The sequence below is a fragment of the Bacillus sp. EKM501B genome, assembly GCF_011800505.1.
GTDB classification, from domain to species: Bacteria; Bacillota; Bacilli; order Bacillales; family Bacillaceae_G; genus Bacillus_A; species Bacillus_A cereus.
Window position 1 is genome coordinate 574,794 of record NZ_JAALFZ010000001.1, and the last position, 57,671, is coordinate 632,464.

The following is a 57,671-nucleotide window of genomic DNA, read 5'->3' on the forward strand; positions in this document are numbered from 1 at the left end:
GACGTGGAAAGAAGTTTGGCGATATGTATACAAACATAGCTTGCCGTATAACCCGTTGCATGATATTGGTTATCCAAGTATTGGGTGTGAGAAATGTACGTTACCTGTTGGGGATGGTGGCGATTCAAGAGATGGTAGATGGGCTGGAAAAGTGAAAACTGAATGTGGTCTTCATTACCAATAAGATGAATCTTGAAATAAAGCTAAGAGAGGATATAGAAAAATGAGCATAGTAAACGAATTAGTAAACCGTATAGATGAGGCATATGACGTATCACAAATTGAAAAAGAAATTAAGTTAGACAATATTGCGTTAAGTGATTTAGAACTATTGGCGACAGGTGGATATAGCCCCCTTACTGGTTTTTTAGGGAAGGAAGATTATGATTCAGTCGTAGAAACGCTTCGTTTAGCAAATGGTAGTGTGTGGAGTATACCAATTACATTACCTGTAACAGAAAAAGTCGCAGAAAGCCTGAAAGTTGGAGAGGAAGTAAAGCTTGTCAACAATGGAAATATATACGGTGTCATTCAAATAGAAGATATTTTTGTACCAGATAAAGAAAAAGAAGCGTTACTTGTATATAAAACAACGGATGGGGCTCATCCAGGAGTGGAAAAATTATATGAACGATCAAACGTTTACGTTGGAGGAACTATTATTCTAACAAAACGCTTTGAAAATAATCAATTTCCTTCTTATCATTTAGACCCAATTGAAACGAGGGAAGCATTTAAAAAACGTGGGTGGAAAACAGTGGTCGGATTTCAAACGAGAAACCCGGTACATCGTGCCCATGAGTATATCCAAAAGTCTGCTCTTGAAATTGTAGATGGTCTCTTTTTAAATCCGCTCGTTGGAGAAACGAAATCGGATGATATTCCTGCTGATGTAAGAATGGAAAGCTATGAAGTACTCCTTCAAAACTATTATCCGAAAAATCGTGTCTTTTTAAGTGTATTTCCTGCTGCAATGCGTTACGCAGGACCAAGGGAAGCGATATTTCATGCGTTAGTAAGAAAGAATTTTGGATGTACCCACTTTATTGTAGGGCGTGATCATGCTGGAGTAGGAGATTATTACGGAACATACGAAGCGCAAGAAATTTTCACGAATTTTACGATAGAAGAGTTAGGAATTACACCACTATTCTTTGAACATAGTTTTTACTGCACGAAATGTGAAGCGATGGCTTCAACGAAAACATGTCCGCACGGAAAAGAAGATCATGTTATTTTATCGGGTACAAAAGTAAGAGAATTATTAAGAAACGGTGAGATTCCGCCAAGTACATTTAGTCGTAAAGAAGTAGTGGAAGTGCTAATTAAAGGCTTGAAAAAAGAAGTAGTAACAGAATAGGGAGAGAACGAGATGGATACGAATATTACTTGGCATACAGCTTCGGTTTCAAAAGATGAGAGAAGAGTGAAGAATGGACATCATAGTTTTGTAATTTGGTTTACTGGTTTATCAGCTTCGGGTAAATCTACAGTAGCGAATGCGGTCGCTCGTAAACTGTTTGAAAAGAATATTGGAAATTATGTGCTGGATGGGGATAACATTCGCCACGGTTTAAATAAAGACTTAGGATTTTCTGAAAGTGATCGCATGGAAAATATAAGACGTATTGGCGAAGTGGCAAAGTTATTTGTAGATCAAGGAGCAGTTGTCCTTACAGCATTTATTTCACCATTTCGAGTAGACCGCAAACAAGTAAGAGATTTATTAGCGGCAGATGAATTTATTGAAATTTTTGTAAAGTGTCCGATTGAAGAGTGTGAGAAACGTGATCCGAAAGGACTTTATAAAAAGGCAAGAAAAGGTGATATTAAGGATTTCACAGGTATTGATTCGCCTTATGAAGAGCCAGAGCAAGCGGAATTAATTGTAGAAACGCACAAATATTCTATTGAAGAATGTGCAGAACAAATCGTGAAGTACTTACAAGAGCGTAGTTTTATATAGGGGGATAAACAATGAGTTATGAAAAAGTATGGGCTAACAATGAAAAATTAAATCAGACCGAGAAAAATAAATTAGAAAAAGATGGCTTAGAAATTTTTAATGATATTCCTTACTATGCGGAAAATGGTTTCGAATCTATTCCGAAAGAAGAGTGGGATGCCTTTAAATGGGCAGGCTTGTATTTACAAAGACCGAAAGAAGCTGGTTATTTTATGATGCGGGTAAATATTCCGTCAGGGATTATTACAAATGCACAGGCAGAAGTACTTGCTTCTATCGCTGAAGATTATGGACGTGATGTAATAGATATTACGACGAGACAGGCGATTCAGTTTCACTGGTTAGAAATTCAGCAAATTCCAGATATTTTTAAAAGGTTAGCAAGAGTTGGGTTATCTTCAGCGGGGGCTTGTGGTGATATAACGCGGAATATTACAGGTAATCCGCTTGCTGGCATTGATGCAAATGAACTATTTGATACAACGCATATTGTAAAAGAAGTATATGATTACTTCCAACATAATGAAGAGTTTTCTAACTTGCCACGTAAATTTAAAATGTCTATTAGTTCTAATATTTATAATTCAGCAAACGCAGAAATTAACTGTGTTGCATTTACGCCTGCAACGAAAGAAATAGATGGTGAGAAAAAAGTTGGTTTTCATATAAAAGTAGGTGGAGGATTATCAGCTCGACCGTATTTAGCTGATGAATTAGATGTATTCGTTTTACCAGAAGAAGTGAAGGCGGTGGCGATTGCGATTGCTACTATATTCCGTGATTTTGGATATCGTGAAAAACGTCATTTAGCTCGGTTGAAATTTCTTGTTGCGGACTGGGGAGCAGAGAAATTTAAAGAGAAACTAATAGAGTATACAGGGCCTTTACAAAGTAAAGGGGAAAGTGCATTCAAAGGATGGAATGCAGGCTATTTTTATGGTGTTCAAGACCAAAAACAAGAGGGATTAAAATATGTAGGTTTTAATGTACCGGTAGGTCGTTTACATGCAGAAGAAATGTTTGAGATTGCAAGAATCGCAAAGCAATATGGAAATGGACATATTCGTACATGTAACTCGCAAAACTTCATTATTCCGAACGTTCCTCCGGAAAATGTAAAAGGATTACTTAGTGAACCGCTGTTTGAAGCGATATCTGCTAGCCCGAAATCATTTATTGGTCATGCGGTTTCATGTACCGGTATTGAATATTGTAATCTTGCACTAGTAGAAACGAAAGAAAGATTACGAAAAATTGCAGAATACTTAGATACACAAATTGCACTCGATGTTCCAGTTCGAATTCATATGGTAGGCTGCCCGAATTCATGTGGTCAACGTCAAATTGCTGACATTGGGTTACAAGGGGTGAAAATGAAGACGAAGGAAAAAGGCATTGTTGAAGCGTTTGAAATATACGTAGGTGGAACATTGTTAGATGGCGGTGCCTACAATCAAAAGTTAAAAGGAAAAATAGATGGCGAGGATCTACCTGATGTACTCGCATCATTTATAAGTTATTTCAAAGAGAATAAATTACCAGCCGAAACATTTTATGATTTTGTAGGTCGTATTGGTGTAGATACATTACAAATAGCGTTAAATAACGTGTTAGAAGAAGTAATAGCGTCTTAGGAGGGACGATATGGATTTATATCGATTTGAAGCTGTGTTAGTAAATAGTATTGTTCCGATTGTTGTTGTTGCTCAAAGTGAAGAACAGGCATTTAAGCTTGCGGAGATTGAGCTTGAAAAGCATTTTTTACCGTTGCCAGAGGTAAAAGAGATTTCTTTGTTTGAAAAAAAGAAGATTCGAAAAGGTGGGGCATTTGTTATCCATGAGTAGAGATCAGTAATACGAAAAAATAAAAACTTCCATTCTTATATACGAATGGAAGTTTCATTTTAATAGAAGAAATGAGGAGAGATGATGGGAAAGGTTTATATTGTTGGAGCGGGTCCTGGCGATCCAGATTTAATTACTGTTAAAGGGTTGAAATGTATTGAGAAGGCAGATGTTATTTTATACGACCGACTTGTGAATAAAGAGCTGCTTTCACACGCAAAGCCTGACGCGGATTTAATTTATTGCGGAAAACTCCCGAATTATCACACGATGAAGCAAGAGACAATTAACACGTTTCTTATTAAGTATGCGAAAAAAGGAAAAGTTGTAACGAGGCTTAAGGGCGGCGATCCATTTGTGTTTGGTAGAGGGGGAGAAGAAGCTGAAGCATTAGCAAAGCAAGGTGTACCATTTGAAATCATTCCTGGTATTTCAGCTGGAATAGCTGCTCCTGCTTATGCGGGCATTCCAGTGACGCACCGTGATGCAAGTGCAAGTTTTGCTATTGTGACTGGGCATAGGAAAGAAGGTGCTGAAGAAGAAGTGAAATGGGAAAGTTTAGCGAAAGGTGTAGAGACTTTAGCGGTATATATGGGGGTTAGTAATTTGCCCTACATATGTGAGCAACTTATGAAGCATGGAAAAGATAAAAGTACGCCAGCCGCTATTATTGAGCAAGGGACGACGTCTATGCAACGCACAGTTGTTGGAACGTTAGGGACAATTGTAGATGTTGCGAAAAAAGAGCAAATTCAAAATCCGAGTATGATTGTAATTGGAGAGGTTGTCCGTTTTAGAGAAAAAATTCATTGGTTTGAGAAGCAGACAGAAAATGCTTATCAAGTAAGTGGAGTGTTGTAAAATGAAAGCCGTCTTATATATATGTCATGGAAGTCGTTTGAAGACAGCGAAAGAAGAGGCGATTCAATTTATTACATCGTGTATGAGCCGTATAGAAGCGACTATTCAAGAAGTTTGTTTTTTAGAGTTAGCGAATCCTTCTATTGAAGATGGTTTTCGTACATGTGTGAAGCGTGGGGCCACTGAGATTATTGCTATCCCTGTTTTTTTATTAGCGGCAGGGCATGTAAAAAAAGATATCCCTTTTGAATTGGAAAAGTTAACTAATCAATTTTCGGATGTTAAAGTGACCTATGGTAATCCGTTTGGTGTATCAGAAACACTTGTTAAATCGGTGTATAGCGGAAGTGGCATCGAACAGGAAGATAAAAATGAAGTGACGTTACTTCTCGTTGCAAGAGGGAGTAGTGATCCTGAAGTATTAAGAGATATAAACTGGATTGCTTCTTTATTTCAAACAAAAGAGAAGGTTAAAAAAGTAGAAGTTTGTTATTTAGCGGCTGCAGAGCCAAAATTTGAGGAGAAGTTAAAGGAAGTTGTAGAACAAAAAGAAAAGAACATCGTTGTACTGCCTTACTTGTTATTTACAGGTTTACTTATGAAACATATTGAGAAAGAAGTGCGCCAATATGAATTGGGAGAGATAAAAATCAGTCCATATTTAGGGAAGAATGAAGCGTTTCAAGATATGTTAATTCAGAAAACGACGGAGTTATTGAAAGGAGATCAGTATGTATCCACTTACAGTGCGAGTTAATGAGAAACGCGTTGTTGTTATTGGCGGGGGAAAAGTTGCAGGATTTAAAATTATTCCTTTACTCAAACAGGGTGCGGATATAGTTGTGATAAGTCCAGAATTAGATGCGAATTTAGTAAAACTTGTGGAAGAAAAGAAAATTCGTTGGTATCAAAGAGAATATGAAAAAAGTGATATTAAAAGTGCTTTTTTAGTTGTTGCAGCGAGTAGTGATTCAATATTAAATGAACAAGTTGCTGAAGATGCCGCCGAGAATCAATTAGTAAATGTTATTACAAATCCGGAAAGTGGTAATGTTCATTTTCCGGCAGCGATTCATCGTGGTTTACTTAATATAGCAGTTTCTACTGGGGGAGCGAGCCCGAAGCTCGCAAAAAAAATTCGAGATGATATTGCAAATAAATATGATGAGACATATGAATCGTATTTAGATTTTTTATATGAAGTAAGGTTGAAGTTAAAAGATTTACAGTTAGAAAAGAGGGCACGAAATATATTGCTCCAAGAAGTGTTAAAATCAGTATATGTGCAAAACGAGGGGAAAAGAGAAAGTTTTTTACGAGAATTAGAGGAAAAGATTTTAAAATAATAAAAGATAAAGTGAGCTTTACAAATATAAAAATATAATTTATAATCACAAGTAACTTCAATAGATGAAATCGATGAGCAAGAAGAGTACGTATATTTGATGCGTTCAGAGAGCTGGGGTTAGGTGGGAGCCTGGTACGATAAAATATACAGAATGGGCTTGCGAGAGGTATGTTGAACATTGTAGTAGGCAACCCGGGTTCCGCCGTTAAAAGGATAGAGTATCGGATTTATTCCTGTACTTGAACAAGTGGGATTTATCAATCCAATTGAGGTGGTACCACGGTATTTACATTACATATATCGTCCTCTACATGCATATTTGCGTGTAGGGGACTTTTTTATTTTCTAAAGGAGGTGTGCGAGTATGAAATGAAAGTGTATAATTAACAAAAAATTAAATATTCAGAAAAGGAGAATTTATGATGAAAGAAACACAGCAATGGACGTCGAAAATAGGCTTTGTACTCGCAGCAGCCGGAGCCGCAGTAGGTCTTGGTGCGATATGGAAATTTCCATATGTTGCAGGTAATGGCGGGGGAGGCGCATTCTTCCTTGTATTTTTACTATTAACTTTATTTATAGGTATGCCTCTTCTAATAGCGGAGTTTGTTATTGGACGTAGCACGCAAAAAGAGGCGGTTACAGCTTATAAAGTACTAGTGCCAAATAGCAAATTATATCCTTGGATTGGTCGTATGGGAGTTGTTACTTGTTTTAGTGTACTATCTTTTTATAGTGTTGTAGGTGGATGGATTTTACTTTATTTATATTATAGTGTGACAGGAAGTTTCTGGAATGGAGCAGCTGATTATGGACAATTGTTCGGTGAAACGATTTCAAATCCATTAAGCGCGATTGGAGCACAATTTATCTTTATGCTTTGTACGATTTTTGTTGTAAGTAAAGGTGTAGAGAAAGGTATAGAAAAGGCAAGTAAGTACATGATGCCGCTATTATTTATTTTATTTATTGCGATTATTGTTCGTGCGCTAACACTCGATGGTGCTTTTGCTGGAGTAGAGTTCTTCTTAAAGCCGGATTTTTCAAAGCTTACAGCAGATACGATTTTATATGCGATGGGACAATCTTTCTTCTCGCTAACTGTAGGTGCCTCGGTAATGGTAACGTATAGTTCGTATTTAAAGAAAGAAGAACATTTAGCGAAATCAGCAACATCTATTGTAAGTTTAACGGTTTTTGTTACAGTACTTGCAGGATTAGCAATTTTCCCAGCGATTTTTGCGTTGGGAGTTAAACCGACTGAAGGACCAGGACTACTGTTTATCGTCCTTCCAGCAGTATTTGCAAAAATACCATTTGGTCAATTTTTCTTTATTATGTTTTTAATTTTATTCTTCTTTGCGACTTTAACATCAGCAATTTCAATGCTTGAAATTGTAGTAGCATCTGTTGCGAAAGGTAATGAGAAGAAGCGTCCGTCAGCATCATTATTAATTGGTATTCTTATTTTTGCAGTCGGTATTCCATCAGCTTTATCATTTGGGATTATGAGTGACGTGAAAATATTCGGGAAAACATTCTTTGATTTAGTTGACTTTTCGGTAAGTAACGTATTGCTGCCGTTAGGAGTACTAGCTATTTCATTATTTGTACCAAATAAAATGAGTAAAGAGTTATTGATGAAAGAATTAGAAGTGACGGAAACGAAGGGGAAAACGTTATTTAACATTTGGTTCTTCTTACTTCGTTATGTTATTCCGGTAACTGTAATAATTGTATTTTTAAATGCGATAGGTGTATTTAAAATGTTTGCATAAAAAAAGGCGGGGATCTCCCGTCTTTTTTTATGTGGATGTTGATGAGTGTAATAAACGATTATATGCTTTATAGGCTGTAGTGACTGCAAGGAATGAACCGATTAAAAATAATACTGAGCCGCCAAATGTAAATATCCGGCCAATATACGTCTCTCTAGCTTCTTCTATTTTTTGTTGTAATTGCGTATTCATATTGATCACCTCGTAAACTATAGGCATTTAGTTATAGTCTATGTAGAATGCCTATATTGTGTGAAGTGTAAATAAAAAACCTCGGTAGGCACCGAGGTTTTTTATAATCCGATATAAGGAGATGGGTCAACTGCGTTTGTCTTGCCGACATTCCATTCTCCAAGATGAAGTTCGAAGTGTAAATGTTGTCCGTATGATTGGCCCGTGTTCCCCATAAATCCAAGCTGATCGCCTTGTTTTACAGTTTGTCCATTCGATACAGAACGGCTATTCATATGAGCATATACTGTCGTATATGTTTTTCCGTTTATACGGTGAGATAAATACACTACGTTTCCGTAACTAGATGATAATTCTGAACGAATAACAACGCCATCTGCAGCCGCGATAATTGGAACCGTTCCCGAAGCAGCGATGTCAATTCCTTTATGATTATCTAAAGAACGTACACCAAATCCGGAAGTTTTTGATCCAGCTGCTGGTTTGATAAAGCCACCGATATTTGTATCATGTGGTGTTGGGGCCGCTTGAGTTGCTTGAGCAGATTTAGTAGCTTGTTGTTTGCGAGCCTCTTCTGCCTGGCGAGCTTCTTCCGCTTTACGAGCTTCTTCGGCACGTTTTTCTTCTTCAATTGCTTTTTGAACAGCTTGACGTTGATTTTCTAAAATGCCTTTGGATTCTTCTAATCCTTCAATCTCTGAATCTACTTTTGCTACTTTCGTATGTAGATCGTTAATAAGAGTTTGTTGCTGTTGTTGGTTATTTTGTAATTCTTGCTGTTTTTGTTCTAGTTTTTGCTCAGATTCTTTCAGTTGTTGTTCTTTTTTCTCAACAGCCTCTTTTTCTGACGTTACAGCATTTTGATCAGATGTTTGTTTTTTTACAATATCTGTATCGTTGTTTAATATTAAACTTACGGAGTACATATTATCAACAAGATCAGCAATGTTTGTAGAGTTTGTTAATACTTCTGTAATGATATTGGTACGCGGTTTTTCTTGCATAGATTGTAACCGTTGTTTAATAACTTCCTGACGTGTATCTATGTTTGTTTGTAATTGTTCTATATGTTTCTTTTTGTCAGTAATTACTTGTTGTGTTTTGCTAATTTCTTTTTTTGTATCATTTAATTCAGTCTCGTTTTTATTAATAGAAGTAGTTAATTCATCAATTTTCTTCTGTAATTCTTGAATTTCTTTTTCTATTTGTTCTTTCTCGACTGATTTATTTTGTAAGTCACTTTGTTTGCCTTCTAATTCAGATTGAATGTTAGATAATTTATCTTGATTCGTTTCAGCGTATGCAGGTGAAAGTAACGGGGAAGCAAAAATCGTTCCTGCTGCTAAAACACTAAACGCTGCAAATTTCTTTTTCATTGTTGTCTGACTCCTTTCCCTATGAATGTTATATATCATAAGAAGAAGGGTGTCTATCGTTGTAATCATAATGTAAAGAAAATTTTATAAAATTGCTAAGTTTTGTCGGAATTTATCATTTTTCAACTGTAATTGTCATAATGCTTACATTTTATTCATATGCACATAAAGGTAAATTTTGGGATTCATCTGTAAAATGAAGGAGGAAAGTAATCGTTTTTATGAGGTGAAATATTACTTGGAAAGCTAATAAAACACTAGTAAGGAATCGTTCTCATGTTAGGTTTTCTGACATGGGTCTGCTTTTTGTCAAGAAAATTATTTGTGTTCGGGCAAAGTTATTTTGTTGTCAGATTTAAATTTTTGATTTATGATTTTTAACAGGGACAAAATGTAGTGAATTGTCGAATAATATGTAATACTCTTAATTTCTTAGTTTTATAGAGATAGAATGAGAGATAGAGTGACACATCGAAGAGGGGGTTACAACAAATATGAAAAGAATAGGACTTGCATGGCAAATATTAATAGGGCTTGCGCTTGGTATTGCGGTTGGGGCGATTTTCTTTGATAATCCAGCTGTTGTGAAGTACTTACAACCAATTGGTGATATTTTCATCCGATTAATTAAAATGATCGTTGTACCGATTGTTGTAGCAAGTATTGTTGTTGGGGTTGCTGGTGTTGGCGATGTTAAAAAACTAGGTCGACTAGGCGGAAAAACAATTCTTTACTTTGAAATTATTACAACAATTGCAATTATTGTTGGTCTATTAATAGCGAATATTTTCCAACCAGGAAAAGGCGTAAATATGGAGCAGTTAACAAAGACAGATATTTCGAAATATACACATACGACAGAACAAGTACAAAGTCATTCATTTGCAGATACATTTGTAAATATTGTTCCAACGAACATTATGAAGTCGTTAGCTGACGGAGATATGCTTGCTATTATCTTCTTCTCTGTATTATTTGGTTTAGGTGTAGCAGCAATTGGTGAAAGAGGAAGACCAGTTCTTCAATTTTTCCAAGGTGTAGCTGACGCAATGTTTTACGTAACAAACCAAGTTATGAAATTTGCACCATTTGGTGTGTTTGCACTAATTGGTGTTACAGTTTCTACATTTGGTCTTGCTTCATTAATTCCATTAGGGAAATTACTAATTGTCGTATATGGAGCAATGATCTTCTTCGTCGTAGTTGTCTTAGGACTTACAGCGAAAATATTTGGAATCAACATTTTCCAATTCTTTAAGATTTTAAAAGACGAGCTGATCTTAGCGTATTCTACAGCAAGCTCAGAAACAGTTTTACCAAAAATCATGGAGAAAATGGAGAAATTCGGTTGTCCGAAAGCAATTACATCTTTCGTTATTCCGACAGGTTATTCATTTAACTTAGATGGATCAACTTTATATCAAGCAATTGCGGCTCTTTTCTTAGCACAAATGTACGGTATTGATTTATCTATTACACAACAAATTACATTATTGCTTGTATTAATGGTTACATCAAAAGGTATCGCAGGTGTACCGGGCGTATCATTCGTTGTATTATTAGCGACACTTGGTACAGTAGGTATTCCACCTGAAGGCTTAGCGTTCATTGCTGGTATTGACCGTATTTTAGATATGGCTCGTACAGCAGTTAACGTTGTAGGAAACTCTTTAGCAGCTGTAGTTATGTCTAAGTGGGAAGGTCAATATGACGCTGAAAAAGGACAAGCTTATTTAAAAGAGATTTCTGAAAAGGGTCAAGCGGCTTAATTATAGTATGAACAAGCTCTCACATAATATGTGGGAGCTTTTCTGTATATAGAAGAGGAGCAGACATAATGAAACGTAAATATGGTGACGGTTCTTCGTGGAAGAGGCTAATAGAAAAGAGTTATACGGTTAAGCAAGTGGAAGAGGGAATGCTCGGAATACTGGATATAAAAAAGGTGAGAGAGCCTAGTTGTAAAGAATATGATGGTGAAGAACTTTGTATTGCAGCGGATCAGTATACGTGGATTCAATATTTCATAGACGGGAAAAACTTTGCGATTACCGCTATGTTAGATGATCAGAAAAAATTAGTGCAATATTATATCGATGTGGCGAAAGAATATAAAATAGACGATCGTGGTTTACCGTATTTTGATGATTTATATTTAGATGTAGTATTATTACCTAGCGGTAAGGTGTATGTATTAGATGAAGAGGAGCTAGAGGATGCTTATAAAAGTGGTGATGTCACGAAGGAAGAGTATGAGTTAGCTTGGTACACTACGAAATGGATATTAGCAACAATAAAAAATAATGAATTTTATTGGATTTCAATGTTGAAAGAAGAAATAGAAAAGTTAAAATGATTGTTGTATTCGAATTTTTGTATAATTACCAAAAAAATCTATACAAAAAATAATTGACTTTTGTTTTGTAAGCGAGTAAAGTTAGGAAAGAAATTATTATTAAAAAATAAATATGAAACCTTCTTATAAAGAGAGGCGGAGGGACTGGCCCTACGATGCCTCGGCAGCGGACTCGATTTCAGAGTGCTGTGCCAAATCCAGCAAGCGTGTGCTTGAAAGATGAGAAGAGTGTTTCTTATAGATGTATAAGACCTCTTCTCATCGGAAGAGGTCTTTTGTTATTCATTAGAAAAAGGTTGAAACTAGGGAGAGATGATACTTTGAAAGAAACGAGAGGAAATGGTTTAGCTTTATTACCACTTGGGATATTTTTGGCGCTATTTATTGGTTCTGGAATTATTACAGGTGATTTCTATAAATTGCCGATACTTGTAGCGATCTCAATTGCTGTAGGAGTCGCTTTAATGATGAATCGTAAAGAAAGTTTTAATGTGAAAGTAGAGCGGTTCGCTAAAGGTGCAGGAAATCCGGATATTATGATTATGGTATTAATTTTTGTGCTTGCAGGTGCATTTTCTGAAACTGCTAAAGGAATGGGCGGAGTAGACTCAACTGTTAATTTAGCATTAACTATTTTACCGCCAGGATTTATCGTAGCTGGAATCTTTGTTATTGGTGCATTTATTTCATTAGCGATGGGAACTTCAATGGGAACAATTGCAGCATTAGCGCCGATTGCTGTAGGTATTAGTGGTCAAACTGATATCTCAATTGCGCTTGCAATGGCTACTGTTGTTGGCGGAGCGATGTTTGGTGATAATTTATCATTTATTTCAGATACAACAATCGCAGCTGTTCGTTCACAAGGAACAGAAATGAAAGATAAGTTTAAAACGAACTTTTTAATTGTGTTACCAGCAGCTATTATTACAATTGTGCTATTAGTAATAGTTACTTCAGGGAGTGACACGCAGATTAAAGCACATAGCTTTGATTGGATAAAGATTTTACCGTACGCAGGAGTACTGATTACAGCGCTACTTGGCTGGAATGTACTTATTGTATTAACTGGTGGAACTGTACTATCTGGTGTTATCGGTCTTATAGATGGAAGTTACACGTTAGAAAGTTTCTTTAAAAGTGTAACGACTGGAATGGGCGGTATGATGGAGTTAGTATTACTTGCTATATTAATTGGCGGTATGGTTGAATTAATCCAATATAATGGTGGTATTCAATATTTAATGAATGTATTAACACGTAATATTCGTTCGAAAAAAGGAGCGGAATTTGGTATTGCTGGTTTAGTGAGTATGACGAATATGTGTACAGCGAATAATACGATTTCAATTATTTTTACAGGCCCGCTTGCAAAAAATATTGCAGATCAATATGAAATAGACCCTCGTAAATCAGCGAGTGTATTAGATCTTTTCTCATGTTGTGTGCAAGGATTAATTCCGTACGGTGCCCAAATGTTAACGGCAGCAGGATTTGCAGCGTTATCTCCAGTTGAATTGTTACCGTATGCATTTTATCCAATTTTAGTTGGAGTATGTGGGATTGTTTCTATTTTAATTGGGTTTCCAAGGTTTTCGAAAGTAGCTAAGAAAAAAGAGTATCATAAAACTGCTTAATTTAATATGAATGTTAGTAATTAAAAAACGTGCAGAGAATAGACTCTGCACGTTTTTTGCGTAAAGGGCTGAATATGACTCGGTCTTAAGTCTGAGTAGAAAACGGTTCTTAAGCTCGTTATGGAAAGATGAAAAAATAGTTAAGATAAGAGTATCAAATCGAAGGGAGGCAAGCACAAGATGAAACAATTTCTAGCGTTTATCGCAGCCGGTATTTTGGCTTTAATTGCTCTTGGTAGTCTTGCTGGTATTGTAGGATTCGCAATCGGAGCAGGAGTTGTATATTGGAGCTATAAATCATTTGTGCGAGCTAAATCATTTTTTGGAAAGTTAGCTTGGGGTATTGTTGGTTTAATCGGTTTATCCATTGCACTTTCCCATTCGCCAGCATTAATCGGTATCGTTGCTTTAGTGGTTTTATACTACGGATACCGTGAGTGGAAAAAAGAAAAAGATGTAGTTGTTGAATCTGCTCCAGAAAGTTCTAAATCATATAGCAACTTTGAAGATGAGTGGAACAAATTAATGAAAAACTAAAACAATAAATCAAATTATAATTAAAGTAGAAGAGAGGAAGATTTATAATGAAACAATCTTTATTCGGACGTGTACGCGATGCAATTTTAGCTGATTTTCATAACGTGTTAGATGAGAAGGAAAGAAAAAATCCAATTGCGATGTTAAACCAATATTTACGTGATAGTGAGCGTGAAATAACAAAAATTGAGAAGTTAATTGAGCGTCATAAAACATTAAAATCTAACTTTGCTCGTGAGCTTGAGCAAGCACGTTATTTCGTTAATAAAAGATCAAAGCAAGCTATCATTGCTCAAGAAGCAGGTGAATTACAATTGCACGAACGTGCGTTAGAAGAGGTAGCTTATTATGAAGGGCAAGTAACTCGATTAGAAGAAATGTATGCAGGTGTTGTAGAGCAAATTGATGAGTTAGAGCGTCGTCTTTCTGAAATGAAAAATAAATTAAAAGAAATGCACGCAAAGCGTATGGAACTAATGGCACGTGAAAATATGGCACATGCAAATCGTCGTATGAATACTGCGATGCATAAAATGGATGAAAATAATCCATTCTTACGATTTGAAGAGATTGAAGATCATATTCGTGAATTAGAAACTCGTATGAATGAAGAGCATGAGCGTGACACATTTGATATGAAAATTGCAAAACTTGAGCGTGAAATGAAAGAAAAGAATGATGTATCGTTAACGAAAGAGTTAACAAAATAATAGTAGTATATTATAAAACAGGCTTATGATATAGTGATAGGAGAAAAGGTGTTGGAAAGCAATGCCTTTTCTTCTATGTATATGTGACAAGAAGGGGGGAGCTGAAATGAAGAAACATTTTTCAAAGACACAATTAATGGGGATGCTCCTCATCATATTTGGGTTCGGTCTTTTTCTTGATATGATACTTGGACATTTTGAACCAGGTGGTCTCATTTTTGCATTTATTATGCTTATGTTTGGAAGGCATTATCGTAAAAAGAATCGTTATGTACGGGGAAATGTATTTTTATTTGTTGGTGGTATCGTATTTTTATTCTTCTTATTTTCATCAGCAGCATTTGTTCTTGTCGTATTTGCTTGTTTAGCTTTAATTGGTTATCAATTGATTCAACAAGGGCATCAGCAAAAAGCAATGAAGGTTGAAATTAAAGAAAAAGGGATGATAGACGAAGAGAAGCAAATATATCGTACAGAACCATATTTGAAAAATATGTTTGTAGGCAATGTGCGAATGATGGATCATATTTATGAACTTGAGGATATTAATGTTCAATATGGTGCTTGTGATGTGGAAATAGATTTAACAACTGCTATGATTCCAGAAGGGGAAACGGTAATTGTTATTCGAGGTGTCGTTGGTAATATTCGTTTATATGTGCCATATGATATTGAACTTTCTTTAAATCATTCTGTTATTGTCGGGCGTGTGCTCTTGCCAGGTCATGAAGAGACAGGGTTTAACCGCAATGTTACATTTAGAACAGAGCAGTATAAAGAGGCTCCTCGACGTATTAAAATTATTTCTTCGCTTGTCGTAGGCGACACGGAAGTGAGGAAAGTATAATGAAGAAACAAAAAAATATTTCGTGGATGTATATTCGTTATTCTATGTTGTCCTCTGTTAGTATCGCACTCATTTGTACAATTGTATATGTATGGAAAAGCGAGCAACAAGTGTATGATTTATTATGGAAGGAATCCATCGCTTCTGTTCCAATTGGCTTGTTTATTATGACTACAAGTTTACTTATCGGGGGAATTGTAGGATATGCAATCGGTTACTATATAGAGCAGCGTATACAAGGATTAAATACGTTTCTATTTGAAGTAGAGCGAGGGAATTTTCCGAGCGATGTTTCGTTTACTGCAGATGATGAATTTCATGAAGTGGAACGAAAAGTAATCGTTCTGGCTCGTCGATTAGAGGAGCAAGCTGGACTCTTTCAAAAAGTAACGAATGAACGAGCTCATTGGAATGAAGAGATGAGACAAGAAGCGATTTCTCAAGAAAGGCATCGTTTAGCAAGGGAGTTGCATGATTCAGTAAGTCAGCAGCTTTTCGCAATGTCGATGATGATGTCAGCGATTAATGAACAAATAACTGAATTTCCAGATGTGACAAAAAAACAATTGCAACTTGTTGAAAATATGGTTGTAAATGCTCAATCAGAAATGAGAGCATTGCTCCTTCATTTACGTCCTGTACAATTGGAAGGTAAGAAACTGACAGAAGGTATAGAGGAATTATTAACGGAATTATCGCGAAAACAACATATGAAAATTGAATGGCTTATTGAGCCAATAGAATTAAAAAAAGGTGTAGAAGATCATTTATTCCGTATTGTGCAAGAAGCGCTATCAAACACGTTGCGACACGCGAAGGCAAAGAAAACAGAAGTGCGCCTTCGAAAAATTGATCAATATGCGATTTTAAAAATCATTGATGACGGCGTTGGGTTTGAAGTAGGGGTTAATAAGGCTGGTTCATATGGCCTAAGATCGATACAAGAGCGTGTTCATGAAATTGGTGGGACACTCAAGGTACTTAGTTTCCCGGCCAAAGGTACACAAATAGAAGTAAAAGTACCGATTATGATTGAGAGAGGAGGAGAAGTATGATAAAAGTATTGCTTGTCGATGATCATGAAATGGTTCGTATGGGTGTATCGGCATATTTATCTACACAGCCAGATATTGAAGTAGTAGGGGAAGCTGAGAATGGAAGAAAAGGATCAGAATTAGCATTGCAATTAAGGCCGGATATTATTTTAATGGACCTTGTTATGGATGAGATGGACGGTGTCGAAGCAACACGTGCTATTATTCAAGAATGGCCAGAAGCAAAAATTGTAGTTGTAACAAGCTTTTTAGATGACGAAAAATTGTATCCTGTTATTGAGGCTGGGGCGACCAGTTACTTATTAAAAACATCAAGAGCAAGTGATATTGCTGATGCTGTACGAGCTACTTATGATGGAGAAACAGTATTAGAGCCGAAAGTTACCGGGAAAATGATGTCCCGTATGCGTCAAAAGAAAGAGCAACCTTTGCATGATGATTTAACGGAAAGAGAGTTTGAGATTTTGTTATTAATCGCAGAGGGAAAAAGTAATCAAGAGATTGCGGACGAGTTATTTATTGCACTGAAAACGGTAAAGACACATGTGAGTAATATATTAAATAAATTGAATGTAAGTGACCGTACTCAGGCGGTTATTTATGCATTTAGGCATCAATTAACGAAGTGATAAAGTGAAACTTTAATCAGTGGGGAGGTTGTTCCTCCCCCACTGATTATCAGCCCTCACCAATCGGGCTTTTACGGGCAGTTAATGCGGGATAAAGTGAAACTTTAATTGGCGGGGAATTCCTCGCTGATTATTGGCTCGATACAATATAGATTTGGCGTTAAAACTATTGAATGTTTTTATTGACGATAAAAAAATGTAAGCGTTATCATTGAGGTGTTAACAGTACATATAAAGGGGAGAATGTATATGTTAGTTCAAACTATATTCGGAATGGATAAGTCTAAAAAATTAGGGGATTATGTGAACGCATTACAAGCGCTTTGTGAACAATATAATGTTGAAACAGATAAAATTGCGATTATTGAGGCTACAGAGGAATACTATTTATTTTTAGTAAAGCAAGAAGAGCACTATGATGTTGTCAAGGTAGAAACAGTTGATACGAATATTGAATATTATACGAAGGCTTATAAAATAAGCAGTTTTAATCATACTGCGTATCAAATGTAAAAAAACTCCCTTTTGGGAGTTTTTTTAGGAGGCTTTTACTTCGTGAGATTCGGTTACTAATGGAACTTTTTTCGTACCGCTTAATTTAGCCATTGCAAGACCAATAAGAGCTCCTGCTAATGCTGGTATTAGCCAGCCGATTCCTTCATTATATAAAGGGATAAATTCAAAATATGGTGTGATAAATGAAACTGAAATACCACCTTGTTTTAATCCATCAAATACGCTCACTACAGCTGCTCCAATTAAAGCACCTACATAAACAGAGCGATATCCACCGAAGTATTTATGAAGTAATGATAGTAGTACGAGTACAATCGCAATTGGATACACAACAAGTAGAATTGGAACAGAGATTGCGATAATTTTCGTTAAACCTAAGTTGGCAACTAGTAATCCTAATGCGCAAATGATACTCGCGAACGTTTTGTATGAAAATGTAGTCAATAATGTTGAAAAATATTGGCTGCACGCAGATACGAGTCCAACGCATGTCGTTAAACAAGCGAGTGTAACGATAAGAGATAATAGGAGCAAACCGTATGGACCGAATAATTGTTGTACGATAACAGTAAGTAGCTGTCCGCCATTTTTTGCATATCCGAGCGAGACGCTAGTTGCCCCAAGCCAGCCGAGTGCACCGTATACAAGTACGAGCCCTGTAGCGGCAATAAGCCCTGCTTTTGCTGTGGCGATGGCAATGGACTTACGATCATTCACACCTTTAGAGCGAATTGCATTTACAACGATAATTCCGAATGCAAGTGCTGAAATAGTGTCCATTGTTAAGTAGCCTTCCATAAAGCCTTTGAAGATTGGAGAAGTTTGATACTCTTGCATTGCTGGTCCTGATTGCCCAAGTGGTGTAAATACACTTTTAACAAACAATAAGAAAATAGAGAGTAATAAAATAGGTGTTAATACATTTCCAATACGATCAACAAGTTTAGATGGATTCAAACTCAGCCAAAATACGATAGTAAAGAAGATGATTGTATATACAAATAGCACTAGGCTGCTAGAGCGGATTGTTTCTGGTAAGAAAGAACTAACACCCATTTCATAAGCGACATTTGCAACACGTGGGATGCCCATAGATGGACCGATAGCAATGTATACAATTACTGTAAAGAAAATTCCGAATAATGGATGAACATGACTTGCAAGTTGCTGCATTCCATTTCCAGATAGAGAAATTGCGATAACAGTTAGTAGTGGTAAGCCAACTCCTGTTAGTAAAAATCCAATCATTGCTGGCCAAAAGTTTTCACCTGCATTTTGGCCAAGCATGGGAGGGAAAATTAAATTACCTGCCCCAAAAAATAAAGAAAATAGCATAAGACCCGTGAAAAAAATATGTTTTTTTGATACAGTGTTCATTGTTTTTCCTCCTTTTTTAAATTCATTTGTAAGAACACAAAAAACTCGTCCCTAAAGAAAGGGACGAGTTATATTTACCCGCGATACCACCCTAATTTACACATGTAGAAATAAATCTATATGTATACGGCTTTGCAACGTACAACATGATACGTGTTCCTTGTAACGGGGGACGGCCGGTAAGAACTTACTGTAACATTCGGTTCTACTTCTCGGAGATGATTTTCGGTTACGCACTGAACGTTGGCTTTCAGCAAATCGCCAACTCTCTGGGGAACAGTTCTATAACGTACTCGTTCTCGTCAATGAATTTTTATTCAAGTATTCTGACAGTATTGTTGCATGTTTTTTTTAGAAAGTCAATATGTTTTTGGAAAGATATATTTATATACGGAAATATCGAAAGTGATATTCGTTGTTGTAAAGGAAATGATGAATTGTAAAATGGGAGTGAAAATTTGCGGAGAATTGTAAATTTTATAGAGAAAATTGATATTTATAGGAGTGAAGAAGGGATTGTTTGAATTTATAGAGAATAATACAACAATCCACTTGCTGGAAAGAACAAACCAAAAGAGGTGACTGAAATGCTTGCGATGGGAGTATTATTTGGCATTATTGCTATAATTGGTTTTATGTGGTTATATTATTCGCGTTCGTTTAAACAAGCAGAAGTTTTACTCTTTCAAAAAGGTAGTTTGTTGACAAATCAGTCTAGATATTTAGTATGTCCGAAGTGTGGAAGTGCACAGGCCAGAAGTGGAGGATATCAAGAGTGTTGCAAAATTAGATTATGAAAGAAAGGAAGCCTCACATTATTTTGTGAGGCTTCCTTCCTTACAACTTCATAGCGCTCCAAATTGTCCATCGATCTCTTTCAATAATAGGAGAGACGTTTTGTAATGCGGTCTGTATATGTTGTAGAAGTTGAGAAAGTTCATCATCTGTTAACTCATATAGAATGGATCGACCTGTTCGAGGAGATAAATCTTGCAATAATGCTTCTACAGAATCATGTATTTTTCGTATTTCCCATTGTGTTTGTGTGGGAAGTACATGAAGAGAATGTTTTTGTAATTCTGTCTGTATAGTGTTGGTTTTTGGACGTCTTTTTGACTCTATTTCAATAAGTTTTGGAAATAGAGAGAAAAAATATCCGCGAATGTGTTCGGGATTTCCTGGAATTGTACAATCTTCAATTGTTCGATCTTGTAAAATAAGTACACCGTTTTTATTTAATATACGAGAAGCTTCACGTAAAAATGTAGGAATGTCTTGTAAATGATGAATAACTGCACGCGAAATAACTATGTCGAATGTTTCATTAGGGTATGGGATATTATGTGCATCACCGTGGATGAATGAAATGTTTGAAAAGTTGTTACAATTTTCTTTTGCAGCTTGTAATATTTCTTTTGAAAAATCAAGTCCCACAACATTATTGGCTCCCATAAGAGCGAGTTCTTTCGTATAAATCCCACCACCACAGCCGATATCAATTATTTGCTTGTTTTGTATTTCTGTAATGTTTTTTACCATTTCAGCCCAAGAAATATGAGCGTTTCTTGTTGCATATGTGTACTTATTATTTTCATCATGAAAATTAATGGACATGATAAAGACCTCCTTTCAATGATTAGTATAGCGTATTTAATAGGATGTCACGTTTTTGTTTTATGTATGAAGATTATAAGGATTTCTTATCGTAAGAGGAGGATTAATTTGAAAGGGAAATATGTATTGGTGTTGTTGTTTGTTATGTTACTAGCAGCTTGTGGTCAAGTTGAGCCGAAAAAAGAAACAAAAAAAGTAGAAGAGACGGTGAATGAAGTGAAAGAAACAATAGGGGTAACCGTTATACAAAAAAAACATAAAGAGAAAAAGTTGCAGGAATCAGAAGCGAAGTTAGTAATAGACATTTTGAATAAAGCTGAGAAACAAGAAATAACAGGAAGCTTCGGTGAACCTGAATATGAAATACAAATTAGTAGAGATGGGAAAAAAGAAACTTATTATGCATGGTTAAGGGGAGAAGATAGACGAGGATGGGTGCAATATAAGAAAGCTATGTATATGTTGAATGAAAAAGATACGGAAAAGCTTTTGGATATATTTCCAAATGTCTCAGAACAAAAAGAAGATGAGATGCAGGTAAGCCCTTTAACGGAAGTAACAAAAAAAGATTTGCAGATTACCGCGTTTCATATTAAAACAGGCGATCAAAACGTGAATTATACGGTACGGTATACGATTTCACAATCACTATACAATAAGTTAGTGAAGGAGCAAGAATATTATTTGCAACTCAATTTTCCAGAAAAAGTTCAAAAATTAATTGGAGCAAAAGAGAGTGAAATGATTTTAGGTGAAAAAGTAAAGGAAGGGTATAAGCAATATGAATTACATGCTACTGTTCCGATAAAAAGCGCTTCAGAATCACAATTAAAATCATTAGAAACATATTACGAAAGTTATGATTTGAAAATATTAAACAGTAAAAAAGAAAAAATAGGTGTGTTTCAAAATATAATTCAGATTGTTAAAGATTATGGTGAAAAAATGAATTTTCAAAGATAAAGTGAGACTTTAATTAGCCCTTACGGATTGGAATGAATATAAACTCGTCAAATCTATATGACCTTTCCTAGGAAATGATAATAGAGAGGGGAAAGCACCCCTCTCTATTACTTTGCTTTTGCAGATGGCTCATTCATTGATTTTCGTGTAATAAGAAAAGAAATCATAAGAGCGGAAAGGATGACAAGGGCAATAAATACGTGATTGGGCAACAAATCTAATAATAATACGTAACTAACGGTATAAAAAATAAGAGTTGAAGCTAAAAACGATAGAGCACCTATTATAAGAGATTGTAAATTCATTTTTGTACACCTCCTTTTATTTATATTTTTGGCTGAAAATGGATTATATAAACATTATTTCTAACAATAGAAAAAAATATGTCATAATAGAGAAAAGAACAAGCTTTAATGAATGAATATGATTCATTAATGAGAGATAAAGGAGAGGAATATGAAAAATAATAAAAAAGGATTATGGGGAATTATTGTTGCGATAGGTCTATTTTTACTGTCTAAGTTAAAGTGGGTATTTGCAATTTTTAAATTAGCAAAGTTTTCAACGGTATTTAGTATGTTTCTATCGCTTGGCGCATACGCAGTTCTATATGGTTGGAAATTTGGAGTGGCGCTCATTTATTTGTTGTTTGTTCATGAAATGGGCCATTTATGGGCTGCGAAAAGAAAGGGGATCCCAACATCGCCAGCAATCTTTATTCCATTTATGGGGGCCCTTATTGGAATGAAAGAGATGCCGAAAAATGCGAAAGATGAAGCTTACATTGCCTATATGGGTCCGCTTTTCGGACTTCTGTCATTTTTACCCGCGATACCGCTTTATATAATGACGAAAGAGCCATTTTGGGCGCTTGTTATTTTGCTTGGAAGTATGATTAATTTCTTTAATTTAATTCCCGTTTCGCCGCTAGATGGTGGGCGAATTATTTCAGTTGTCAGTACTAAAATTTGGGGAGCAGGCCTTATTTTATTACTTGGCTATTCAATTTACTTTAAAAGTATTTTGGGAGGATTTATTGTTATTATCGGTTGTATGGAGTTATATAGAGTAATAAAGAGAGATGAGCCGATTAAGGAATTAGGGCATAAAATTGATGGGATGAAAGAATATGTTACTAGGCTTGAAGAGGAATTAAAAGAAACGGGTGCTGTACATCGGACTATATACGTGATGCATCATGAGATGAATGCATTAAGACAAAGAGAACGGGAAAAAGAGTTACAAATAGGTGAACTTCAAAAAATGGAAGTGTTAGAGTATCTTTTACCGAAGTTCGAACCGTTAGATTATGTTCCATATGAAGATGAAAAAGATGAGTATACAATTCACATAAGGGAAGCATTTGAAGCGTCAGAAAGAAAATTAAATGAATGGAAAACAGAAAAGGAACAACAAGAAAACTATTATAAAGTGGATGCGAAAACGAAATGGACAGTATTTGCTTGTTATATTGGATTAATGGCTATACTCGGTTACACAGCTTATGAAGGATATATTGTTTTACAAGAACATTTGCCAACGAGAAATGTATAGAAAAATATTGTCGAAATGATAGGAAGAATTTATACAGGAATTATATTTCTACGAGAGAAAGTTACAAGTATAGTCATACATTGTAATATTTTTAGTAGAGAAGGAGTTCTGTATATGAAGAAATTGTTAAGTGTATTCGGGATTATTATCGTGATGATCATTGCAAGCTATAGTCTTATGAAAGTGCTGTTACATTATGCGAATAAGCCTGCTGAGGTAAATACAATAGCTCAAATAGAAGATGTGCAAGAAGAGACAAAAGTGCTAAATTTTATTCGAATGACACATGAAAGCTATAATAATTTCTTAAATTACGGTAAAGCAGAGAATTATACAGACGGGGATTGGAATCAATTTAAGCAATGGTTTCAACAACAAGAATCATCGTTAAAAAATATACATACAGAAATAAAGAATGAAAAAATAAAACGTGATGTAAATAGAAGCTATGAAATTGTAAAAAAAGGTGTGGAACTTCAAAATATTGAGTATGTAGTGTATGCCCACCGTGTATATCATGACTTGGATATTATCGTAAATAAATATAGAGGTGAAACGAATATCTGGGGATATACGGAGTTTGGCGATGGGAAAGATATAAAAGTAATTGAACAAGCTATACAAACAAAATAATAAGCTAGCTAGAATTCTAGTTAGCTTATTTTCTTTTGTAAATACAATGTTCATATATTATTCACAAAAACACCGTGTTAATAGTGATTAAAATCACAATCTGCATTATAAGATTCAGTTAAACTAAAAACAGTTAAGGAAATAGAGGAGTGGGATACAATGTTAAGTGCAAAAACAATTGAAATCGTAAAGTCAACAGTACCATTATTACAAGAAAAAGGCGTTGAAATTACAACGAGATTTTATGAAATTTTATTTTCGGAACATCCGGAGTTATTGAATATTTTCAACCATACAAATCAGAAAAAGGGAAGACAACAACAAGCGTTAGCGAATGCTGTTTATGCAGCTGCAACGTACATTGATAATTTAGAAGCTATTATTCCAGTTGTAAAACAAATTGGTCATAAGCATAGAAGTTTAGGTATTAAAGCAGAGCATTACCCGATTGTAGGTACATGTTTACTACGTGCCATTAAAGAGATCGCAGGTGCACCTGATGAAGTTTTAAATGCATGGGGAGAAGCATATGGTGTCATTGCTGATGCATTCATTAGCATTGAAGCAGAGATGTATGAAGAAGCTGCACATAAAGAAGGTGGATGGAAAGACTTCCGCAACTTTGTGATTGTTAAAAAAGTGAAGGAAAGCGATGTTATTACGTCATTTTATTTGAAACCTGAAGATGGAGGGAAAGTTTCTTCATTCATCCCAGGTCAATATGTAACGATTCAAATCAATATTGAAGGTGAGACATATACACATAATCGTCAATATAGTTTATCCGATGCTCCTGGGAAAGAATATTATCGTATTAGTGTAAAAAAAGAAAAAGGTGTAGATACACCAGACGGTAAAGTGTCTAATTACTTACATGAACATGTAAAAGAAGGAGATGTTTTACCAGTAAGTGCACCAGCGGGAGATTTCGTGTTAAATATGGATTCAACATTACCAGTTGTACTAATTAGTGGTGGAGTAGGGATTACACCGATGATGAGTATGTTAAATACGTTAATTGAACAAGATTCAAAACGTAATGTATATTTTGTTCATGCAGCAATAAATAGTAATACACATGCAATGAAAGAACACGTTAAGACAGTAGAAAATGAATATGAACAAGTTAAAGCATATACTTGTTATTCTGCACCGACTGAAAAAGATTTAGAAATGAAGAACTTTGATAAAGAAGGTTTCATTGAAAGTGAATGGTTAAAAACTATTATTCCGACAACTGAAGCAGAGTTTTATTTCTGTGGTCCAGTAGCATTTATGAAGCATATAAATGCTGCACTAACTGATTTAAGTGTGAAACAAGAGCATATTCATTATGAATTTTTCGGCCCAGCAACAAGCTTACAATAAGCAAAAAAACGAGGTATTTATTTTACCTCGTTTTTTATTTGTTCTCGTAATAAACGGTTTACTGTTTCACGACGTATACCTATCAGTTGACCAATTTCGGTTTGTGTTAATATTTCATATATAGGAATGTCACCTAAATATAGGGCGAACCATTCTTGTAAACGATGAAGACGTTCTTTCGGAGAGACGGTTGTCAATTGATCAATTCGTTGTTGCATCATTCTTAATTTAGATTGCAATTGCATAGCGATGTTAGCATACGATTCGGGATTTGCTTGAAGTCTCTCGTACCATTCACTATTAGTGATCGGTTCCACTTCTGTTTTTATTAAAGCGATAGCTGTACCGTGATATTCTTTCGCTGAAATTAAAGAATGATGAGGTATCGTTTCACCTGGAACGATAATGTTGAATAAAAATGGTGTTCCGTCTTCTTCTAGCCGAACTACTTTTAATAAGCCTGTTTTTATAAAGTATAAAGGACCGTCCTCGCCTTGACGGAATAGTACATCTCCTTTGTGTAGAATCAATGTTAGCCCCCCATTAATATGTTTCTATTTCTTCTATTTTAGCGTATATGTATATAGACAATATGCTATTTCAACAGCAATTTCATTGACGAAATGTATGCTATTACAGTAGTATACTATTTAGTGTGTAATAGTACTAGCAATGAATACGCTGTAGGGGGTTTAGTATATTGTTAGATGCGATGAGAATGACGGATATGAGAATTCCGGCGAATGCTATCATTCATGTAGAAGAGATGAAAGGTGGAGTCGTTTTATCCGTTGAAGTAGACGGCCAAATTATTTATACGATGGCTTATGATGAAGAAACAGATAGCTATGCTGAATTATATGATCGAAACGATAAGAGGGCGTGCCAAGTACATGAAGACTTCATGGGGTGGTCACTTCTTCATTAAAAAAGATGTCAATATGACATCTTTTTTTATTAAATCGATAGAATATACAAAGAAATGAAATATAAGGATAAAATTTGTAATAATTGATTTTGCATTGTTAGCACTCTGTAACTGCAAGTGAACTATTTTTTCGCTATCATAAAGATAACAGTCGCAGTTATAGGAGTGGTCAACTTGAAGAAAGTACATATTTCAAATTATATGTTATTATGTGTTTGTTTAATTTTATTTGTTCTCCTCGGAGGATTTTTATATTCATGTGTATAAGAAAAACGCATTCTAAAAAGAATACGTTATAAAAGGGAAATAATGATTAATCTAGTTCCAAGAATAATCAACGTAATACGTAATAAATTAATTACGGCGTTACCACTTAGTTTTGTATTAATGTAAGCCCCGATTTTTCCGCCAATCCATGCACCCGGAATCAGGATTAATGCATAAATCCAGCTGACATTTCCAAGTGAGATGTGAGTTGCAGAACTTACAATTGCTGATAGAAATACGATGAACATTGAAGTTGCTACTGCAATATGTGCTGGGAATGCAAAAAGAAGCATCATTGCTGGAACAAGTAAGGCACCGCCACCAATTCCAAATAATCCAGATATAAACCCAACTATAAAGGCGATAAAGATAGCAAGAAACGGTGGGAATTGGTAGTGTACAGTATTTCCATCATTATCTGTAAAAGAACGCTTAATTACAGACGTATTTGAGAGGGAAAGAGGTTTTAATTTGTCTCGAAGCATAAGTAGAATTGAGACGAATATAAGGAAAATCCCAAAGTATAAAGAAAATGTGTCTTGGTTTAAAAATTTATTTGCCCATGATCCGATAATACCACCAGGGCCGCTTCCGATAAATAAAATAAGTCCACTTTTATAATCTACTCGCTTATGCTTCATGTAAGTAAGGGTGGAAGATAGTCCTGTGAAAACGACTGTTACCATAGAAGTCCCTACTGCAAGTTGTGGTGATAAACTGTGTAATCCAATTAATAACGGAACAATAATAATTCCGCCTCCAAGCCCAACTAGGCTGCCGACTGTTCCGGCGATTAGTCCGATGAAAAGTAACATGATGTATTCCAAAATTGCCAACTCCTCTAAATAACTTATCCACCAATTATTATACACGCTTTTTAATGAGAAATAGGCTTGTTCACAAAAAAGTCGTCTTCCTAGAAAAATAAGGAAGACGACTTTTGATTAGAAAACAAAATGTAATAGGTAGTAAAACAGAGCAGCTAAAGAAGCTGAAATAGGAAGTGTAATAACCCATGTAATTAACATGCGTTTTGCAGTTCCCCATTTTACCCCTTTCACACGGTGAGAAGCACCAACCCCTAAAATAGAAGAAGAGATAACGTGCGTCGTACTAACCGGTAAGTGAATGAATGTTGCACCGAAAATAACAAGTGATGATGATAAATCGGCAGCTACACCATTTACAGGACGAATTTTCATAATTTGTCCACCGACAGTTTTAATAATTTTCCATCCGCCGACAGAAGTACCAAGCCCCATTGCGATAGCACAAGATAATTGTACCCAGAACGGGATATCGCTAGAAGTATGATAGTTATTAGCCATAAGAGCCATCGTAATGATTCCCATTGCTTTTTGTGCATCATTCGTACCGTGTGTGTAGGCTTGTAATGCTGCAGTGAAAATCTGGAATATACGGAAGTTCTTATTCGTTTTCGTTAAGTTAAAGTTTTTAAATACTACTTTAAAAATACTGTATACGGTATAACCAATAACGAAAGCGATAATCGGTGAAATGATTAAAGCTTCAATAATTTTAATAAATCCTTTAAGATTTAGCGAGCTAATCCCAGCGGCCGCAATTGCTGCACCTGCGATTGAGCCGATAATTGCATGCGAAGAACTACTTGGAATACCGTAGTACCAAGTAATTAAGTTCCAAGCTATCGCCGCAAGCAAAGCAGCTAAAATTACAAGAGAACCATTTTGTAAGGCGAATGGATCAACGATATCTTTTGTAATCGTTTTTGCTACACCTGTAAATGTCATTGCGCCCAAAAAGTTCATAATAGCCGCCATAATAATGGCATGTCTAGGCTTTAGAGCTTTCGTTGAAACAGCCGTTGCAATAGCGTTTGCTGTATCGTGAAATCCATTGATAAAGTCAAAAGCTAAAGCGCAAATGACTACTAAAACGGTCAGTATCAAGAGTGTATCCATGATCAAACTCCTTACGCGTTCTTCATAATAATTGTTTCTAATACGTTTGCAACGCTTTGACAGCTATCAGCTACTTCTTCAAGCTCTTCGTAAATCTCTTTAAATTGAATAATCTTAATCGGATCTTTTTCACGAGAGAATAAGTTCTTAATCGCATGACGGCGAATATCATCACACTGTGATTCATAATCCTTAATCTTAATCGCATTTGTACGAATGTCGACTAATTTTTTGTTAGACATTAATTCAACAGAGTTTGCAATCTCAATCGCACATTGATTAATTGCTTCTACGAATTTAATCATGTATTCATCTGCTTCTGTAATAGAATACATTTCGAACAGACCAGCACTGTGATCTAATCCGTCTAATACATCATCCATACTCATTGCAAGTTGTAGGATGTCCTCACGTTCAATCGGAGTGATAAACGCTTTGTTTAACTCCATAATGATTTCGTGAATAAATGAGTCACCTTTTGACTCATACTCTTTCATGCGCATAGAAAACTCTTTTAAATCGCTAGCATTTTTAATTTTATACTCCACGAAAAACTGCGCGCCTTCTTTTAAATTTTCGGAAACATTCATTAACATTTCAGAAAATTTATCTTTTTTTGATTTAAAGACCATTATTGTTACCCCCACAAAAGTAATATATGTAAAATATATTGGCTAATCAATTCTAACAAAAAACTGTCGTTTTTTAAAACATTTTATCGAAAAGTTTACAAAAACTTAACATAACTCTCGTTGTTCTATTAATAATATTAATATCCAATAGTGAATATCTTACTTGTAGAATGTCCTTTTCTTGCAAAAAGTATGAATGTAAAAGAAAAGCTTTACACTATAGGAATGACTACGTTATTATAATAAATTTAAAAGGCGGTATATTCTTCCTTTTAAAAAGAAGAGTGTAAATAAATGAAGGAAGTGAACGAATGAAATTGAAGAACACTCATTTTAAAAAAATGCTTGAGTGGTTCAATAAGAGGAAGAAACTTCGTAATTCATTAATTGTATTGGGAAGTGTATTCGTTACTCTATTTATTGCTGTAAATATAATAATTTCCATTCAAGACATATCTGAACTAAAACAAGCTGTTCCACAACCGACTTTAATTTATGATGCAAATAATGAGGTCGCAACTAAATTAGCTTCTTCGAAAACAGAAGGCGTTAAAAGAAAAGATATTCCTGATATTATGGTTCAGGCAATTGTTGCAGTAGAAGATAAGGAATTTTTTAACCATCATGGTATTTATTATAGTGGAATTATAAGTGCGGTTTTTAAAAATATTACAGCAGGAGAAGTTGTAGCTGGGGGAAGTACAATTACACAGCAGCTTGCGAAGAATGTATTTCTGACACAAGATCGTACATTTTCTCGTAAAATAAAGGAATACTTTTTAACAAAAAAAATAGAACGTACTTATACAAAAGATGAAATTATTGAAATGTATATGAATCAAATTTATTTTGGGGAAGGTGCTTGGGGTATAAAAAGGGCAGCAAAATCTTATTTTGATAAAGATGTAAAAGATTTAACAATTTCAGAAGCTGCAACGATTGCAGGCTTGATTAAAGCACCATCTGCATATTCACCTTATAAAAACTTTAACAAGTCAATTGAAAGACGTAATGTCGTATTAAGCTTAATGAAAGAGCAAGGGTATATTTCTGACGAACAGTATAATAAAGAAAAAGAGAGTGGTCTTGTATTAAAACGTGGTGTGGATGATAAATACAAGGGAAAATATTCTCAATATGTAGACTATATTGTTAGAGAAGCGATGGACAAATACGAATTGACACAAAATGAAATTTTAGCAGGTGGTTATCGTATTTATACTGAGCTTGATCCGAAAAAACAACAAGCTGTAGAAGATGTTGTGAATAATGATAGCTATTTCAAAGATAGTGGCTCAGATCAACTTATGCAAACAGGTGTAGTCCTTATAAATCCCAAAACAGGCGGTGTTCCAGCTTTAGTTGGGGGTAGAGGACCATATCAGTTTTTACAATTTAATCATGCTACGCAATTAAAAAGACAGCCAGGTTCAACATTAAAGCCTCTAGCTGTATATGTACCCGCTTTAGAACAAGGGTATGAAGTATACGATATATTAAAGGATGAACCATTTCATATTAAAGAATATGAACCGAAAAATAGTGATCAGGCTTTTCATGGTAATGTGACAATGTATGAAGCGGTAGCAAAGTCGTATAATGTTTCCGCTGTGTGGCTATTAGAACAAATAGGATTAGATAAAGGATTGAAATCTTTAGAGCGATTTGGTATTCCATTAGTACCAGAAGACCGTACGTATCCAATTGCTTTAGGTGGGATGCATGTAGGGACATCACCATTTGTAATGGCTCAAGCATATAGTACATTTGCTAATGATGGGGTTCAAGTAGAGGCTCATGCAATTAGAGAAGTTCAAAATGCTGAAGGGGAAATAATAGGGAAATGGTATAAGAAAGAGACACGAGTGACGAGTGAGAAAATTGCTCAAAAGATGACGTATTTATTAAAAGGTGTTGTAGAAAAGGGAACAGGTGGAAAAGCGAAAGTTACTAATGTTGATACAGCAGGAAAGACAGGGACTACTCAACTTGTAAATGGCCCGAGCGTAGGGGCAAAGGACTCGTGGTTTGTAGGATACACACCAGATTTAGTAGGTGCGATTTGGGTAGGATATGACAAAACAGATAGCGAGCATTATGTTCCAGGTGGTAGTCAAATTACAACGACGATGTTCCGGGATATCATGAAAAAAGCAAATGCAAACCCAGCCCAAAAAGCGTTCCAATTATCGTTAATATCTGAGGCGGACTATAAAAAACAATTGCAAACAATTGAAGAAGAAAAGCGAAGAAAAGAAGAAGAAAAGAAAAGGCAAGAAGAAGAACAACAAAGGAAAAAAGAACAGCAAGAGTGGTTTAATAAAGTGAAAGAGTGGATTCCATCATTATGGTAAAAAAAGAGGCGAATTTCGTTATTCGCCTCTTTTTCATGTGAAAAATAAAGTGTGCTCATAATTTGTGAGGTAAATGCTACTATTCATTAAGAGTAATGTTCGTACTGCCAAAGGAGTGGGAATCGTATGTGATGATTATTGTTCCTTTACTAATCGGTTCGTATGGTAATTCTTCTTCATAACTACCATTATTTTCATTATGGATAGACAGCGTGATTTCATCAATTCCTTTATTTGTATATTGATCTTTAATCGTTTCAGCAATTTGAAGTAGAGTTTCGTAACTAGGAGCTTCCGTAATAAGCATTCCTTTTATAACTTTTTTTTCATTATTTGTGGAATTGGAATAAAGGATGTTGTTTTGTTTCGTATACAAAATTTTGTATGGAACAGTTTTTCTATCTGCTTTTGAAATAGTGGAATATTTTAGAGTTAAAAAAAATCCTACACATAAAATAATGCATACCATAAGAGCAATCCAAATGCGTATCGGTGACATAACTCTCATTTTTCATCCCTCTTTCATATCTTTGACTTCATTATTTATCATACAAAATGAGGATTAAGATAGAGTAAATTTGAGGTAAAGAAACGTAAAGAAGGAGCACTTATCCTCCCAAACAAGTGCTCCTTTTTATTAAAAGAGAGATTTAATAGACAATCAAAATCACATCTATTACTTATAAATGTGCTTAGTCCTCCCAAAATATTTTCGGAAATTGTGGTTAGTAAATTCGGAAGACAGATAGTGTCGTAGTTGTATCGCCCGCAGGTCCTTGAGCGCCTTGAGGTCCTTGAGCGCCTTGAGGCCCTTGAGCACCAGTAGTCCCCGTAGTTCCTCCGCCTAGGCAACCAAATCCATATTGAACTAGAATAGCTTGACCAAGAGCTTGAAGAAGTCTAACAAATTCTGTAAGTTCTGACTTAGGGATGTTAATATGGTTACATGCTCTTACTTCGCAACAATTATTACCATAAAATACTTTTCCTTTATTTTTATTGTTCATCTTTTCATTCTTTTCTTTCATAGAATCATCAGTCATTACTATATATTAAAATGAAATTTATACTAAATTCGTGATGGACAAACTACCATTTCTAAAAAAAATAAGAAATTGGCCCACCTACGAAAGAAATAAGTAAGATATAGAGAAAGGTTTATATAATGTAAAGAAGAAAAGTGCAACATAAAAAACTACATGCTAATTGTTGGGAGTGTTTAACAATTGGCATGTAGTTCGTGGATTAGTCCTTTATTTACATTGATTTAATTTTTCAAGGGTTGTTTTAGGTAAGATTGGAATTGAAATAGTGAAAGTTGTACCATCTTCATTACTAGTCATTTTTAATGTGCCGTTATGATTTTGGATGATTTTTTTTGTTACTGACAAGCCTAGTCCTGTTCCCGAATCCTTCGTTGAGAAGAATGGATCAAAGATATATTCTTGAATAGCTGGAGGAATACCAATTCCATTATCTGTGAAAGTAATCCGAATGAAGTTATTAAGGCGATAACTAGTAATTTGAATAGAAAGAGGTTTGTCGCCTTGAGCATCGACGGCATTTTGAAATAGATTTAAAAACACTTGAACAAGTTCATGTCGATCAATATTGACTAAAATATCATCTAATTCATTAGAGAAGTTATAATCAATTGAAATATTATGCAAGGAAACTTCACTAGCTAGTAACTGTTGAATATAGTCACGTAAAAATGTATTGATGGGAAACGGTTCTCTTGTAAATTCCCGTGTTTTTGAAATGGCTAAAAATTTTGTAATAATATTATTTGCACGATCTAATTCAGGGATAAGCAAGTTTTTAAATAACTCTTTATTTGATGGAGAAACGCTTTCTTGTAAAAATTGTAAGTATCCTCGTACTGTTGTAAGAGGATTTCGTACTTCGTGTGCAATTCCAGCTGCGATTCGCCCTGCTAACGAAAACTTCTCTGCATCACGTTCTGTATTTAAATAATGAAAGACACTAATAACTCTAAAAATCTCCCCGTTATAATCGCGAATAATTCGGTTATTTATAATGCCATAGTTTTTGTCTAAAACTTCTTCATTATATATTTCTGTTCCCGTTTTTAATGTTTCAATTGCTTTAATTTTTTCTTCCGGCAAGTTTAGTAATTGTTGAATCGGTTTTCCGATAATATCATTTCGTATTATACCGAAATCATCTGCAGCAACTTGATTACATAAAGTAATATTCCCGTTACTATCGATAAAGGTTACATGATGTGAAAAGGCATCAAAAATATGTACAAAGTGTTTTTCAAGTTGTTCAAATAAAAATAATGAATCACAAGTAAGTTGAAAATGAGCCTCTTTATTCTCTTTTGGTATTTCTTGAATGGAATGAGTCGTTCTAGTTTTCTTTATTCGTAAACCAATATGTGGATTTTTGTATGTGAAATGATGTGGTAATTGATTCACAAGTTCTTCATAAAAACGTACTTTATTTTCTAGTTCTTCAATTCGTTTTTCATGAGATACAGTAGCATCGTTTGGAAGCATAAATAAATAACCCCTCATTTTAAAAATTCTTCCATATAGTATATCATATTTTTATAAGGATACTCTTAAAGAAAAGGCTACATGATGCAAAGTGTTTGGAAAGTGAATTGAAGATGAAGTTAAAAGGGAGGGGTATATGTGCTGTTTATTGGAGTGACAGGATGGGGAGATCATGATTCTTTATACATAAATCCCTATGAAAATAGAAATAAATTACGAACATATAGCGAGTATTTTCCTATTGTGGAAGTGGATAGTTCATTTTACGCGATGCAACCTGCACGAAATTATATAAAATGGGCAATGGAAACGCCGAAAGATTTTTCTTTTGTCGTAAAAGCGTATCAAGGAATGACAGGACATATGAAAGGTGAAATTCCTTTTTCTACGTTCGATGAGATGTTTGATGTGTATAAACAGTCTATTCTTCCTTTAATAGAAGCTGATAAATTAAAAACAATTTTATTTCAATATCCACCATGGTTTGATTGCAAAAAGAAAAATGTAGATTTTCTTCGATATACGAAAGAAAAAATGGAAGGTTTACCATGTGCAATAGAATTTCGAAATCAAACATGGTTTTATCCAGAAATGAGAGATAAGACGTTACAGTTTCTAGAACAGGAGAAATGGATTCATACAATTTGTGATGAACCACAGGCTGGGATAGGTTCTGTGCCACTCGTGTTAGAGGTTACGAATTCAGACATGGCATTAATACGTTTTCACGGTCGAAATGTTCATGGTTGGCTTGATAAAGGGGAAAATTGGAGAGCGGTTCGCTGTTTATATCGCTACAACAATAAAGAACTGGAAGAATGGGTTGAACGACTAGAGCAATTAAAAAAGAAAACAAAGGATATATACGTACTGTTTAACAACAATTCAGGTGGGGATGCAGCAGATAATGCGAAACAGCTTATGAAAATGATGAACATTACATATGGTGAGCCGAAGCCGGAGCAATTAAATTTTTTTGAATGATAATAAACAAGAAAGGCACTGTACAAACAGGGGGAATGTACAGTGCCTTTCTATATGAAAAAGAGGGGTAACAATGTTACTGAGCGTTTGGTTGATTCATCAATTGTTGGCTTCATAATAAATGATAATGGTTATCATTATCATTGTCAATGGTTTTTCTAAAAATATATAAAAAACTTTATATATTTTAAATAGAGATAAAAAAAGAACAGCGATTAATGCTGTTCTTTTCCATTGACGAATTGTTGTAAATCAAAAGGAGTTATCGCTTGGATAAATTCTTTTGAGATAAGTGTTTGAACGAGAGTGCTCTCAGAGATAGAAGCACCTGTCTTCTTTTCATAAGCTTGTTTTAATAAATCAAGTTTTTCAGCCGTTTCTTTTGGTAATTCAATTGTAAGTGTGTTCATAATTTCTCCCCCTTATTATTAGAGTACCACTACAGTATAGGAGAGACAAGAAAAGAGAATATGAAATATAAAAAAGGTTACCAAATTTTAAAATGGTAACCTTTTTTATGTATAAGAGTTATTAAGCAATACCGATATACTTTAAAGTTTTTGATGGAGTACTGTGATCAAAGAAGTGTTGTAAAAACGCAATATCAACACCTGATTTGTATGCACAATAACCCCAAGTTTTTCGAAGTGTATGTGAGCTAATCCCTTCTAATCCAACTTCTTTTGCAGCTTTGTTTAAAATGTACCATGCATGTTGTCTCGTAATAGATTTTGTTCCTTTTTGAGATTTTAACAATGGTTCATTACGTTTCCAAGTTTTACGTTCTTTCATGTAGTCTTCGATTGCGTGCTGTAAGTCTTCATTTACAGCAAACCATTTATGTTTCTTCACTTTTTCATTGTAAAATAAAATGGAATGGCGAACATTTTCATTTTCATCGATTACATCACTAACTTTTAATTGTAAGATTTCACTTACTTTCAAGCCAGAATTTACAGCTAATACGAATAATAAGCCATCACGTTTCGAAGATTGTAAAAGTATATTTTTGATAGTTTCTAATTGTTTTTCATTTTGAATAGGTTGTCCTGCTTGTTTCATTTCACGCACTCTCCTCTTTTATATGTGTAAAGGAAAGGATTAACTTGTTTCTTACTATAAAGGGAGAGTGTGAATTTCATGTGAACTCCTAGTGAAATTAAGACAAATTATTTGACTTCTTTTACTTTTTGTAAATTGAAATAGAATACAACACTGTTAGTCGTATTATACACACCATACTCGGCATGATGTAGGTCTAAAATGTTTTTTACAATAGATAATCCGAGACCGGTACCTCCAGTGTGACGGCTACGTGATGCATCTAGACGATAGAAGCGATCCCAAATTTTTTCAAGACTTTCTTCAGGGATAGGGTTTCCTGTATTTTCGATTTCGACTTTTACGGTATCTTCTGCTTCTATAATGGAGACTTGTATTTTTTCTCCCTCTGGTGTATACCGAATTGCATTACTTAGTAAGTTCACAACTACTTGCTCAATGCGACTGCGATTTGCTGTAACAAGTATAGAAGGGTCTGCATCGACGTTCACTTGTAAATGTTTTTCTTCCATGCTAAATAATAATTTTGTGTAGACTTGTTGCGTTAATTCACCGATTGAGAACGTCGTCATATCTAGTTTGTAAGTACCAGATTCCAACTTTGCTAATTCTAACATTTCAACAATCAGCCTGTTCATATTTTCTGTTTCTTCTAAAATAACATCAGTATAATACGAAGTATCCTTACTAACACCATCTTTAATTCCTTCTGCAAAACTTCTAATTACACTTAGCGGTGTTTTTAATTCGTGTGATACGCCAGAAATGAATTCTTTTCTTGTTTTTTCTAATTGACGTTCACGTTCAATATCTTGTTGTAACTTTGTATTAGCAACATTTAATCGATCGATTCGATCTTTTAAATTTACAGATAATGTATTGATACTGCCAGAAAGTCCGCCAATTTCATCGTCAGCTGTAACTGGTAATTTCTCACTAAAATCAAAATTAGCCATTTTTTTCGTAACACGATTCATTTTAATTAATGGCTTTACAATAATTTTTGAGTAGTAGAAGGATAACAAAATAATAACGAGAAACACGATGATTAAGGCATAGACATAATAATCTTTTAAAACGAGCATCGCTTCATTAACAGGCTGCAAAGATGCTATCGCAAAAGCGTATTCTGTAATCCTTCCATTTTCTATAATCGGTTTTACAAAGATACTATTTTTTATATTTTCTCCGCCATCTAATATGAAAGTACTTAATTGGTTCGAGTTAGAAGTGCCCTCTCTAATCATATCAGCAAAATATTGAACGGCTTGTAATGTTTCAATATCATTTGCAAGGCGAACCTCAGCTTTGGATGGGAGCTGTAACTTAGTTATAACACCTGTAAAGACGATTCGAGTTGTAGATTTGTATCGGCTCGCAAGTCTATTCTTAGAAGGATTTCCATTAATTGATTGAAAATCCGAATAGAAATGTTCGTTTTGCCATTGATTATAATTCGTTCCTAATTTTTGTGGTGTGATTATATTATTCTCTTGCACGACTCCATCAACATTGATTATTACATCTTTTTTTAAACCTAAATTTTCGAATTTATTATATTCTTCTGGTGTTAAAAGATTATTGAGTGGAATGGAATACTGTTTATTATTGTTGGGATTAAATACATCGATATAGTAATTGTTATCACTTTTAATAATACCGTTAGAATCTAAAAACTGCATATCGGCATTTGTTTTATCATGAAATTCTTGTTTTAGTTTTCTAACCTTCTCATAACTTTTATCACTTTTATCATAATTATCTACGAATTTTTCAAAAGCAGTTTGGACTGTTTTTACTTTCTTATTAATATAAAATTTCTCTAAAAATAGAGATTGTCCTAGGAAAAAAAGTAGGAATATGATTGTAAATAAAGTGGATGTTAATAAAAATAGTTTAAAGACGATACTTCTGTTTTTCACTGCGTCACCTCTTATGAGAAATACTGTAAATGATTTCTTTATCCCGCTTTAACGGGCAATAAGACTCCCACTTCAAAATTAGGCGAATACAAGGGAGTTAAGTGGGAGATCAATTGCCCGTAAAATCCGATTGGTTCAACTAATAATCAGTGGGGGATGGAAAAAACCCCCACTGATTAAAGTTTCACTTTATTATAACAAACGTTACAAGAAAGTAGAGGGGAGAAATCTGTCTCTTTATAAAGTAGTTATTTATAAAAAGTCACATAAAAAGAACTCGCCAGACGTATGACAAGTTCTTTAGTGTACTATTGTTGAATTGCTGCATCTAAAGCGATTTCAATCATTTCGTTAAATGTAGTTTGACGCTCTTCAGATGTTGTTTCTTCGCCAGTGAAGATGTGATCGCTAACTGTTAATACTGATAATGCATTTACACCGTATTTCGCTGCTAATGTGTAAAGAGCAGTTGTTTCCATTTCTACTGCTAATACACCGTAATCTCCAAGTTTTTTAACCATGTCCATGCTTTCACGATAAAACACATCTGCTGTTAAAACGTTACCGACACGAACGTGTAATCCTTTTTCAGTTCCAGCATCATAAGCTTTCTTTAAAAGGTCAAAGTTTGCAGCTGGTGCAAAATCAAATCCTGGGAATGTTAAACGGTTCATATTAGAATCAGTACAAGCCGTCATTGCGATAATAACATCACGAACTTTTACATCTTTTTGAATTGCACCGCAAGTTCCAACGCGAATTAAATTTTTAACTCCGTAGCTTTGGATTAATTCGTTTACATAAATAGAAATAGAAGGAACACCCATACCTGTACCTTGAACAGATACACGTTTTCCTTTATAAGTTCCAGTGAAACCTAACATACCACGCACATTATTATAGCAAGTAACGTCCTCTAGAAATGTTTCAGCGATATATTTTGCACGTAATGGATCACCAGGTAATAGAATAGATTCAGCGATTTCACCTTGTTTTGCTTCGATATGTACACTCATAAAAAAGTCCTCCTTATAATGTATTGATAGAAATCAATATCATTTGCATTATACACTACGAATCCTTTCAATTAAAATCTTTTTATTATTTGTAATATGTGCAAAATAGGAGGATTTCATAAATCATAATCTAGAATATATATCTTAAGAAGTTTTGTATGAATAGAGACAATAAAAATGGTAGGTGATGTTTTGAAAAATCTTGTCATCGGGCTTATTGCGTTAGTACTTATTGTGGCAGGAGGATTTTACATAAAAAAATATCAAGAAAACGAAGAGACTGTAGGAGATGTTCAGGAAGTAAAGTGGGATGTTTCGAATGGAAAGGGAAATGAGAAAGTAGATATTGTATTTCAGTTGTTAAACAACAAGAATAATGAAATTCGTGGTGTAAATGATCAAATGCGGGCAGTGATTGTAGATGGACAGTTAAAAAACATACAACAAATTAAACCCACATTTGCAGGGAACGGGTCATATAAGTTATCTTCCAAAATAGCGAAAGACGAAGAATATACAATATTTTTATACGAAGACAAAAATAAGTCCGTAGAGTCATTCGCTAGGAAGAATTTTGGTAGAACGAAAGAGGAGAACAATAAGAAAAAAGTGAAATTTCCAATCGACAGTGTACTTACAAAAAAAATAGGAGAGTATGAAGTTTCTCTTTTATTTGGTGCATTACATCCGAATGAACCAGTTACGTTAACATTTCAGTTTCAAGCGAAAAAGGGTGAAAAATTGAAATTACATTCAGAGAGAGGAGAAGTAGAGTCACTCTATATAGTGGATGAAACGAAGGAGAATTTTTTATACGCTATGCCTGTAGATACGGATGAACAATTACAATACCGAATTACATTTCCTGCCGAGGGCACGTATAAAATGTGGGGGAATTTCTATATAAATGGTAAGAAGTATGAAAAAGAATTTATTGTACAAGTTCAAAAAAGAAAAAACAGCTAAGAATTTAGCTGTTTTTTCTTTTTCCTATTAATTTTGTTACAGAGAGCATTGTAATTGGTAAAGAATGATTCTTCCTAAATGCTAAATATTTACCGCTCCATGCTGGTTTATATTTTTCTTTAAAATGTCGTAATCCGCTGAAACTATACGTATAACGAACGTTATTAAAGATTGCAGCAGCCACTCGTTCAGACCAGAAAGACTGTGTGGATAAACCAACATTTGAAAGTGGTGCCATACCGATATTAAAGGAGTGGTATTCATTTTCTTTTGCCCACTGGAATAAGTGGATGAAAATTGCGTCCATAATGCCGCTAGGCGCATCTGGATAATATCGCATTAAATCGACAGATAATGATCCGTTTTGATATACAGGCATGAATGTTGTGAATGCAATAATTTTTCCATCCGCATCAGATAATGTTGCGATAGGAGCGCGACTAATATATTCACGATCGAAGTATCCGAGTGAAAAACCTTTCTCTTTTTTTCCACCAAGCCATGCATCTGAAACTTTTCTTAACTCTTCATATAATTCGTCGGAGAAAGGTGGCTCATGAATAGAGAATGTATAGCCTTCTCTTTCAAAACGGTTGAAAGTAGCTCGCATGCCAGCGCGTTTCTTTCCTGTTATTGTAAAGGTATTTAAATCAACAACAGCTTCTTCACCAAGCTTAAAGAAGTTATAACCAAAATCGTGGTATAAACTCATCCATTTACTTTCAATTTGATAGAATACACAAATGTATCCAAATCGATCAGCCTCAGCTAAAAACTCTTGCAATACAGTACGATAGGAGGAAGGGTCCCCAATTGGATCACCTAGTACAATAAGTCGTTTTCCAGTTATTGAGAAGAGAATGAGTGCTTTTCCATCACTACTGAAAAAGAACTGTTTATCTCCTAAAAAACCTAAATGACTAAGTACATTTCCACCATGTTCATCTAAGAAGTTGTGTAATCGTTTATCATTAGCTGGTTGCCCGGGAAATTCATTTCGATAACGATTTGCAATGAGTGAACCAATTAGTAAAAAAGTAGGAACAAAAAAGGCAGCTGCTAATGCACTTCGTTTCACTTGTGTAATATTACGAACGACAAAATCAGGTTTGAAAGCTTCTTTTGCACCTGCAAATAAAATACCTAAGTTTTTATATAAATATAACGTTACAAGTAGGAATATAAAAACTTTTACGATATCGGAAAGTGAGACTTCCATTTTCTCACGTACAAACCTTTTACGAAGCATATACAATACAGCGAGTACGATTAATAAAATAAAAGTTTCTTCAACATCAATTCCTTTTAGTGTGTTAAAAATAGCCGCTCCAATTAAAGAAACAATCGTCATATAATAAGAACGTTTTGTTCCGTAATATATCCCCCGCGAAAGAATGAGGAGGAGAATACCGAATGTTAGCGATAAGCTAAAAGAAAATTGAATAAGATGTTTTGGAGCTAGAATATGTAAGGCGTGTGCCCGATTTATACTTGTCGGTAGAATGGTTGATAAAATAACCATTAAGCCAGCAAATACTGTTAAAGCAGCAGATGCCCAAGAACCTAACTTTCCTAGAAAGTCACGCTGCAAAGTCCATATAACACCAGTTGTCTCTAATGCAGGCGCAATAAAAGGTTTATCTTCAAACTTTTTAATGGCTACTCCTGTCATTTCAAAAGCTGCAAAAATGAGACCAAGGCAGAAGGGCAAGATGTAATAGACGAGACGATATAATAACATAGCAGGGAGTAAAACACCTGTATCGATGCCGTATTGCCCAAGCCCAGTTAAGAAGACAAGATCAAATGATCCAAGGCCACCAGGAACAAGACTAACGACACCAGCTAAAGCAGCAATAACATATACGCCTAAAAACTTTTGGAATTCGATTTCAATGCCAAATAATAGTAATATGACGTACATAACAATACCAGCAGATACCCATTCGACTAATGAAACTAATGAGTATAAAACAGTTGGGTTTTTCTCCTCTTCTTCTTGTTCCTCTGTTTGCGTCGCTTTTCTATTTTTTAATTTAGAAAATCCGATATATATAGGGACGAAAAGAGCGAAGAAGATAAGAACAGGCCATAGCCATGGTTTTTCATGCAAAATAAATCTCGTGTCTAATATTCCGATGAGACCAAGAAATGAAAGAATGGCTAATCCATTAATAAAGGCAGTTGTCATCCAAGCGATACTTTTAATAAGTTTTCCATTTTCTTTTATATATGGACGATAAAGCATTGTGCGTACGCCGGCTCCAACAAGACCACCAAACCCGATAAATCCATTTAAAGTATTAGCAATCCACGAGATACGGAAAATCTTTTGGACAGGGATATCAGCTTTTAAGTAACGAAGCATAACATAGTCATAAAAGAACATTGTTGATACAGCGAATGCACCAAGTGTAATTGCTAAAAAGACTCCTCCAGTTGGAATGTTTTTAATTGTATCAATCGCTTCTAAAAAAGAAATGCCCGCTAATTCTTTTTTTGCTTGAAAGAATACAATTGTTAATACAACAAATGGGAAGACAATTTTCCCGATTTGTAAGAAACGTTTCCATGAAAACGACATAAATACAACTCTCCTTGTATAAGAAAACTGAGACAATAATATTATTATGACAAACTTCAAGAAAAATAAAAAGGTAAATTCCTGTATAGGCGAGCTATTTTTTATATAGGTATATTTAAAAGAATATTTTGTTTATCAGAAAATTAAGTTAGAATAAGATGAAAGAGGGGGAGGGGAGTATATGATTATAAAAGGTTACGTAGGATATGAGTTAGAAAAAGCGAAACCTAATACATCAGAAGATTTTTTTAACAGATCTGAAGTGACATATATATTAAATGGTAAAGAGAAAACTTTTTCGGTTTTATACGTTCGATATTTTGAAGAAGTTTTACAAGAAATTACTCCTTTTGAAGGAAATCCAGTGTATAAAGTAGAAGAACAAAACATATATTTGCGTGATATTGTAGCGATATGTTGTTTAGTGAAAGATAAGGAGCTTCGTGCGCAAAAACGTTTGTATTTAAATAATATGGAAGAATTTCAACAATATTTTGATGAGGGAACGGTGTCGAAAGTACAAGAAATATTGGCTGAATTACATAAAAATAAAAGAGTAGAAATAGCGTGAAATGGCAAAGGAGAGAGAAAAATGTCTAATTTGATGGTTGAAAATCAAACAGAACAAGTTTCTATATTTTTAGAAGATGCTATTAATTTGATAACCAATTATGTAAATTATCATACGTTACCTTCTTTATTAGAGGAAACACCAGCAGGGAATGAGCAATATTATAAAGGGGTATTAGCATCAATGAGACGACTTCTCGTTTTTTGCGAAGAAGGACAGGATGCATGTTTTGTTTTGTTGAATAGCCAGCCATTTCGAAAAACAGCAGCTGAAAAAATTTTATATAAGATTTACCATCAAGTAATTGCAGAGTTTTTTTCACCGAAGAGTGATCATTGGTATGAAAATAGTCGGTCTGCATATACAGGGAAAAATTCTATCGTTTTTCAACAAACACCACCTGCATCTTTGGAGCAAGTGATGAAGAGTTTAGAAGGTAAATTTCAATTGATGCGTGAAGAACTAGAATATTATGAGACGGATTATCAGACAAAGATGTTGCACAAATATTGATTGAGGAAAAGAAGCTAAGGTTACTTAGCTTCTTTTCCTTTTGTACAGTTATATAAGGGATTTTCATTGAATATAGTTAAGTGGATAGCATTAGGGAGGTGCAACATGAATCAGCAAGGTGTATTTACAGATTACTTTCATGAAGTAGAAAATTGGTGTGAAAGTGTTCTTCACGTATTAGATAGCCGCGCAATGGAAGTGTATGATGTCCATATGCTTGCCTATAAAATTCAGACGTTATTAGAGCGTATGAAAGAGCATGAGTATGAAACAGATGCAGAGTTTATGTATGAAATAAGCGATGATGTAGAACATATTCAGCATCACTTGCAGGAAGTATTTATGCAAGAAGAAGAGGAATATGAATTATATGAAAGAGGGGATAGTGAACGAGCTGTCCCGATTGGAGGACATACACTCCCGCCATTACCTTATCCGTATAATGCATTAGAACCGTATATTTCTAAAGAAATTATGATGTTACATCATGATAAACATCATCGGAGTTACGTGGAAGGGTTAAATAAAGCAGAGAAGATGATGGAAGAAGCGAGAAAAACAAATAAATTTGATTTAATTAAGCATTGGGAAAGGGAAGCGGCTTTTCATGGGTCAGGTCATTACTTACACACGATATTTTGGAATAACATGAAAAAAGACGGTGGTGGAAGTCCAAGAGGAGCTTTTTCACAACAAATTGAACAAGATTTTGGGAGCTTTTTACGTTTCCAAAAACATTTTACAGAAGCGGCCTCTAAAGTAGAAGGTTCAGGCTGGGCAATTCTCGTTTGGGTACCCCGGTCTGGAAGGTTAGAAATTTTGCAAAGTACACTTCATCAATTATTTACACAATGGGATACGATACCGCTCCTTGTACTAGATGTCTGGGAACATGCGTATTATTTACAATACCAAAATCGAAAAGATGAATATATTAAAAACTGGTGGAATGTTGTAAATTGGCCTGATGTAGAAAAAAGGTTTGAAACTGCGAAACAAATTGAATGGACACCATATTAGACGCAAATTCTCTGCGTCTTTTTTAATGGAAGTAGAAGGAAGATTTCGTTCATATTTTAAAAGGCCAAGCATACACTTGTACAAAAAGTGCCAAAAGGACGTGGGGGGAAATATGAGACGAATTTGTGTAATCATTACGCTTCTTATGATGTATGCAAGCGTTATGCCGATTCCTACATATGCAAAGATGAACAGCAATGTCAGTGCTCGAAATGCTGTATTAATGGAGCAACAGTCTGGTCGTGTATTATACGGAAAAGCAGAACATGAGCCTCAAAAAATTGCTAGTATAACAAAAATTATGACCGCCTTATTAGCTGCTGAATCAGGGAAGATGAAAGAAATGGTATCAGTTAGTAATGAAGCGGTGAGGGTGGAAGGATCGGCAATCTATTTAAAGCCTGGACAAAAAGTGAAGTTAGAAGATTTAGTATACGGACTCATGCTTAGATCTGGTAATGACGCAGCGCAAGTAATTGCTGAAAGTGTGGGTGGGAGTATAGATGGATTCGTATATTTAATGAATCAAAAAGCGAAAGAAATTGGAATGAAAGATACGCACTTCTCAAACCCTCATGGCTTAGATGGAGATGGATCACATTATTCGTCGGCTTACGATATGGCATTATTAACGAAATATGCAATGGGAAACGAGACATTTAAGAAAATCTTTGGAACCAAAACATATAAATCAGATTCTTGGGATTACCCGTGGAAAAATAAACATAAGCTGGTAACGTCTTATTATGAATTTGCAACAGGAGGAAAAACAGGCTTTACGAAGAAAGCTGGGCGAACGCTTGTGACAACGGCATCAAAAGATGGACTAGATTTAATTGTCGTAACTTTGAGTGCCTCTAGTGATTGGGATGATCATATGAATTTGTTTGATAAAGGTTTTGAACGTTTCAAACAAACGAAAGTTTTAGGACAAGGAGCAATTGCTGAAATAAATGAAAAGAAGTATGCCAACCATGTTTATACGAAAAATAGTTTTTCGGTACCGTTAACTGAAGAAGAAAAAAAGAACGTAGTATTAAAAGTTGAACTCCATAAAAGTATAAAACTTACGGATGGAGTAAAGGTTGGGAAGACAGACATTTATGTTGGTAATGAAAAAGTTGGAGAACGGAATTTATTTTATAGTAAACGGAAGTTAGTAGCTACAACGGGACTTTACTGGAATAATGTGAAAGAAATTTTTTCTTACATGATAGGTGTTGGGAACGATGGTTAATCTCGTATGGGTAGCGATGGCTGTCATTGGGATTGTATACGCCATGATAAATGGCACGATGGAAGAAGTGAATAAAGCTGTATTTGACGGAGCAAAAGATGCGGTAACGATTTGTATAGGACTTATTAGTGTTTTAGTATTTTGGCTCGGTTTAATGAAAATTGCAGAGGAAGCCGGATTGTTAAAAAAATTAGTTACACTTTTTATGCCGATAGTAAAAAGGTTGTTTCCAGAAATACCAAAGGATCATCCGTCTATGGGATTTATTCTATCAAATATGATGGCAAACTTTTTTGGTCTAGGTAATGCAGCAACCCCTCTTGGTATTAAAGCGATGGAACAACTGAAAGAGTTAAATGGAGGAAAGGATTCGGCGAGCCGTTCTATGGTGACGTTTCTAGCATTAAATACATCAGCCATTACATTAATTCCTACGACAGTCATTTCCATTCGAATGACGTATGAATCAGCGAATCCTACTGAAATTGTTGGGGTAACATTTATTGCACAAGTACTTTCTATGATTGGAGCAATTTGGATTGACCGCTATTTTTACCGAAGAAGGAGTAGAAAGGGGCGGAAAAAATGAGTATTGTAAATACAATTTCCTTATGGGTAATTCCTTGTGTAATTGGTTTTATCCTTTTATATGGCACAATAAAGAAAGTACCGACGTATGAATCGTTCGTTGAGGGAGGAAAAGAAGGGATTCAAATTGCAATTTCCATCTTACCGTTTATGGTTGGAATGCTTGTGTCTATTTCTATATTCCGGTCTTCAGGTGCATTAGACGCAATGATATCGGTAATGAAGCCAATGTTAGATTTGATCCATGTTCCAGCAGAAATTGTTCCACTAGCACTTATACGCCCTATTTCAGGCTCTGCTGGTTTAAGTATTACGACCGATTTAATTGCCACATATGGGCCAGATTCGTTTATTGGGAGATTGGCTTCTACGATGCAAGGGAGTACAGATACGACTTTCTATATTTTAACTGTATATTTTGGAGCGGTTGGGATCAGAAAAATGGGGGATGCACTAAAAGTAGGACTTTTTGCAGATTTAATCGGGATTATATGCTCAATTGTGTTCGTTTCTTTATTGTTTCAGTAATACTATTCATTTTTTACGCTATTTCGCTTATAATACGTATACGACCACTATTAAGGTGTAGCTTAATAGTGGTTTTTTTATGTGGTATTTTTGACAAAATGATGAACTTTTATTGTGAGAAATATGAAAAATATGGACAATAATAAAGGGTAAAAACATGATTTGACCTTTATATGTTTATTATCATCGCTATGTTGTTTAAGTAAGATGAAGCGAATAGCCGTAAAGCGTATGCGGTTGCCAAGTCTTTCTAATGTAAGGTAAGATAAATTCGAGGTGAAAAAAAGAAATGGAACGATTACAAAAAGTGATTGCGCAAGCAGGTATTGCATCGAGAAGAAAGGCTGAGGAATTAATTCAGCAAGGAAAAGTGAAAGTTAATGGAAAAATAGTGAAGGAGTTAGGGACAAAAGTAACTCCTCAAGATAAAGTAGAAGTAAATAACATCCCTCTTGAAAAAGAAGAACCTGTTTATTTTTTACTATATAAACCAACTGGCGTAATTTCAAGTGTATCAGACGATAAAGGAAGAAGTGTTGTAACGGACTTTTTCCCGGAAATTACACAACGTTTATTCCCAATCGGACGCTTAGATTATGATACGTCTGGCGTATTATTAATGACAAACGATGGGGACTTCGCAAACGTATTAATGCATCCTAGATATAAAGTTGAAAAAACATATGTTGCAAAAATAAAAGGGCCATTAACAGGTGAGAAAATTCGCATGTTAGAACGCGGTGTTACGTTAGAAGACGGTAAAACAGCACCAGCACGTGTGAAAATTATTTCTTGGGACAAGCGTAAAGAAATGGCTATTGTACAATTAACAATTCATGAAGGACGTAATCGTCAAGTACGTCGTATGTTTGAAGCGTTAGACTGTAAAGTAGTGAAATTAAAACGTGAACGTTATGCTTTCTTAGAAGTAGGAAGCCTGCGACCTGGTGATGCGAGAGAATTGACACCACATGAGGTGAAACAATTACGCGCGCTTGCTTCTACAAAGCCAAGATAAGCTATAGAGTTAAAAATTCACCAGTGGAGTGCTCTGCTGGTGATTTATTCAATACAACATTTACAGAAGATAATACATAACATTTATCGAGGAGAGGAGAAGTAATATGAAGAAAAATCGCTTATTATTTCGCGTTATTATTCTACTCATTTTATGTGGTGCTGTAGGATTTACCCTTTATCAAGGATTCTTTGCTAATAAAGAGAAAATGCAAATCGGAAAAGAAGCACCTAACTTTGTTGTGACGGATTTAGAAGGGAAGAAAATTGAACTAAAAGATTTAAAGGGAAAAGGTGTATTTTTAAACTTTTGGGGCACGTGGTGTAAACCTTGTGAAAAAGAAATGCCTTATATGAATGAATTATATCCAAAGTATAAAGAAAAAGGTGTTGAAATCATAGCGTTAGATGCAGATGAAACGGATATTGCAGTAAAGAACTTTGTGAACCAGTATGGTTTGAAATTCCCAGTTGCCATTGATAAAGGACAAAAGATTATAGGAACATATGGAGTAGGTCCATTACCGACAAGCTTTTTGATTGATAAAGATGGAAAAGTAGTGGAGCAAATTATAGGTGAACAAACGAAAGAACAGTTAGAAGGGTATTTAAAGAAAATTACTCCGTAATAAAGAAAGCCTTTACATAAGGGGTGCGTGTCTATAGTGCCTCTGGTTTAAAAATTCTGAGTATTGCGGTAACTTGAGGTTAGAATATACAATAGTACATATAGATACAGGGGCGGTGAGAGTGTTGAAAGAAATTAAATGTGAATGTGGACATGTTAATCCGATAGGAACCGTTTTTTGTGAAGCTTGCGGGAAACCATTTGAAAGCAATGAAAATACAAAACTATTGGATATGCGCTATGAGGGGAGTGCACGGAGATCTCTCACGCAGACAAAAACGATAATCGATAAAATTTGGAGCTTTTTCTCTTCTGTAAAAGTGGGTGTATGGCTAATCGTAATAACTTTAGCTGCATCAGCGATAGGAACTATTTTTCCGCAAGAAATGTACATAACTCCAGGGATTGCACCAGCTGAATATTATAAACAAGAATACGGATTTTTAGGACAATTATACTATCAATTAGGGTTTAATAATTTATACGGTTCATGGTGGTATATGATTTTGATTGCTTCTATCGGTATTTCACTTGTGATATGTAGTTTAGACCGTGTTATTCCACTTTATAAAGCTTTAAAAAAGCAAGGCGTAAAAAGACATCCTAGCTTTTTAAAGAGACAGAGATTATATGGGACTGGTACACCGCAAGAAGGTGACCTGGAAAGAGTGCAAAAGAATTTAAAGAAAAGAAACTATAACGTGAAAGTGGAAGACGGAAACGTTTTAGCAGAAAAGGGACGCTTCTCGCGTTGGGGTCCATATGTAAATCATATCGGTCTTATTATCTTTTTATTCGGTGCGATGCTTCGTTTTTTACCGAGTATGTACGTAGACGAAGCACTTTGGTTACGTGACGGTGAAACGAAAGAGATACCAGGGACGGATGGACAATACTACTTAAAAAACGAGAAATTTATAAAAGAAGTTTATGATAAAAGTAAGGACAAGGAAGTTTTTGATGAAGCGATTGATCGTGTAGGCGATAAAATGATTGCGAAAAACTTCCAAACGAATGCCGTATTATATAAAGCAGTAGGAGAAAATATAGCAGGACAAAAACCGAAATTAGAAAAAGTAAAAGAAGCGGAAATTCGAGTGAATGAACCACTGAAATTTGATCAATTTGCAGTGTATCAAGTGGATTATAAAGAAAGTGAATTTAAAAGTATGTCCTTTAACTTACAAAATAAAGAAAATAATCAAAAGTGGGGACCGATTAAAGTAGATTTAACGAATCCTAAGGAAAAATATGATTTAGGAACTGGTTATTCTCTAGAACTATTAAGCTATTTTCCTGATTTTTATTTTGATGAGAATGGAAAACCAAATACGAAAACGAAATTACCAAACAATCCTGCATTTGTATTTAAAATGTTTACACCTGAAACACCAGATGGTGAAGTGAGTTTTGTTGGTATTCAGCAAAATATAGAACCAGATGGAAACAACAAATATAAAATGTCGTTTGCAGGTGTTGAAATGCAAAATGCAACAGCACTTACTGTAAGAAAAGATTTAACGCTTTGGATTCTCGGCATTGGAGGATTTATATTTATGGTTGGTGTCATTCAAGGTATGTATTGGAATCATCGCCGTATTTGGATACAACGTGTTAATGATGAATGGTGGATTGCAGGGCATACAAATAAAAATTGGTTCGGTTTAAAGAAAGATATTGAAAGAGTAATAGAAGGTACAGCAATTCCACAGCCAAATGATAAAGTAATTGATAAAAAAATTAGTTAAGGTGGGGAAACGATATGGTGCAAATAAGTAGTAACTTTCTCTTTACCGCATTTATTTTATATTTAATTGCGACTCTATTTTTTGGGGGAGCCATTAAAGAAAAGGGTCATAAATGGGCAAATGTAGGAATAACGATTACAATTTTAGGGTTTATAGCACAAACAGTATATTTTGTTACAAGGTGGATTGCATCAGGGCATGCGCCAGTTAGTAACTTTTTTGAATTCGGTACATTTTTCGGCATGATGCTTGTAGGAGCATTTATTGTCATGTATTTTATGTACCGTGTAAGCATAATCGGACTATTTGCATTACCAGTTGCGCTTTTATTAATTGCCTATGCAAGTATGTTTCCGAGGGAAATATCTCCGCTTATTCCATCTTTAAAAAGTAATTGGTTACATATTCACGTGACGACTGCAGCAGCAGGACAAGCCATTTTAGCGATTAGTTTTATTACAGGCGTTATGTATTTATTGAAAAATGTAGATCAATCGACGAGAAGTAAACGTACATTTTGGCTAGAGACGGTAGTATTTACACTTGTTTGTACAGTTGGATTTATTGGAGTAACAACGGTATTTTCTAGTATGAAATATGAAGCGAAGTTTCAATGGATTGATAAAAATGAACAACAACTGGAAATGAAGTACAATCTTCCGGCTTTAGTTGGACCGCATGAAGGGAAGTTACTGACAGAAAATAAATTAGAACCGGCAGTTGAAGTTCCAGCAATTGTAAATGCAAAAAAATTAAATACTGTTATTTGGTCAGTGTTAGTTGGAACATTACTGTATATTGTATTAAGACTCGTTTTACGGAAGCGAGTATCGGCGGCACTTCAGCCGTTAGTAAAGAATACGAATAGTGATCTACTAGATGAAATCGGATATCGATCTATTGCAATTGGATTCCCAGTTTTCACATTAGGTGCATTAATTTTTGCGATGATTTGGGCTCAAATAGCGTGGACGCGCTTTTGGGGCTGGGATCCGAAAGAGGTTTGGGCACTTATAACGTGGCTCTTTTATGCTGCAGTACTACATTTACGATTATCTAAAGGGTGGCATGGGGAGAAATCAGCTTGGCTTGCAGTAATTGGTTTTGCAATCATTATGTTTAACTTTATTGTAGTAAACTTAATTATTGCCGGTTTACATTCATATGCATAGAGAAATAAAATAGGAGAGTGCATGTCACTTTCCTATTTTATTTTTGTCAACTTTTCTTCTTTTTTGAGAAAAACATGACAAAGTAGCGGTTGATTTTGTAAAATGATGTCGAGGACATTATATACAGTTCAAAAAAAATACATAGTTTTGGAAAAAAATTGAACAAAATTTATTATTCTTGTGAAGCATAATATGGGAAGTGAAACATTTAGAAGATTGCTTAAATAAACGAGAATAGCGCAACATAATAGTTAAAGAAGGGTAGGTGTGAACCGCTGAGGTGAGAGTACGCAGCGGGTAGAGATGGAAAATGAATCAAGAATTTTAATTGTAGATGATGAGGATCGTATTCGTCGTTTATTGAAAATGTACTTAGAAAGAGAACAATATACGATTGAAGAAGCAGATAATGGTGATACAGCTTTAGAAATGGCGTTGCAAAATGATTACGATTTAATCTTATTAGATCTTATGATGCCTGGTAAAGATGGCATTGAAGTATGTAAAGGGGTTCGTGAGAAGAAAGCGACACCAATTATTATGCTGACAGCAAAAGGTGAAGAAGTAAATAGAGTACAAGGATTTGAAGTTGGAACAGATGATTATATTGTAAAGCCGTTTAGTCCACGTGAGGTCGTGCTACGTGTGAAAGCGGTATTACGTCGTGCTGTACCAACAACATTCTTTACACAAGATACAACGACAAAAGATGTTACTGTATTCCCTCACTTAACAATTGATAACGATGCACACCGTGTTACTGCAGATGGCAATGAAGTAAACTTAACGCCGAAAGAATATGAGTTACTATTATTTTTAGCGAAAGCTCCTGATAAAGTATTCGATCGTGAGCAGCTGTTAAAAGAAGTATGGCAATATGAATTCTTCGGAGATTTACGTACAGTTGATACACATGTAAAGCGTTTACGTGAGAAGTTAAGCAAAAAATCACCAGATGCAGCGAAAATGATTGTTACTGTTTGGGGTGTAGGTTACAAATTTGAGGTTGTGAACGACTGATGCTTTGGAGAAGTGTAGTAGGGAAGTTATGGATGACCATATTACTTCTCGTTTCGTTTGTTCTTGGATTTGTTGCGATTTTACTTTCACAATTTTTTAGAACGTATTATGTTGATATGAGTGAAAATAGACTTCAAAAAGTCGCAACAAGTGTTACGGAATTAATTGAAGAAGGTGCCGATGTAAAAACGATTGAGAACATCGCGTACAAATTCTCTGATCCACTTTCAAGGATTATTATTGTAGAAGATGGCAAGGAAATCTCTTCTTCACCGAAACAAGAAGGGTTAGTCACCCTTACAATGGATAATTTAAAAGAAGATAAAGAATTAGCCGCTGTTTTTACGGACAAAAAAGAAATTAAGAACAACATTAGAAAAGCTTCTGATAGTAGAAAGAATAAAAGCACTGAAAATGATATTGTGATCGTTGGGAAACCAGTGCAATCAAAAAATCAAAGCGCAGTGTTCGTATATGAATCTTTACAAGTGCCAATAAAAGATATGGAGAGAACGACTGATTTCATTTTCTTAGCCGCTGGGATTGCGATTATATTAACAACTTTCTTTGCGTTCTTCTTATCTACTCGGATTACAGCACCGCTTCGTAAAATGCGTGAGGTTGCTTTTGAAGTGTCACGTGGGAAATTTGATGCAAAGGCTCCTATGGTATCTCAGGACGAAATTGGTGAGCTGGCAACGGCCTTAAATCAAATGGGTAAACAGTTGAAGTTTAATATGAATGCTTTGCAGCAAGAAAAAGAACAGTTAGCTAGTATTTTGAGTAGTATGGCAGATGGAGTTATTACGTTAAATCAAGAAGGTGAAGTCGTAGTTATTAATCCACCGGCTGAACATTTCTTACAAGTTTGGCAAGAAGAAAAAGAGATAGAGTTAAGTAAAAAATTACCTTCTGAACTTGTGGAACTATTCCATCTCGTTGTAGAAAGCGAGCAACAACAAGTTGTTGAAATTAATTTACAAAAAGGGAACTATGTAGTTCTTATGACACCACTTTACAATCAAACGAAAATTCGTGGGGCTGTAGCGGTACTGCGAGATATGACGGAAGAACGTCGTCTTGAGAAAATGCGTCAAGACTTTATTGCGAATGTATCACATGAACTTCGTACACCGATGGTCATGCTGCAAGGGTATAGTGAAGCGATTTTAGATGATATTGTGCAAACGAAAGAGGAAATAGATGAGTTTGTTCAAATCATTTATGATGAATCCGTTCGTTTAGGTAAACTTGTAAATGAATTGTTAGATTTAGCTCGTATGGAAAGCGGTCACGTAGAGTTACATATTGGTGAAGTGGACATACATCCGTTTGTGGAAAAAATTGGTCGTAAATTCCAAGGGATTGCAAAGGATAAAGAAGTTGAACTAACAGTTGATTTCCGGAATCAGATTGAAGAATATGCGTTTGATGCAGATCGGATGGAACAAGTGTTGACGAACTTGATTGATAACGCAATTCGTCATACGAATGCGGGTGGACATGTAACGCTTGTAATTGATACGAAAAATAATGGCCTCATTTTTGAAGTACAAGATTCGGGTGTAGGCATTCCAGAAGAGGATATTCCATTTTTATTTGATCGTTTCTATAAAGCTGATAAAGCAAGAACACGTGGGAAAAAGGGTGGAACAGGACTCGGGCTTGCAATTGCGAAAAATATTGTTCAAGGCCATGACGGTAAAATTTCTGTATCAAGTGTTGTTGGAGAAGGAACTACATTCTCTGTATATTTACCGAATCGTATAATTTAGATATGCTTTTTTAAAGTTGATAATGAATAAAGTTCTGCTGTTTTTTATTTTTTTGTAAACTCAATTAAATAAAGAATGGTAGAACTTTTTTCTATCTTGGTCGAATTAAAAATAACAAGAGAGGTGCTGTGAAGAAATGAAATTATATACAAAAACAGGAGATAAAGGAACGACAAGTGTAATAGGTGGCAGGGTTGATAAAGATGATATCCGTGTGGAAGCGTATGGAACAATAGACGAGGCAAATTCTCATATTGGATATGCAATGACTAAGGTTCAAGGCAAGGCTTTTAGAGATATTTACAATGAGCTCGAAAATATTCAACATGAACTATTTGATTGCGGAGGAGACTTGGCAATAGTGGAACAAAAAATTCCTTATAAAGTGACAATTGAGATGGTTGAAAGTTTAGAAAGAAAGATTGATTTATATATAGAAGAAGCCCCGCCATTAGAACGCTTTATTTTGCCAGGTGGTAGCGAGGCGGCGGCTACTATTCATATTGCACGTACTGTTGTAAGGAGAGCAGAACGCTCTATAGTATCATTGCAAAAAGAAGTGAAAATAAATGAAGTTGTCTTAAAGTATGTAAATAGATTATCTGATTATTTGTTTGCGATAGCTCGAGTAATAAATGCCCGATTACAAGTGAAAGATGTGGAGTATAACCGTAGTGCATTAGTTTTTCGTGATAAGAAAGAGAAGGAAGTGGAGTAATTCACTTTCTTTTTTTGTATACTTTTTTCTGTAATATACCAAAATAGAGAAGGTATGGTGGTAATTAGAAAACGGAGGATGTATATGAAAGTTTTAAAATGCGGCGTCATGTTATTGAGTATACTGTTTGTATCTCAATTACATGTTTATGCAGAGGAAAATCGATGGACATGGCCTGTTGAAGGTCAGATAAGTGATTATTTTGGGACAAGGCATGGAAAACACTATGGTATTGATGTAGCTGCGCCGATTGGAACGCCTGTGGCAGCTATTCAAGATGGTAGGGTAACGAAGTCTTATTATTCAAGTAGTTATGGAAATGTTGTATTTATTAAACACGGAGAATATGAGGCTGTATATGCACATTTAAATAAGAGATATGTGGGGCAGGGAGATTATATTTCCAAAGGAGAAAAAATTGGAGAAGTAGGGAACACGGGAGAATCGCGAGGTGCACACTTACATCTAGAACTTCATCAAGGAAGATGGACGATGGCGAAAAAGAATGCGATGAACCCATTGCTTGTTTTAAATGAACAAAGAAATGAAGTTGTTTCTTCATCATTATATGTCGTACAAAAAGGGGATACTTTAGTTAGTATTGCACGGAAATTTAGTATGACACTTAAGGAAATTAAAGAAAAAAATGGATTGCAGCAAGAGCTAATTTATCCTAATCAACAATTATATGTTAAGTAAAGGAAACATCTCAAAAATTAAACTTTGAACAAATTTATGTTCTTCTTAAATAAGGTTCAATGTAAATGAAATTATATGGGCGCTTTTGCTAGAACTATTGAGTGAATTAGAGCATCTATATCTAAAAGAAAACCGTCCCAAAATTTATTTTGGGACGGCTTCTTTTACCAAAAAATAAAGACACATATAAATCCAGAAATAGCTAAATAGCTATATAAGTAAAAAACTTTTGTTCTTGTTTTCTCTTTTGTTCGAAACAGTACGATAGTCGGTTCAATTAAACCGATTGTCAAACAAAGTAGGCCAAGAAGCATACAACCAATCGAAATAGAATACAGGGCGATTTGTGGTGCTTGAAATGGAATCATCCATTTTAATAAAAATGCAATAAGTGCAGTGTAACAAATACTACCGATGTATTTATTCAGTGGTGTATTAGAACGAAAACCAGGAAGTTTTTTTAAGAAAGAGCGGGAAACAACTTCTGTTTGTAAAGATGTATGCTCTTCAATAATTTTTTGAGCTTCTTTTCCTTTTTGAAAAAGAGATAAGATCCAATTTCGCTCACCCTGAAAAATAAATTGAGAAGTTGTCAAATAGTGATCAATCTTCACTTTATTCCAACTCTTCCACGGATGACGCTCACACAATTTTAATTTACTTTCTGTTTTTTTATCATACTGATAAATACTAATGCCATCTTCATCGAAAGTAGCATAGTATGTCTCGTTTGAGAATGTGCCTAAATCAATTGGGCAGTAGAAAAGTAATTCTTTTTTTAAGTAAAAGTATTCTTTTCTTAAGTTTTTTTTCATTGCTTCTCGAATAGAATGTCTCTTGTCTTTTTTCATGACATTTCCTCCATAACTCAGAAAATGTTCTTATCTTAACAATTCAATATCTTATCACTTTTAATTATATATGACTAGGTAATTCAAAAGAGAAATGCCGAATAATAAAAAATATGGATTGTATTGTAAAATATCTCGCAATTTATTTGTTGTTACGAAAAATAAATAACTAATTTTAAATAAGTTACAATTTTTTAGTTCACAATGTTATGAGGTTGTTGTATAATGAAGGGGAAAATAGAATATCGGTCTATCTTCGGGGCAGGGTGAAAATCCCGACCGGCGGTGATGAACTATTTATGATTTTGTTCTAAGCCCGCGAGCCGTTAAGGCAGGATTTGGTGTGATTCCAAAGCCGACAGTATAGTCTGGATGGGAGAAGATGGAGGTTCAAGCGTTCAAAAAAGATATGGATTTGAACGTCTGTTTGATGTGCCTTAAATTCTCCCTTTGTGTAAAACACAAAGGGTTTTTTCGTTCTATGAAAAAATAGGCATAGCAGAACCTTTCCACTTTCCATGAGATGATCGATGGAAAAGGAGAGAGAAAGATGAAACAAAAAAACAGTGTAGTGCAGATGGTGAGTGTAGCGATGCTAAGTAGTATTGCATATTTACTAATGATGTTAGATTTCCCGTTCCCAGGGCTTCCGCCATTTTTGAAAATTGATTTTAGTGATGTACCAGCTCTAATTGCAGCAATTATCTTTGGACCAGTAGCAGGAGTGATTGTAGAGGCGATAAAGAACATTTTACATTACGGGATTCAAGGAAGTTTAACGGGAGTACCAGTTGGAGAAATTGCAAACTTTATTGCAGGATGTTTATTTATTGGACCAGCAGCTTTCTTATTTAGAAAGTATCGTACTGTGAAGAGTTTAACTACAGGATTAATGCTAGGGACAATTACAATGGCACTTATTATGAGTGTATTAAACTACATCATCATATTCCCGGCTTACACTTGGTTTTTAAATTCACCGGCTATGTCTAGCGAAGCTATAAGAACAACGGTTGTAACGGCAATCTTACCATTTAATTTAATTAAAGGGATTGTTGTAACAATTGTATTTGTAGCATTATTCTCACGCCTGAAAGTATGGGTGTTTGCAAAAATGAAAAATGCATAATATATATATAAACCATTAGTAGTGTGAAACTACTAATGGTTTTTTATTAAGGAAAATAAAATTTAGATACAAAAAATGCCCCTCATCAATATGAGGGGCATTTTTTGAAGTT

General features: G+C 34.9%; 60 protein-coding genes, 2 riboswitches and 2 other annotated features (1 of these 64 only partly in view). Of the genes, 42 read left to right on the forward strand and 18 right to left on the reverse strand.

The features are described from left to right. The 9 genes from HFD78_RS03030 to HFD78_RS03070 all read left to right on the forward strand — a co-directional run. Positions 1 to 184, forward strand: the 3' portion of a protein-coding gene (locus HFD78_RS03030; protein WP_097862902.1) for a phosphoadenylyl-sulfate reductase. It extends 521 nt beyond the left edge of the window; only the last 184 of its 705 coding nucleotides appear in the window; its start codon lies beyond the left edge, outside the window; the stop codon is at positions 182 to 184. A gap of 39 nt (positions 185 to 223) precedes the next feature. Further along, positions 224 to 1,360: a sulfate adenylyltransferase gene (gene sat, locus HFD78_RS03035; protein ID WP_097862903.1), complete on the forward strand. Its 1,137-nt coding sequence runs from the start codon at positions 224 to 226 to the stop codon at positions 1,358 to 1,360. A 12-nt stretch (positions 1,361 to 1,372) separates the two neighbouring features. Further along, on the forward strand, positions 1,373 to 1,966 hold the full coding sequence (cysC, locus tag HFD78_RS03040) for an adenylyl-sulfate kinase (RefSeq protein ID WP_000380499.1): 594 nt from the start codon (positions 1,373 to 1,375) through the stop codon (positions 1,964 to 1,966). 11 nt (positions 1,967 to 1,977) lie between these two features. Next, on the forward strand, positions 1,978 to 3,600 hold the full coding sequence (locus HFD78_RS03045; protein WP_097862904.1) for a nitrite/sulfite reductase: 1,623 nt from the start codon (positions 1,978 to 1,980) through the stop codon (positions 3,598 to 3,600). A gap of 10 nt (positions 3,601 to 3,610) precedes the next feature. Beyond that, positions 3,611 to 3,811 carry a DUF3906 family protein gene (locus HFD78_RS03050; protein WP_000366914.1) on the forward strand — a complete coding sequence of 67 codons (201 nt, stop codon included), beginning with the start codon at positions 3,611 to 3,613 and terminating at the stop codon, positions 3,809 to 3,811. An 84-nt stretch (positions 3,812 to 3,895) separates the two neighbouring features. Beyond that, the gene (cobA, locus tag HFD78_RS03055; protein ID WP_000521255.1) at positions 3,896 to 4,672 is read left to right on the forward strand and encodes a uroporphyrinogen-III C-methyltransferase; all 777 of its coding nucleotides are present in this window, start codon (positions 3,896 to 3,898) and stop codon (positions 4,670 to 4,672) included. A 1-nt stretch (position 4,673) separates the two neighbouring features. Then, entirely contained in the window at positions 4,674 to 5,429 is a 756-nt protein-coding gene (locus HFD78_RS03060) for a sirohydrochlorin chelatase (protein WP_000648885.1), read from the forward strand. Beyond that, positions 5,404 to 6,018, forward strand: a complete 615-nt coding sequence (locus HFD78_RS03065; RefSeq protein ID WP_000283354.1) for an NAD(P)-binding protein — start codon at positions 5,404 to 5,406, stop codon at positions 6,016 to 6,018. Before HFD78_RS03060 ends, HFD78_RS03065 begins: the two co-directional genes overlap by 26 nt. Positions 6,019 to 6,082: 64 nt before the next feature. Then, positions 6,083 to 6,331, forward strand: a binding site (T-box leader). 111 nt (positions 6,332 to 6,442) lie between these two features. Beyond that, on the forward strand, positions 6,443 to 7,798 hold the full coding sequence (locus tag HFD78_RS03070) for a sodium-dependent transporter (protein ID WP_000665430.1): 1,356 nt from the start codon (positions 6,443 to 6,445) through the stop codon (positions 7,796 to 7,798). Positions 7,799 to 7,825: 27 nt separating this feature from the next. Here the strand turns inward: HFD78_RS03070 and HFD78_RS03075 are convergent, their stop codons facing one another. Further along, complete coding sequence (locus tag HFD78_RS03075; RefSeq protein ID WP_001096002.1) at positions 7,826 to 7,990, reverse strand: hypothetical protein; 165 nt, start codon at positions 7,988 to 7,990, stop codon at positions 7,826 to 7,828. Positions 7,991 to 8,091: 101 nt separating this feature from the next. After that, positions 8,092 to 9,366, reverse strand: coding sequence for a murein hydrolase activator EnvC family protein (locus tag HFD78_RS03080; protein WP_000726071.1), 1,275 nt, complete (start codon positions 9,364 to 9,366; stop codon positions 8,092 to 8,094). A gap of 494 nt (positions 9,367 to 9,860) precedes the next feature. Here HFD78_RS03080 and gltP point away from each other — a divergent pair, with 494 nt between their 5' ends. From gltP to HFD78_RS03125, 9 genes are all read left to right on the forward strand, one after another. After that, positions 9,861 to 11,135 carry a glutamate/aspartate:proton symporter GltP gene (gltP, locus tag HFD78_RS03085; RefSeq protein ID WP_000821131.1) on the forward strand — a complete coding sequence of 425 codons (1,275 nt, stop codon included), beginning with the start codon at positions 9,861 to 9,863 and terminating at the stop codon, positions 11,133 to 11,135. Positions 11,136 to 11,203: 68 nt separating this feature from the next. Beyond that, on the forward strand, positions 11,204 to 11,722 hold the full coding sequence (locus HFD78_RS03090) for a ribonuclease FAU-1 family protein (protein ID WP_000824661.1): 519 nt from the start codon (positions 11,204 to 11,206) through the stop codon (positions 11,720 to 11,722). A gap of 120 nt (positions 11,723 to 11,842) precedes the next feature. Further along, positions 11,843 to 11,948: riboswitch (SAM riboswitch) on the forward strand. Positions 11,949 to 12,042: 94 nt separating this feature from the next. Next, positions 12,043 to 13,359: a Na+/H+ antiporter NhaC family protein gene (locus HFD78_RS03095; protein WP_000665486.1), complete on the forward strand. Its 1,317-nt coding sequence runs from the start codon at positions 12,043 to 12,045 to the stop codon at positions 13,357 to 13,359. Positions 13,360 to 13,539: 180 nt separating this feature from the next. Further along, the gene (locus HFD78_RS03100) at positions 13,540 to 13,896 is read left to right on the forward strand and encodes a lmo0954 family membrane protein (protein WP_097813784.1); all 357 of its coding nucleotides are present in this window, start codon (positions 13,540 to 13,542) and stop codon (positions 13,894 to 13,896) included. 47 nt (positions 13,897 to 13,943) lie between these two features. Then, positions 13,944 to 14,606, forward strand: coding sequence for a PspA/IM30 family protein (locus tag HFD78_RS03105; protein ID WP_000814130.1), 663 nt, complete (start codon positions 13,944 to 13,946; stop codon positions 14,604 to 14,606). A gap of 106 nt (positions 14,607 to 14,712) precedes the next feature. Then, on the forward strand, positions 14,713 to 15,453 hold the full coding sequence (liaF, locus tag HFD78_RS03110) for a cell wall-active antibiotics response protein LiaF (RefSeq protein WP_000716096.1): 741 nt from the start codon (positions 14,713 to 14,715) through the stop codon (positions 15,451 to 15,453). Further along, positions 15,453 to 16,508 (forward strand): sensor histidine kinase, encoded by a 1,056-nt coding sequence (locus HFD78_RS03115; protein ID WP_000744325.1) that lies wholly within the window; start codon positions 15,453 to 15,455, stop codon positions 16,506 to 16,508. The genes liaF and HFD78_RS03115 overlap by 1 nt, the downstream gene beginning before the upstream one ends. Then, on the forward strand, positions 16,505 to 17,137 hold the full coding sequence (locus HFD78_RS03120; RefSeq protein ID WP_000598707.1) for a response regulator: 633 nt from the start codon (positions 16,505 to 16,507) through the stop codon (positions 17,135 to 17,137). Before HFD78_RS03115 ends, HFD78_RS03120 begins: the two co-directional genes overlap by 4 nt. Positions 17,138 to 17,380: 243 nt before the next feature. Next, on the forward strand, positions 17,381 to 17,650 hold the full coding sequence (locus HFD78_RS03125) for a DUF3992 domain-containing protein (protein ID WP_139366616.1): 270 nt from the start codon (positions 17,381 to 17,383) through the stop codon (positions 17,648 to 17,650). A gap of 24 nt (positions 17,651 to 17,674) precedes the next feature. On the opposite strand, the gene brnQ3 is transcribed toward HFD78_RS03125, so the two are convergent. Continuing rightward, positions 17,675 to 19,030 carry a branched-chain amino acid transport system II carrier protein BrnQ3 gene (gene brnQ3, locus HFD78_RS03130; RefSeq protein ID WP_001099140.1) on the reverse strand — a complete coding sequence of 452 codons (1,356 nt, stop codon included), beginning with the start codon at positions 19,028 to 19,030 and terminating at the stop codon, positions 17,675 to 17,677. A gap of 56 nt (positions 19,031 to 19,086) precedes the next feature. After that, positions 19,087 to 19,345, reverse strand: a binding site (T-box leader). A 272-nt stretch (positions 19,346 to 19,617) separates the two neighbouring features. Here brnQ3 and HFD78_RS03135 point away from each other — a divergent pair. Next, a complete protein-coding gene (locus HFD78_RS03135) occupies positions 19,618 to 19,827 on the forward strand; it encodes a hypothetical protein (RefSeq protein WP_000880630.1) in 210 nt (69 codons plus the stop codon). A 40-nt stretch (positions 19,828 to 19,867) separates the two neighbouring features. Here the strand turns inward: HFD78_RS03135 and HFD78_RS03140 are convergent, their stop codons facing one another. After that, on the reverse strand, positions 19,868 to 20,644 hold the full coding sequence (locus tag HFD78_RS03140; RefSeq protein ID WP_000026284.1) for a class I SAM-dependent methyltransferase: 777 nt from the start codon (positions 20,642 to 20,644) through the stop codon (positions 19,868 to 19,870). Between the two features lie 108 nt (positions 20,645 to 20,752). On the opposite strand from HFD78_RS03140, the gene HFD78_RS03145 reads away from it, so the two are divergent. Further along, positions 20,753 to 21,607 carry a YhfM domain-containing protein gene (locus tag HFD78_RS03145; protein WP_000677064.1) on the forward strand — a complete coding sequence of 285 codons (855 nt, stop codon included), beginning with the start codon at positions 20,753 to 20,755 and terminating at the stop codon, positions 21,605 to 21,607. 107 nt (positions 21,608 to 21,714) lie between these two features. On the opposite strand, the gene HFD78_RS03150 is transcribed toward HFD78_RS03145, so the two are convergent. After that, the gene (locus HFD78_RS03150) at positions 21,715 to 21,912 is read right to left on the reverse strand and encodes a hypothetical protein (RefSeq protein ID WP_001053356.1); all 198 of its coding nucleotides are present in this window, start codon (positions 21,910 to 21,912) and stop codon (positions 21,715 to 21,717) included. Between the two features lie 151 nt (positions 21,913 to 22,063). Between HFD78_RS03150 and HFD78_RS03155 the strand changes: the two genes are divergently transcribed. The 3 genes from HFD78_RS03155 to hmpA all read left to right on the forward strand — a co-directional run bounded on the left by HFD78_RS03155 (position 22,064) and on the right by hmpA (position 25,162). Further along, positions 22,064 to 23,161: a site-2 protease family protein gene (locus HFD78_RS03155; protein ID WP_000794491.1), complete on the forward strand. Its 1,098-nt coding sequence runs from the start codon at positions 22,064 to 22,066 to the stop codon at positions 23,159 to 23,161. Positions 23,162 to 23,275: 114 nt separating this feature from the next. Continuing rightward, on the forward strand, positions 23,276 to 23,794 hold the full coding sequence (locus HFD78_RS03160) for a hypothetical protein (RefSeq protein WP_000735526.1): 519 nt from the start codon (positions 23,276 to 23,278) through the stop codon (positions 23,792 to 23,794). A gap of 159 nt (positions 23,795 to 23,953) precedes the next feature. Further along, positions 23,954 to 25,162, forward strand: a complete 1,209-nt coding sequence (gene hmpA / locus HFD78_RS03165; RefSeq protein WP_000947317.1) for an NO-inducible flavohemoprotein — start codon at positions 23,954 to 23,956, stop codon at positions 25,160 to 25,162. Positions 25,163 to 25,179: 17 nt separating this feature from the next. Here the strand turns inward: hmpA and HFD78_RS03170 are convergent, their stop codons facing one another. After that, a complete protein-coding gene (locus HFD78_RS03170) occupies positions 25,180 to 25,692 on the reverse strand; it encodes a Crp/Fnr family transcriptional regulator (RefSeq protein WP_000600579.1) in 513 nt (170 codons plus the stop codon). Between the two features lie 170 nt (positions 25,693 to 25,862). Between HFD78_RS03170 and HFD78_RS03175 the strand changes: the two genes are divergently transcribed. Further along, positions 25,863 to 26,090: a hypothetical protein gene (locus tag HFD78_RS03175; protein WP_000883009.1), complete on the forward strand. Its 228-nt coding sequence runs from the start codon at positions 25,863 to 25,865 to the stop codon at positions 26,088 to 26,090. Between the two features lie 293 nt (positions 26,091 to 26,383). Here the strand turns inward: HFD78_RS03175 and HFD78_RS03180 are convergent, their stop codons facing one another. The 3 genes from HFD78_RS03180 to HFD78_RS03190 form a co-directional block, all read right to left on the reverse strand. Continuing rightward, on the reverse strand, positions 26,384 to 27,184 hold the full coding sequence (locus HFD78_RS03180) for a sulfite exporter TauE/SafE family protein (RefSeq protein WP_000455762.1): 801 nt from the start codon (positions 27,182 to 27,184) through the stop codon (positions 26,384 to 26,386). A gap of 117 nt (positions 27,185 to 27,301) precedes the next feature. Then, positions 27,302 to 28,300: an inorganic phosphate transporter gene (locus tag HFD78_RS03185; RefSeq protein WP_000380273.1), complete on the reverse strand. Its 999-nt coding sequence runs from the start codon at positions 28,298 to 28,300 to the stop codon at positions 27,302 to 27,304. Between the two features lie 11 nt (positions 28,301 to 28,311). Further along, positions 28,312 to 28,932, reverse strand: coding sequence for a DUF47 domain-containing protein (locus HFD78_RS03190; protein WP_000231449.1), 621 nt, complete (start codon positions 28,930 to 28,932; stop codon positions 28,312 to 28,314). A gap of 311 nt (positions 28,933 to 29,243) precedes the next feature. Here HFD78_RS03190 and HFD78_RS03195 point away from each other — a divergent pair, with 311 nt between their 5' ends. Continuing rightward, positions 29,244 to 31,286 (forward strand): transglycosylase domain-containing protein, encoded by a 2,043-nt coding sequence (locus HFD78_RS03195; RefSeq protein ID WP_000769234.1) that lies wholly within the window; start codon positions 29,244 to 29,246, stop codon positions 31,284 to 31,286. 79 nt (positions 31,287 to 31,365) lie between these two features. On the opposite strand, the gene HFD78_RS03200 is transcribed toward HFD78_RS03195, so the two are convergent. The 3 genes from HFD78_RS03200 to HFD78_RS03210 form a co-directional block, all read right to left on the reverse strand. Next, positions 31,366 to 31,794 carry a hypothetical protein gene (locus tag HFD78_RS03200; protein ID WP_001265588.1) on the reverse strand — a complete coding sequence of 143 codons (429 nt, stop codon included), beginning with the start codon at positions 31,792 to 31,794 and terminating at the stop codon, positions 31,366 to 31,368. 217 nt (positions 31,795 to 32,011) lie between these two features. Then, positions 32,012 to 32,314, reverse strand: a complete 303-nt coding sequence (locus HFD78_RS03205) for a hypothetical protein (RefSeq protein ID WP_141551781.1) — start codon at positions 32,312 to 32,314, stop codon at positions 32,012 to 32,014. Between the two features lie 225 nt (positions 32,315 to 32,539). Further along, positions 32,540 to 33,811, reverse strand: coding sequence for an ATP-binding protein (locus tag HFD78_RS03210; RefSeq protein WP_000937243.1), 1,272 nt, complete (start codon positions 33,809 to 33,811; stop codon positions 32,540 to 32,542). Positions 33,812 to 33,949: 138 nt separating this feature from the next. Here HFD78_RS03210 and HFD78_RS03215 point away from each other — a divergent pair, with 138 nt between their 5' ends. Continuing rightward, positions 33,950 to 34,795: a DUF72 domain-containing protein gene (locus HFD78_RS03215; protein WP_000897354.1), complete on the forward strand. Its 846-nt coding sequence runs from the start codon at positions 33,950 to 33,952 to the stop codon at positions 34,793 to 34,795. Between the two features lie 215 nt (positions 34,796 to 35,010). Here HFD78_RS03215 and HFD78_RS03220 read toward each other — a convergent pair whose 3' ends face one another. The 4 genes from HFD78_RS03220 to deoD all read right to left on the reverse strand — a co-directional run bounded on the left by HFD78_RS03220 (position 35,011) and on the right by deoD (position 38,795). Beyond that, a complete protein-coding gene (locus HFD78_RS03220) occupies positions 35,011 to 35,205 on the reverse strand; it encodes a DUF3924 domain-containing protein (RefSeq protein WP_001094860.1) in 195 nt (64 codons plus the stop codon). A gap of 121 nt (positions 35,206 to 35,326) precedes the next feature. Then, positions 35,327 to 35,857, reverse strand: a complete 531-nt coding sequence (locus HFD78_RS03225) for a tyrosine-type recombinase/integrase (protein WP_000806236.1) — start codon at positions 35,855 to 35,857, stop codon at positions 35,327 to 35,329. Between the two features lie 107 nt (positions 35,858 to 35,964). Next, positions 35,965 to 37,779 (reverse strand): sensor histidine kinase, encoded by a 1,815-nt coding sequence (locus HFD78_RS03230; RefSeq protein WP_000797508.1) that lies wholly within the window; start codon positions 37,777 to 37,779, stop codon positions 35,965 to 35,967. Between the two features lie 308 nt (positions 37,780 to 38,087). Then, positions 38,088 to 38,795, reverse strand: a complete 708-nt coding sequence (gene deoD, locus HFD78_RS03235; RefSeq protein ID WP_000110707.1) for a purine-nucleoside phosphorylase — start codon at positions 38,793 to 38,795, stop codon at positions 38,088 to 38,090. Between the two features lie 177 nt (positions 38,796 to 38,972). Between deoD and HFD78_RS03240 the strand changes: the two genes are divergently transcribed. Continuing rightward, entirely contained in the window at positions 38,973 to 39,761 is a 789-nt protein-coding gene (locus tag HFD78_RS03240; RefSeq protein WP_000232610.1) for a hypothetical protein, read from the forward strand. A gap of 4 nt (positions 39,762 to 39,765) precedes the next feature. Here HFD78_RS03240 and mprF read toward each other — a convergent pair whose 3' ends face one another. Then, the gene (gene mprF, locus HFD78_RS03245) at positions 39,766 to 42,345 is read right to left on the reverse strand and encodes a bifunctional lysylphosphatidylglycerol flippase/synthetase MprF (protein WP_000010891.1); all 2,580 of its coding nucleotides are present in this window, start codon (positions 42,343 to 42,345) and stop codon (positions 39,766 to 39,768) included. A 181-nt stretch (positions 42,346 to 42,526) separates the two neighbouring features. Between mprF and HFD78_RS03250 the strand changes: the two genes are divergently transcribed. The 14 genes from HFD78_RS03250 to HFD78_RS03315 all read left to right on the forward strand — a co-directional run bounded on the left by HFD78_RS03250 (position 42,527) and on the right by HFD78_RS03315 (position 55,579). Further along, a complete protein-coding gene (locus HFD78_RS03250; protein ID WP_000584363.1) occupies positions 42,527 to 42,916 on the forward strand; it encodes a hypothetical protein in 390 nt (129 codons plus the stop codon). Between the two features lie 21 nt (positions 42,917 to 42,937). After that, positions 42,938 to 43,429 (forward strand): YpuI family protein, encoded by a 492-nt coding sequence (locus tag HFD78_RS03255; protein ID WP_000067556.1) that lies wholly within the window; start codon positions 42,938 to 42,940, stop codon positions 43,427 to 43,429. 105 nt (positions 43,430 to 43,534) lie between these two features. Next, on the forward strand, positions 43,535 to 44,449 hold the full coding sequence (locus HFD78_RS03260; RefSeq protein WP_001075739.1) for a superoxide dismutase: 915 nt from the start codon (positions 43,535 to 43,537) through the stop codon (positions 44,447 to 44,449). A gap of 112 nt (positions 44,450 to 44,561) precedes the next feature. Continuing rightward, on the forward strand, positions 44,562 to 45,686 hold the full coding sequence (locus HFD78_RS03265) for a D-alanyl-D-alanine carboxypeptidase family protein (protein WP_001252636.1): 1,125 nt from the start codon (positions 44,562 to 44,564) through the stop codon (positions 45,684 to 45,686). After that, positions 45,679 to 46,275: a spore maturation protein SpmA gene (spmA, locus tag HFD78_RS03270; protein WP_000247811.1), complete on the forward strand. Its 597-nt coding sequence runs from the start codon at positions 45,679 to 45,681 to the stop codon at positions 46,273 to 46,275. Before HFD78_RS03265 ends, spmA begins: the two co-directional genes overlap by 8 nt. After that, a complete protein-coding gene (spmB, locus tag HFD78_RS03275; RefSeq protein WP_000029514.1) occupies positions 46,272 to 46,802 on the forward strand; it encodes a spore maturation protein SpmB in 531 nt (176 codons plus the stop codon). The genes spmA and spmB overlap by 4 nt, the downstream gene beginning before the upstream one ends. Positions 46,803 to 47,091: 289 nt before the next feature. Then, positions 47,092 to 47,820: a 23S rRNA pseudouridine(2605) synthase RluB gene (rluB, locus tag HFD78_RS03280; protein ID WP_000440556.1), complete on the forward strand. Its 729-nt coding sequence runs from the start codon at positions 47,092 to 47,094 to the stop codon at positions 47,818 to 47,820. 106 nt (positions 47,821 to 47,926) lie between these two features. Further along, positions 47,927 to 48,448: a thiol-disulfide oxidoreductase ResA gene (gene resA / locus HFD78_RS03285; protein WP_000742194.1), complete on the forward strand. Its 522-nt coding sequence runs from the start codon at positions 47,927 to 47,929 to the stop codon at positions 48,446 to 48,448. 121 nt (positions 48,449 to 48,569) lie between these two features. Further along, positions 48,570 to 50,195, forward strand: coding sequence for a cytochrome c biogenesis protein ResB (gene resB / locus HFD78_RS03290; protein ID WP_000910547.1), 1,626 nt, complete (start codon positions 48,570 to 48,572; stop codon positions 50,193 to 50,195). Positions 50,196 to 50,209: 14 nt separating this feature from the next. Beyond that, complete coding sequence (resC, locus tag HFD78_RS03295; RefSeq protein WP_000250081.1) at positions 50,210 to 51,367, forward strand: cytochrome c biogenesis protein ResC; 1,158 nt, start codon at positions 50,210 to 50,212, stop codon at positions 51,365 to 51,367. Positions 51,368 to 51,670: 303 nt separating this feature from the next. Continuing rightward, positions 51,671 to 52,387, forward strand: coding sequence for a DNA-binding response regulator ResD (gene resD, locus HFD78_RS03300; protein ID WP_000426861.1), 717 nt, complete (start codon positions 51,671 to 51,673; stop codon positions 52,385 to 52,387). After that, on the forward strand, positions 52,387 to 54,162 hold the full coding sequence (resE, locus tag HFD78_RS03305) for a sensor histidine kinase ResE (protein ID WP_000964697.1): 1,776 nt from the start codon (positions 52,387 to 52,389) through the stop codon (positions 54,160 to 54,162). Before resD ends, resE begins: the two co-directional genes overlap by 1 nt. A gap of 136 nt (positions 54,163 to 54,298) precedes the next feature. Then, entirely contained in the window at positions 54,299 to 54,880 is a 582-nt protein-coding gene (locus HFD78_RS03310) for a cob(I)yrinic acid a,c-diamide adenosyltransferase (protein WP_000781278.1), read from the forward strand. 84 nt (positions 54,881 to 54,964) lie between these two features. Further along, positions 54,965 to 55,579 carry a peptidoglycan DD-metalloendopeptidase family protein gene (locus tag HFD78_RS03315; RefSeq protein WP_000866120.1) on the forward strand — a complete coding sequence of 205 codons (615 nt, stop codon included), beginning with the start codon at positions 54,965 to 54,967 and terminating at the stop codon, positions 55,577 to 55,579. 164 nt (positions 55,580 to 55,743) lie between these two features. On the opposite strand, the gene HFD78_RS03320 is transcribed toward HFD78_RS03315, so the two are convergent. Further along, entirely contained in the window at positions 55,744 to 56,430 is a 687-nt protein-coding gene (locus HFD78_RS03320; protein ID WP_000710837.1) for a hypothetical protein, read from the reverse strand. A 248-nt stretch (positions 56,431 to 56,678) separates the two neighbouring features. Beyond that, positions 56,679 to 56,818: riboswitch (FMN riboswitch) on the forward strand. 162 nt (positions 56,819 to 56,980) lie between these two features. On the opposite strand from HFD78_RS03320, the gene HFD78_RS03325 reads away from it, so the two are divergent. Continuing rightward, on the forward strand, positions 56,981 to 57,559 hold the full coding sequence (locus HFD78_RS03325; RefSeq protein ID WP_000810856.1) for an ECF transporter S component: 579 nt from the start codon (positions 56,981 to 56,983) through the stop codon (positions 57,557 to 57,559). The last annotated feature ends 112 nt before the right edge of the window (positions 57,560 to 57,671 follow it).

Excerpts from the sequence above, each read along its gene's own strand:
- resA (WP_000742194.1), top strand. The coding sequence starts at position 47,927 with ATGAAGAAAAATCGCTTATTATTTCGCGTTATTATTCTACTCATTTTA.
- HFD78_RS03155 (WP_000794491.1), top strand. The coding sequence starts at position 22,064 with ATGAAAAATAATAAAAAAGGATTATGGGGAATTATTGTTGCGATAGGT.
- HFD78_RS03260 (WP_001075739.1), top strand. The coding sequence starts at position 43,535 with ATGAATCAGCAAGGTGTATTTACAGATTACTTTCATGAAGTAGAAAAT.
- HFD78_RS03310 (WP_000781278.1), top strand. The coding sequence starts at position 54,299 with ATGAAATTATATACAAAAACAGGAGATAAAGGAACGACAAGTGTAATA.
- HFD78_RS03140 (WP_000026284.1), bottom strand. The coding sequence starts at position 20,644 with ATGTCCATTAATTTTCATGATGAAAATAATAAGTACACATATGCAACA.
- HFD78_RS03150 (WP_001053356.1), bottom strand. The coding sequence starts at position 21,912 with ATGAATTTACAATCTCTTATAATAGGTGCTCTATCGTTTTTAGCTTCA.
- HFD78_RS03120 (WP_000598707.1), top strand. The coding sequence starts at position 16,505 with ATGATAAAAGTATTGCTTGTCGATGATCATGAAATGGTTCGTATGGGT.
- HFD78_RS03225 (WP_000806236.1), bottom strand. The coding sequence starts at position 35,857 with ATGAAACAAGCAGGACAACCTATTCAAAATGAAAAACAATTAGAAACT.
- mprF (WP_000010891.1), bottom strand. The coding sequence starts at position 42,345 with ATGTCGTTTTCATGGAAACGTTTCTTACAAATCGGGAAAATTGTCTTC.
- HFD78_RS03075 (WP_001096002.1), bottom strand. The coding sequence starts at position 7,990 with ATGAATACGCAATTACAACAAAAAATAGAAGAAGCTAGAGAGACGTAT.
- HFD78_RS03105 (WP_000814130.1), top strand. The coding sequence starts at position 13,944 with ATGAAACAATCTTTATTCGGACGTGTACGCGATGCAATTTTAGCTGAT.
- resE (WP_000964697.1), top strand. The coding sequence starts at position 52,387 with ATGCTTTGGAGAAGTGTAGTAGGGAAGTTATGGATGACCATATTACTT.
- HFD78_RS03050 (WP_000366914.1), top strand. The coding sequence starts at position 3,611 with ATGGATTTATATCGATTTGAAGCTGTGTTAGTAAATAGTATTGTTCCG.
- brnQ3 (WP_001099140.1), bottom strand. The coding sequence starts at position 19,030 with ATGAACACTGTATCAAAAAAACATATTTTTTTCACGGGTCTTATGCTA.
- HFD78_RS03190 (WP_000231449.1), bottom strand. The coding sequence starts at position 28,932 with ATGGTCTTTAAATCAAAAAAAGATAAATTTTCTGAAATGTTAATGAAT.
- spmB (WP_000029514.1), top strand. The coding sequence starts at position 46,272 with ATGAGTATTGTAAATACAATTTCCTTATGGGTAATTCCTTGTGTAATT.
- resC (WP_000250081.1), top strand. The coding sequence starts at position 50,210 with ATGGTGCAAATAAGTAGTAACTTTCTCTTTACCGCATTTATTTTATAT.
- cysC (WP_000380499.1), top strand. The coding sequence starts at position 1,373 with ATGGATACGAATATTACTTGGCATACAGCTTCGGTTTCAAAAGATGAG.
- gltP (WP_000821131.1), top strand. The coding sequence starts at position 9,861 with ATGAAAAGAATAGGACTTGCATGGCAAATATTAATAGGGCTTGCGCTT.
- hmpA (WP_000947317.1), top strand. The coding sequence starts at position 23,954 with ATGTTAAGTGCAAAAACAATTGAAATCGTAAAGTCAACAGTACCATTA.
- resD (WP_000426861.1), top strand. The coding sequence starts at position 51,671 with ATGGAAAATGAATCAAGAATTTTAATTGTAGATGATGAGGATCGTATT.
- HFD78_RS03205 (WP_141551781.1), bottom strand. The coding sequence starts at position 32,314 with ATGAAAGAAAAGAATGAAAAGATGAACAATAAAAATAAAGGAAAAGTA.
- HFD78_RS03060 (WP_000648885.1), top strand. The coding sequence starts at position 4,674 with ATGAAAGCCGTCTTATATATATGTCATGGAAGTCGTTTGAAGACAGCG.
- HFD78_RS03045 (WP_097862904.1), top strand. The coding sequence starts at position 1,978 with ATGAGTTATGAAAAAGTATGGGCTAACAATGAAAAATTAAATCAGACC.
- HFD78_RS03265 (WP_001252636.1), top strand. The coding sequence starts at position 44,562 with ATGAGACGAATTTGTGTAATCATTACGCTTCTTATGATGTATGCAAGC.
- HFD78_RS03250 (WP_000584363.1), top strand. The coding sequence starts at position 42,527 with ATGATTATAAAAGGTTACGTAGGATATGAGTTAGAAAAAGCGAAACCT.
- HFD78_RS03115 (WP_000744325.1), top strand. The coding sequence starts at position 15,453 with ATGAAGAAACAAAAAAATATTTCGTGGATGTATATTCGTTATTCTATG.
- HFD78_RS03325 (WP_000810856.1), top strand. The coding sequence starts at position 56,981 with ATGAAACAAAAAAACAGTGTAGTGCAGATGGTGAGTGTAGCGATGCTA.
- HFD78_RS03125 (WP_139366616.1), top strand. The coding sequence starts at position 17,381 with ATGTATATGTTAGTTCAAACTATATTCGGAATGGATAAGTCTAAAAAA.
- deoD (WP_000110707.1), bottom strand. The coding sequence starts at position 38,795 with ATGAGTGTACATATCGAAGCAAAACAAGGTGAAATCGCTGAATCTATT.
- liaF (WP_000716096.1), top strand. The coding sequence starts at position 14,713 with ATGAAGAAACATTTTTCAAAGACACAATTAATGGGGATGCTCCTCATC.
- HFD78_RS03065 (WP_000283354.1), top strand. The coding sequence starts at position 5,404 with ATGTATCCACTTACAGTGCGAGTTAATGAGAAACGCGTTGTTGTTATT.
- cobA (WP_000521255.1), top strand. The coding sequence starts at position 3,896 with ATGGGAAAGGTTTATATTGTTGGAGCGGGTCCTGGCGATCCAGATTTA.
- HFD78_RS03240 (WP_000232610.1), top strand. The coding sequence starts at position 38,973 with ATGGTAGGTGATGTTTTGAAAAATCTTGTCATCGGGCTTATTGCGTTA.
- HFD78_RS03200 (WP_001265588.1), bottom strand. The coding sequence starts at position 31,794 with ATGAGAGTTATGTCACCGATACGCATTTGGATTGCTCTTATGGTATGC.
- HFD78_RS03080 (WP_000726071.1), bottom strand. The coding sequence starts at position 9,366 with ATGAAAAAGAAATTTGCAGCGTTTAGTGTTTTAGCAGCAGGAACGATT.
- sat (WP_097862903.1), top strand. The coding sequence starts at position 224 with ATGAGCATAGTAAACGAATTAGTAAACCGTATAGATGAGGCATATGAC.
- HFD78_RS03220 (WP_001094860.1), bottom strand. The coding sequence starts at position 35,205 with ATGAACACACTTACAATTGAATTACCAAAAGAAACGGCTGAAAAACTT.
- rluB (WP_000440556.1), top strand. The coding sequence starts at position 47,092 with ATGGAACGATTACAAAAAGTGATTGCGCAAGCAGGTATTGCATCGAGA.
- HFD78_RS03195 (WP_000769234.1), top strand. The coding sequence starts at position 29,244 with ATGAAATTGAAGAACACTCATTTTAAAAAAATGCTTGAGTGGTTCAAT.
- HFD78_RS03320 (WP_000710837.1), bottom strand. The coding sequence starts at position 56,430 with ATGAAAAAAGACAAGAGACATTCTATTCGAGAAGCAATGAAAAAAAAC.
- HFD78_RS03135 (WP_000880630.1), top strand. The coding sequence starts at position 19,618 with ATGCTTGCGATGGGAGTATTATTTGGCATTATTGCTATAATTGGTTTT.
- HFD78_RS03100 (WP_097813784.1), top strand. The coding sequence starts at position 13,540 with ATGAAACAATTTCTAGCGTTTATCGCAGCCGGTATTTTGGCTTTAATT.
- spmA (WP_000247811.1), top strand. The coding sequence starts at position 45,679 with ATGGTTAATCTCGTATGGGTAGCGATGGCTGTCATTGGGATTGTATAC.
- HFD78_RS03185 (WP_000380273.1), bottom strand. The coding sequence starts at position 28,300 with ATGGATACACTCTTGATACTGACCGTTTTAGTAGTCATTTGCGCTTTA.
- HFD78_RS03090 (WP_000824661.1), top strand. The coding sequence starts at position 11,204 with ATGAAACGTAAATATGGTGACGGTTCTTCGTGGAAGAGGCTAATAGAA.
- HFD78_RS03255 (WP_000067556.1), top strand. The coding sequence starts at position 42,938 with ATGTCTAATTTGATGGTTGAAAATCAAACAGAACAAGTTTCTATATTT.
- HFD78_RS03160 (WP_000735526.1), top strand. The coding sequence starts at position 23,276 with ATGAAGAAATTGTTAAGTGTATTCGGGATTATTATCGTGATGATCATT.
- HFD78_RS03210 (WP_000937243.1), bottom strand. The coding sequence starts at position 33,811 with ATGCTTCCAAACGATGCTACTGTATCTCATGAAAAACGAATTGAAGAA.
- HFD78_RS03315 (WP_000866120.1), top strand. The coding sequence starts at position 54,965 with ATGAAAGTTTTAAAATGCGGCGTCATGTTATTGAGTATACTGTTTGTA.
- HFD78_RS03070 (WP_000665430.1), top strand. The coding sequence starts at position 6,443 with ATGAAAGAAACACAGCAATGGACGTCGAAAATAGGCTTTGTACTCGCA.